46 protein-coding genes (2 of these 46 running past the window's edge) are annotated in these 57671 nt (G+C 39.2%); 9 read left to right on the top strand and 37 right to left on the bottom strand.

Translation table 11 applies throughout. From position 1 onward, the window contains the following. From F4V51_RS03990 to F4V51_RS03980, 3 genes are all read left to right on the top strand, one after another. A protein-coding gene (locus F4V51_RS03990) for a GNAT family N-acetyltransferase (RefSeq protein WP_153976943.1) crosses the window boundary here: on the top strand, window positions 1–881 show its 3' portion. Its footprint begins 1 nt before the window's first position; only the last 881 of its 882 coding nucleotides appear in the window; its start codon straddles the left edge of the window (only 2 of its three bases are visible, at window positions 1–2); it ends in the stop codon at window positions 879–881. Between the two features lie 185 nt (window positions 882–1066). Further along, window positions 1067–2932: a leucine-rich repeat domain-containing protein gene (locus F4V51_RS03985; protein WP_153976942.1), complete on the top strand. Its 1866-nt coding sequence runs from the start codon at window positions 1067–1069 to the stop codon at window positions 2930–2932. Between the two features lie 885 nt (window positions 2933–3817). Continuing rightward, window positions 3818–4189: a hypothetical protein gene (locus F4V51_RS03980; RefSeq protein ID WP_153976941.1), complete on the top strand. Its 372-nt coding sequence runs from the start codon at window positions 3818–3820 to the stop codon at window positions 4187–4189. Between the two features lie 136 nt (window positions 4190–4325). On the opposite strand, the gene F4V51_RS03975 is transcribed toward F4V51_RS03980, so the two are convergent. The 5 genes from F4V51_RS03975 to F4V51_RS03955 form a co-directional block, all read right to left on the bottom strand. Further along, window positions 4326–5843, bottom strand: coding sequence for a TnsD family Tn7-like transposition protein (locus F4V51_RS03975; protein ID WP_153976940.1), 1518 nt, complete (start codon window positions 5841–5843; stop codon window positions 4326–4328). Further along, entirely contained in the window at window positions 5840–7327 is a 1488-nt protein-coding gene (locus F4V51_RS03970; RefSeq protein ID WP_162009892.1) for an ATP-binding protein, read from the bottom strand. Before F4V51_RS03970 ends, F4V51_RS03975 begins: the two co-directional genes overlap by 4 nt. Continuing rightward, a complete protein-coding gene (locus F4V51_RS03965; RefSeq protein ID WP_236146783.1) occupies window positions 7317–9440 on the bottom strand; it encodes a transposase family protein in 2124 nt (707 codons plus the stop codon). Before F4V51_RS03965 ends, F4V51_RS03970 begins: the two co-directional genes overlap by 11 nt. 22 nt (window positions 9441–9462) lie before the next feature. Then, window positions 9463–10257, bottom strand: a complete 795-nt coding sequence (locus F4V51_RS03960; protein WP_162009891.1) for a TnsA endonuclease N-terminal domain-containing protein — start codon at window positions 10255–10257, stop codon at window positions 9463–9465. Window positions 10258–10435: 178 nt separating this feature from the next. Continuing rightward, on the bottom strand, window positions 10436–11005 hold the full coding sequence (locus F4V51_RS03955; RefSeq protein ID WP_153976936.1) for a tyrosine-type recombinase/integrase: 570 nt from the start codon (window positions 11003–11005) through the stop codon (window positions 10436–10438). A gap of 423 nt (window positions 11006–11428) precedes the next feature. Here F4V51_RS03955 and F4V51_RS03950 point away from each other — a divergent pair, with 423 nt between their 5' ends. Together F4V51_RS03950 and F4V51_RS03945 are read left to right on the top strand one after the other, a co-directional pair. Further along, window positions 11429–13681, top strand: a complete 2253-nt coding sequence (locus F4V51_RS03950) for a dynamin family protein (RefSeq protein ID WP_153976935.1) — start codon at window positions 11429–11431, stop codon at window positions 13679–13681. Between the two features lie 64 nt (window positions 13682–13745). After that, complete coding sequence (locus F4V51_RS03945) at window positions 13746–14282, top strand: YkvA family protein (RefSeq protein WP_236146687.1); 537 nt, start codon at window positions 13746–13748, stop codon at window positions 14280–14282. 1086 nt (window positions 14283–15368) lie between these two features. Here the strand turns inward: F4V51_RS03945 and F4V51_RS03940 are convergent. From F4V51_RS03940 to F4V51_RS03925, 4 genes are all read right to left on the bottom strand, one after another. Then, window positions 15369–15770, bottom strand: a complete 402-nt coding sequence (locus F4V51_RS03940) for a four helix bundle protein (RefSeq protein WP_236146686.1) — start codon at window positions 15768–15770, stop codon at window positions 15369–15371. A gap of 45 nt (window positions 15771–15815) precedes the next feature. After that, complete coding sequence (locus F4V51_RS03935) at window positions 15816–16304, bottom strand: hypothetical protein (protein WP_153976934.1); 489 nt, start codon at window positions 16302–16304, stop codon at window positions 15816–15818. A gap of 535 nt (window positions 16305–16839) precedes the next feature. Then, the gene (locus tag F4V51_RS03930) at window positions 16840–18561 is read right to left on the bottom strand and encodes a hypothetical protein (protein WP_153976933.1); all 1722 of its coding nucleotides are present in this window, start codon (window positions 18559–18561) and stop codon (window positions 16840–16842) included. A gap of 114 nt (window positions 18562–18675) precedes the next feature. Further along, window positions 18676–19470 (bottom strand): hypothetical protein, encoded by a 795-nt coding sequence (locus F4V51_RS03925; protein ID WP_153976932.1) that lies wholly within the window; start codon window positions 19468–19470, stop codon window positions 18676–18678. 341 nt (window positions 19471–19811) lie between these two features. On the opposite strand from F4V51_RS03925, the gene F4V51_RS03920 reads away from it, so the two are divergent. Continuing rightward, complete coding sequence (locus F4V51_RS03920; RefSeq protein ID WP_153976931.1) at window positions 19812–20297, top strand: hypothetical protein; 486 nt, start codon at window positions 19812–19814, stop codon at window positions 20295–20297. 878 nt (window positions 20298–21175) lie between these two features. On the opposite strand, the gene brxL is transcribed toward F4V51_RS03920, so the two are convergent. From brxL to F4V51_RS29225, 14 genes are all read right to left on the bottom strand, one after another. Continuing rightward, entirely contained in the window at window positions 21176–23230 is a 2055-nt protein-coding gene (brxL, locus tag F4V51_RS03915) for a protease Lon-related BREX system protein BrxL (protein WP_153976930.1), read from the bottom strand. Window positions 23231–23248: 18 nt separating this feature from the next. After that, window positions 23249–25807, bottom strand: coding sequence for a BREX-1 system phosphatase PglZ type A (gene pglZ, locus F4V51_RS03910; RefSeq protein WP_153976929.1), 2559 nt, complete (start codon window positions 25805–25807; stop codon window positions 23249–23251). A 78-nt stretch (window positions 25808–25885) separates the two neighbouring features. Next, window positions 25886–29431, bottom strand: coding sequence for a BREX-1 system adenine-specific DNA-methyltransferase PglX (gene pglX, locus F4V51_RS03905; RefSeq protein WP_153976928.1), 3546 nt, complete (start codon window positions 29429–29431; stop codon window positions 25886–25888). Between the two features lie 77 nt (window positions 29432–29508). Continuing rightward, window positions 29509–33075: a BREX system P-loop protein BrxC gene (gene brxC, locus F4V51_RS03900; protein WP_153976927.1), complete on the bottom strand. Its 3567-nt coding sequence runs from the start codon at window positions 33073–33075 to the stop codon at window positions 29509–29511. Window positions 33076–33093: 18 nt separating this feature from the next. Further along, window positions 33094–33660 carry a DUF1788 domain-containing protein gene (locus F4V51_RS03895; protein ID WP_153976926.1) on the bottom strand — a complete coding sequence of 189 codons (567 nt, stop codon included), beginning with the start codon at window positions 33658–33660 and terminating at the stop codon, window positions 33094–33096. Between the two features lie 3 nt (window positions 33661–33663). Further along, the gene (locus F4V51_RS03890) at window positions 33664–34263 is read right to left on the bottom strand and encodes a DUF1819 family protein (RefSeq protein ID WP_153976925.1); all 600 of its coding nucleotides are present in this window, start codon (window positions 34261–34263) and stop codon (window positions 33664–33666) included. A gap of 3 nt (window positions 34264–34266) precedes the next feature. Further along, window positions 34267–34554 carry a TIGR04540 family protein gene (locus F4V51_RS03885; protein WP_236146782.1) on the bottom strand — a complete coding sequence of 96 codons (288 nt, stop codon included), beginning with the start codon at window positions 34552–34554 and terminating at the stop codon, window positions 34267–34269. 101 nt (window positions 34555–34655) lie between these two features. After that, entirely contained in the window at window positions 34656–35606 is a 951-nt protein-coding gene (locus F4V51_RS03880) for a hypothetical protein (RefSeq protein WP_153976923.1), read from the bottom strand. Between the two features lie 57 nt (window positions 35607–35663). After that, window positions 35664–36170, bottom strand: coding sequence for a helix-turn-helix domain-containing protein (locus F4V51_RS03875; RefSeq protein WP_153976922.1), 507 nt, complete (start codon window positions 36168–36170; stop codon window positions 35664–35666). 605 nt (window positions 36171–36775) lie between these two features. After that, the gene (locus F4V51_RS03870; protein ID WP_162009890.1) at window positions 36776–37609 is read right to left on the bottom strand and encodes a PD-(D/E)XK nuclease family protein; all 834 of its coding nucleotides are present in this window, start codon (window positions 37607–37609) and stop codon (window positions 36776–36778) included. Window positions 37610–38188: 579 nt separating this feature from the next. Further along, window positions 38189–38638: a hypothetical protein gene (locus F4V51_RS03865; RefSeq protein ID WP_153976920.1), complete on the bottom strand. Its 450-nt coding sequence runs from the start codon at window positions 38636–38638 to the stop codon at window positions 38189–38191. Between the two features lie 336 nt (window positions 38639–38974). After that, a complete protein-coding gene (locus tag F4V51_RS03860) occupies window positions 38975–39310 on the bottom strand; it encodes a hypothetical protein (RefSeq protein ID WP_153976919.1) in 336 nt (111 codons plus the stop codon). Window positions 39311–39330: 20 nt separating this feature from the next. Next, window positions 39331–39504: a hypothetical protein gene (locus F4V51_RS03855; RefSeq protein WP_153976918.1), complete on the bottom strand. Its 174-nt coding sequence runs from the start codon at window positions 39502–39504 to the stop codon at window positions 39331–39333. Window positions 39505–39551: 47 nt separating this feature from the next. Next, window positions 39552–39683, bottom strand: a complete 132-nt coding sequence (locus tag F4V51_RS29225) for a hypothetical protein (protein WP_268893527.1) — start codon at window positions 39681–39683, stop codon at window positions 39552–39554. Window positions 39684–40535: 852 nt separating this feature from the next. Here F4V51_RS29225 and F4V51_RS03850 point away from each other — a divergent pair. After that, a complete protein-coding gene (locus tag F4V51_RS03850; protein ID WP_153976917.1) occupies window positions 40536–40814 on the top strand; it encodes a hypothetical protein in 279 nt (92 codons plus the stop codon). A 43-nt stretch (window positions 40815–40857) separates the two neighbouring features. Continuing rightward, entirely contained in the window at window positions 40858–41205 is a 348-nt protein-coding gene (locus F4V51_RS03845; RefSeq protein WP_153976916.1) for a hypothetical protein, read from the top strand. A gap of 171 nt (window positions 41206–41376) precedes the next feature. Here the strand turns inward: F4V51_RS03845 and F4V51_RS03840 are convergent, their stop codons facing one another. From F4V51_RS03840 to F4V51_RS03805, 8 genes are all read right to left on the bottom strand, one after another. After that, the gene (locus F4V51_RS03840) at window positions 41377–41658 is read right to left on the bottom strand and encodes a CPCC family cysteine-rich protein (RefSeq protein WP_416226511.1); all 282 of its coding nucleotides are present in this window, start codon (window positions 41656–41658) and stop codon (window positions 41377–41379) included. A 187-nt stretch (window positions 41659–41845) separates the two neighbouring features. Beyond that, window positions 41846–42418 carry a hypothetical protein gene (locus F4V51_RS03835; RefSeq protein WP_153976915.1) on the bottom strand — a complete coding sequence of 191 codons (573 nt, stop codon included), beginning with the start codon at window positions 42416–42418 and terminating at the stop codon, window positions 41846–41848. A gap of 331 nt (window positions 42419–42749) precedes the next feature. After that, entirely contained in the window at window positions 42750–43376 is a 627-nt protein-coding gene (locus tag F4V51_RS03830) for a DUF1643 domain-containing protein (RefSeq protein WP_153976914.1), read from the bottom strand. 433 nt (window positions 43377–43809) lie between these two features. Further along, on the bottom strand, window positions 43810–44436 hold the full coding sequence (locus F4V51_RS03825; RefSeq protein ID WP_153976913.1) for a MarR family transcriptional regulator: 627 nt from the start codon (window positions 44434–44436) through the stop codon (window positions 43810–43812). A 596-nt stretch (window positions 44437–45032) separates the two neighbouring features. Continuing rightward, window positions 45033–45785 carry a hypothetical protein gene (locus F4V51_RS03820; RefSeq protein WP_153976912.1) on the bottom strand — a complete coding sequence of 251 codons (753 nt, stop codon included), beginning with the start codon at window positions 45783–45785 and terminating at the stop codon, window positions 45033–45035. Window positions 45786–45996: 211 nt separating this feature from the next. Continuing rightward, window positions 45997–46923 carry a hypothetical protein gene (locus F4V51_RS03815; RefSeq protein ID WP_153976911.1) on the bottom strand — a complete coding sequence of 309 codons (927 nt, stop codon included), beginning with the start codon at window positions 46921–46923 and terminating at the stop codon, window positions 45997–45999. Between the two features lie 426 nt (window positions 46924–47349). After that, window positions 47350–47709 carry a hypothetical protein gene (locus F4V51_RS03810; protein ID WP_153976910.1) on the bottom strand — a complete coding sequence of 120 codons (360 nt, stop codon included), beginning with the start codon at window positions 47707–47709 and terminating at the stop codon, window positions 47350–47352. A gap of 281 nt (window positions 47710–47990) precedes the next feature. After that, window positions 47991–48698, bottom strand: coding sequence for a Fic family protein (locus F4V51_RS03805; RefSeq protein ID WP_153976909.1), 708 nt, complete (start codon window positions 48696–48698; stop codon window positions 47991–47993). A gap of 257 nt (window positions 48699–48955) precedes the next feature. On the opposite strand from F4V51_RS03805, the gene F4V51_RS03800 reads away from it, so the two are divergent. Further along, window positions 48956–49255 (top strand): toxin-antitoxin system TumE family protein, encoded by a 300-nt coding sequence (locus tag F4V51_RS03800; protein ID WP_153980547.1) that lies wholly within the window; start codon window positions 48956–48958, stop codon window positions 49253–49255. A gap of 337 nt (window positions 49256–49592) precedes the next feature. Here the strand turns inward: F4V51_RS03800 and F4V51_RS03795 are convergent, their stop codons facing one another. The 6 genes from F4V51_RS03795 to F4V51_RS03770 all read right to left on the bottom strand — a co-directional run. Further along, window positions 49593–50123, bottom strand: a complete 531-nt coding sequence (locus tag F4V51_RS03795; RefSeq protein WP_153976908.1) for a hypothetical protein — start codon at window positions 50121–50123, stop codon at window positions 49593–49595. Window positions 50124–50367: 244 nt separating this feature from the next. Next, on the bottom strand, window positions 50368–51924 hold the full coding sequence (locus tag F4V51_RS03790) for a hypothetical protein (protein ID WP_153976907.1): 1557 nt from the start codon (window positions 51922–51924) through the stop codon (window positions 50368–50370). A 1144-nt stretch (window positions 51925–53068) separates the two neighbouring features. Next, window positions 53069–54820, bottom strand: a complete 1752-nt coding sequence (gene rlmD, locus F4V51_RS03785; protein ID WP_153976906.1) for a 23S rRNA (uracil(1939)-C(5))-methyltransferase RlmD — start codon at window positions 54818–54820, stop codon at window positions 53069–53071. A gap of 151 nt (window positions 54821–54971) precedes the next feature. After that, on the bottom strand, window positions 54972–55853 hold the full coding sequence (locus tag F4V51_RS03780; RefSeq protein ID WP_095288492.1) for a diacylglycerol kinase: 882 nt from the start codon (window positions 55851–55853) through the stop codon (window positions 54972–54974). Window positions 55854–56282: 429 nt separating this feature from the next. Further along, window positions 56283–56699: a DUF4395 domain-containing protein gene (locus F4V51_RS03775; protein ID WP_153976905.1), complete on the bottom strand. Its 417-nt coding sequence runs from the start codon at window positions 56697–56699 to the stop codon at window positions 56283–56285. A 99-nt stretch (window positions 56700–56798) separates the two neighbouring features. After that, window positions 56799–57671, bottom strand: the 3' portion of a protein-coding gene (locus F4V51_RS03770) for a ketopantoate reductase family protein (RefSeq protein WP_153976904.1). It continues 51 nt past the right edge of the window; only the last 873 of its 924 coding nucleotides appear in the window; its start codon lies beyond the right edge, outside the window; the stop codon is at window positions 56799–56801.

Raw genomic sequence — 57671 nt, 5'->3', positions numbered from 1 at the left:
TGCAGGAATTTATATTTAAGAAGGATTATAAAAACAATGAAGTCTTTCGAAAGAGTTTCTTCGAACTTGCTGCTAACACTTTTGATTTAAAGTTTGAAAACTGGTACCAACAAGGGTTTTGGGGAGAAGGATACATACCTTTTTCATTTGTAGATGGAGACCAGGTTATTGCCAACGCTTCTGTTAACATCCTTGAACTCATCATTCACGGGGAGAAGAAAAAAGCAATTCAAATCGGCACGGTGATGACACATCCCGATTATCGAGGGAAAGGACTATCCACTCGTTTAATGAACAAGATTTTAGAGGAATACGACAACAAGTACGATCTCATGTACCTTTTTGCCAATGAATCGGTGCTTGATTTTTACCCCAAGTTTGGGTTTAAACCGGTGGAAGAACATCTTTTTTCAATGGATTATAAGGCAAAAAAATCACCCGAGCCTGCGAACCTTCGAAAACTCGATGTTACTAATGCGGAGGATTTACGCCTTATTCTTAAATTTGCATCCGAAAGGCTACCTGTTTCGCAACATTTCGGAACCGCCCAGACTCAAGGCATACTCATGTATTACTGCCTGAATGTGTTCAGTAACGATATTTATTACTTAGAAAATAAAAAGGTCATCGTGATTTATCAGAAGGAAGACAATAATATTGACCTCTTCGATGTTATTGGTTTAAACGAAGTCCATATGATCGATATTTTACATCAGATTGCAGATGAGGATACAGGGACAATAACCTTCCATTTCACACCAGATGCAACAGAACATCTCGTTCTAAAAAGTACCCTCACCAATGATGGCTTATTTGTAAAAAAACCTGGTGATCTTCTCTACCCTGTGCAAGTTAAACATCCGATTACTTCGATCGCTTAATGACTTATGTAATCATGCCCACAACAAGCCGCCCTTTTAAAAAGATCAAAGAGGAGCAGGGTTTCCCTGCTCCTTCGCTATGCGAAACTTCTTTCTCTCATCAAACGTAAATTCACAAGGTATAATGCAATTAGCTGACCGTTCAGCATGATCTCATGACCATCATAATGAAGGAGGGGACATTCGTGGCTTTTATCCCGTTAAACTGTCCCAATTGCAACGGAAGAATTGAATACAAAGAGGGTGAGATATTAAAGTGTCCCTATTGTGAAACAGAGCTTTTATTGAAGCAAAATCATGTCTATTACGTGGACCAGACCATTAATCACTACCATGGAACGCCCCCAAAAACAGCACCGAAGCTGAACGTCTCTGTAAGGCTGCTGCTGATATTGATGCTGCTCCTAACCGGGGCCATCGGTACTTATTTTTATTACAGCGTCAGCTCCACTCATCCCCAAGCAGAAGCCAATCTGCCTGTGCGAAAGATGCCTGAAAGCGAGGTTCTGCTCTCCTTTTTGCGGGATATCTTCGATAAAGGGTCTGCCCTGCCGACAGAGGAGGAATTGGCTCGCCTTCGCTATTTAACCGTAGAGCATTCGGAGAATGATCAGTGGAAGTTTACATATAGCCTCTCCGATCCCTTCAGCGATGAACAGGCCGAGAAGATTACGTATGTTACTCAGGACAAAAAACTGAATAGCCAGCAGATTGATCAGCGAGATTTTGAAGCTTTTAAGGGACTGACGGCGTTGGACCTGACGAATACCTATGAAATCTCCCAGTCGAACCAAACCACGTTTGCTCATATGTCCGGATTAAAAAGCTACGGAGGCGCTTTTAACGAATCTTTCAGCACGTTTTCTGACTTCTTTGGTGACAAGTCTAAAGTTACGCACCTCTCTACCCAGTTACGAAGCAATCAGGAATTGGCCCTGCTGTTGGAATTCCCTAATCTGAACTCGTTATCCATTACCTATGTGGATGAATCGGTAACGGATTTTTCTTTATTGAACAAACTGCCGCTCAAGTCCCTGTCGCTCACCTATACCAATGAACTGGGATGGTTGTCGTCTATGACCGGGCTGACTTCCCTGTCCATCAATTACAGTGAAGCCACAGACCTGCAGCCGCTATACGCCTTAACTCAGCTTCAGGAGCTTCAGTTGTCCTTTTTAACGAATGTAAAGTCCATCGACTTTGTGCAAAATATGCCTGCTTTACAATCACTGGATATTGAAAATGTAAATTTCTCCAGTCTGGAGCCCCTGGCTGGCAAGGCCTCCATCACGAAACTACGCCTGGCTTCTCTAAGTCAACTTAGTTCAGTAAAGCCCATCAATAGCCTATCCTCTTTGCGGGAATTAACGTTGTCCGGCTACTACGAGAATGCAGAAGCGCTGACACTGCCTAAAGTAGAGCGAGTAGAAATTCCGAGCTCCTTTCTCCCCGGGCTGAAAGCGCCCTCCGCAACCAGCCTGACGCTCCGTGGCGGAAGTGGAGAGTTGAATTTGGCGGCGCTGGGGAAATTTCCGAAACTGAAGCAGCTCTCCCTCTCGGAGGTCAGTGAAGTAACCCGTCTAGGCGCCCTGGACGGCTTGTCCAGCCTGGAGGCCCTAAGCATTTATGACTCGTCACTATATCAGGAGAGCGATGCTTTATTTCGTTTGAAGCAGGTCAAATCTCTGATGTGCTCCGAGTGCCGGTTGAACTTTGAACAACAGGCGGCTGCGGAGAACAGCGTGCTTGAACATTTGACCTTAGAGCAACCGTATTTCAGCATAAATAACACCTCTGTTAATGAAGTTGACCAAATGATGCCTTACTTTGCCAAACTGTCCGCTCTGCGTTCCTTCACTCTGCAAGACAGCAATTTGGCTTCTCTCGAATTTATGAGTAACTGGCAGGCCATAGAAGAGCTTCATCTCGAGAACAATGCCATTTCCAATATCGAGACCCTAAGCCAGCTGCCTAAACTGCAAAAGGTATATCTATCCGGTAATTCTGTACAAAACAAATCGGTGCTTGGTACGGGTGTGCGAGTATATTAATTACCGCCTCACTCCAGAATTACTCACAAATTAATGGATGGTATTAAAACAAAGACAAGAAGGGGTTCGAGAATCATATATGAATTCTCGAACCCCTTCTGTTTATGTTTAGCTGTTCAGTATGAATAAACTCCTGCTAAAAAACAGCCCTCAAACCCGCATTCCACCGTTGCCCTCATAAATAAAGTCATGCTAAAAAACCGTATTTTTCTCCACTTTTGACTCAACTTTTTGTATCACAACTTTATTATAATCTGAATAATGTCGTGACAACAGTGCAAGGGAAAGGCAAGGGAAAAAGATAGGGATTAGGGACAGTTCAAGGACTACTGCAAGCAGGAAACAAAGCCAGGTAATGAGCTGATTATAGATGCGGAGAGAGATCTGGGAAGCATTTAAAGCGGGAGAAAAAGAGCGAGGAGAAGCCTGAGAAATGCAGGTCTGATGCGGCATTGCAGTTATTTTATATGCAGGAAGAAGAGCCTGAAGAAAGGATTAGATGGCATCTGAGGCTTCGTAGAAAGCGAGCCTGGGGAAAAGAAAAGCCAAGCGATGATCAGGGGAAGATCCTGATTTCCGCTCGGCTTCGTCGTTACAATTATAGGACGGTTGGAGACATAAATGGATGCCCACACCTCTATCCCCCAACGATTTATCACGTCTTTATTCGATTTTTAGCACGAGTTTATTACGAATAGCACGGGTATATTATGGAGTTACATAGTAGGGGATTGGTTTTATGTTTTGGCTCTGTTATCTCTATAGTAATTGGAAAGGGTACAGGAGGGATAGATAAACGGAATTCATAAAAATACTTTAAATTTTTCTCAATATTGGTTAAGATTATTAAGAGAAAAATTCCGAGTTTTGAGTGGAGGACTTTACATGTATGAAGATGACGGTATTTATGAAGTTCTTTTAAATGATTTAAAAATTGAAAATTTAAAAAAGTTATTAAAAAACAGATCTAATGTAGTAAAGATCGGTACATTAAATGAACCAACGCAAATTGAGCAAGATCGCATGTTTGAATTTAAATTTGGACTAAAGTGCACAGATGATGAAACATACAATTTTAGAATGAAGTTAATAAAAAGCGACGATGAAGGTTATTACATAGAAAGTATTTATTCACTTCACCCTGATATACCTGCAGAAGTGGAAAATAAAATAAACGACAAAGAACAGCGAAAAATGCTAATTGAGTTTTTCGAAGATCAATGTTATTGGACCAGATTAAAACTACTCGTGCACTAATGAGAAACAATTTTAATCAATGTTGTTAACGATACTGATTATAATAAACTCACCAGTGATGGTGGGTTTATTATAATCAAAAGTCGATAATGAAGTAACGGTGCTAAGTATTTAAGTTAAGCAATCGCTGACTGCATTATATATCTCTATTACTCTCAAGAACTTCATTAATGATCTTTCTTACTTCGTCATTCTTCCCTCCGAATCCAGCATACAACTGAACTTGGTATGCAGTTGCCTTTCCATGCTTCCTCATTAATTCAGATATAGCCCAATTAATTTTTCTGATACGATAGCTGTTTATATCCTCACTTACTTCCTCTATATACTGCCATGTCTTATTAAGTTTTTTATGGAGAAACCACTTCTTAACTCCCGCCGCTCTCCTGATGTTAGCTGGAATAATCCTAATTGGTTTTCCATCAAAGCTCAAAATTCCTTTGACAGCCTTCTTTGCAAGCTTTAAACACTCTTCGTCTCTTTGATTCCAATCAATTGCCGCTCTCTTATTTTTTCTTGCTTTAATCCTGGGTGTTACATCTTCATACCACACTCTATCGTGAGCAAAAATCCAAGTATGAAGCCCTTTTCCCTTCTCTTTCAGCTCAGCCCTCGTAGCACCCTGATTTTCATTAATCAGCTTTAACCATTCGCTTTTTCGTTCGCTCAACTCATACTTCGGCTTCCGATTAGACTTAATCGTGATCTTTCCAATTGTTGAATTCCAATCAAATAGCTCCGAGACATCTAAACCTAAAAACTGTAACAATAAGAGATGTCTCAACGGACTTCTGTTCTTATTGTTATTTCTGACAAAAAGCCTCAACCAATTCGTCTCGCTTTTAATATCTATCGTGCTTTGCATAAGCTCTAAGTATTCAGTAGGATAAAAACTACCAAAAACTTCAACCAATTCAGTAATGTATAAGTTGCCGCTTTTTGAAGCAAAACCTTTCTCCCTCAAACGATCGATATAATAATCAATAATGAAAGAGAGGTTCTTTCTCTTCTGATTAACATTCAGTAAATATGAAACGTTTCGAAGGTAGCTTAAATTAAGCTTCTTAATCTCTGCTGAGTAAATAACGGGTAAACTATTTTCAGTGTCGTAGACATCCTCATCCGCACAAATAAAATCAACAATGTTATCAGAGCTTCCAACTTTACTATTTACTAAAGGAACTTCATGTTTTAAGCAAAACAATGCTCCGACAATTTGATGGGATCTCTTCCAAAAACCTTCACCTAAGCTTTCCACATCCTCTACAAGACAGGCGGGACACACTTTCAGATGATCGTTTAATTTCACTCTACTACCTGCGATACCAACTAAAGCTTCGATGCCTGTTCCTTTACCATTTATCATTCCATCTGATATTGTTTCCGTAAGCTGACTGGATAAAAAGGCAGTGTAGAAATTAAACGGAGTATGATTATTGATAAGCTCGTTCACCCCAATTTTTGAATTATAGGGAAAATTAGCTATCAGCTTATTCAAATGTTGTGGAAATAACGTTGATTTAAATACAGTTTTTTCGTCATACAAGTCTCTGACTAATGCAATTTTGCTTACCATTCCACACATTCTTTTGTATCGGGCTATTACGCTATAGAGCAGTTCATCTTGATGTAAGCGGGGTAGAAAATTCATCATAAGAAATCATCCCCTTGCCCAAAGCTCATCTCATCGATATATCCTTTCTCTAAGAGAAGTTGATACGGCGAAACACCTAATTTATTTGCTTTAATGTAAACTTGCCTAATATCATCATCCGTATAATCCCGCTGTATTTTTTGCTTTGGATTATTTGAGACGGTCAATAGATTTACCATCTGATTTCCCTTAATTATCTCCTTTTTTATTATTTTTACTGGCTGTTCTACCCTCTCGGTTTTCTTATTATGTGTCTCTTCTAATCTTCTCAAATCCTCATATTTAGCGATCTTGTAGGGATTCCCTGATCTTAATGCATCCAACATAGGCTTCATCATTTTAAAGCTTTCTTTGACCGTCCTTTTCACAATTTCTATCGTAATTTCTTCTTTCCCACTATAAATTGCCATTTGCTGAACATTTACAAACAACTTGATGATGAGGTCTGATATCCCCTGCGTCTCTTCATAAAAGATCTGGATCAGCTCTTCGCTCAAAGGCGTAAATTTTCGATTCCATTGATATTTCCAAACTGACTCCAAAAACAGACGAAATTCATTGTCATTCCCCATGTTGTTCCAGATGATTTCACCACTTCCCGTTACTCTTCTTGCTATCCTCAGCTCGTTTTGAAAAATGGGATATGAAGCTGGCGTACCAATGAAGATTACAGGGACTCCGAACGAATTCATCATCGTAACAAAATAATTCATCATTTGTAGAACACCACGGTTTTGTAAATGTTGCACCTCGTCAATTACCATTAAACCCAGCCCTATATTTTGCGATACAATCCCCATTAGCGGGAGCATAGCATCTACACTTAAATTTCGTGAGACATATTTCTTAAAATTGTTTGTTCCGAGTATCTCATCTACTTTCATAAAAAACTGAAGTGATAATGCTTTTAAACTCGAATTATGCGGGGTCTGTAAAGTAATGTGCACCAATTGCGTTTGGTTATAATGCTGACCCCGATACGTATCATGAACAATAACCGAAGGAATATTATTGAGGATTTTATTCATAGTTGTTGTTTTCCCCATGCCTGAATAACCAATCAAAAGCCCACAATTGGCTGTTGTTCTAAAATCCGTTTTATTGCTTAAATCATACGTTCTATTGATTATTTGCTTACCTGTTGCATTCACATATCTAATGTACTCCTTATCAAATGGATTCCTCGCCAAGTATCCCTGGAATACAAGCGAAAATACCATATTCCAAATTCGGACATGTTGCGGCAAGGGCTGAAAAAGCTTATACAATCGTTTAACAATATGCATTCTATAAGAGCTATCCAACTCACGTTCCACTTCTTTAAATGTTGGAATCGTCATTAACTTCTTAATAATGGTCTTCTTATCAGCTATAGGTGGTAACGCCTGAATAAAAGGGTTTGTATTGTATTCTTCAATTGGAAATTCACTGTAACAAGCTTCCTGAGCTTCCGTCCCATTCGGTAGGTAAATTTTATTCTTCATCGTAATCACCATCTTCATTATTGAAAAACAAGTGTAAGTCATCGATGTCATCATTTGATTCATGAACAGTGATTGTTTCAACAATTGATGTTTCTTTAGATTCACTTGCCCGATGCAACAAACGCTCATTTCGTTGGTTTTCCTTAATACCAGATAATCGCTGTGTCTTACTCTTACCATAATCTTTTTCGGAATCAGTTTTTCTTTTGGCATTCTCAACGATGTGCTCAATTTCTGTGAAAAGCTGGACCTTTTCCTGCAATTCTCTCTCCTTGCTCTTCTCGTCGATTTTTTGTTCATGTGTTGCAATCTTCTCTATCTCTTCAATTCCCTTATTTGCATATTTCGTTAGGTGATCCAATAGTGTCAGTTTAAGTAAGCCCTCCTCTCCCTCATCCCTCACGTAGATATTTGTTAAATCCCGTGGATCGTAGCAAATGTTTACTCGCCAGCTACCATTTATTCGTGCCTTCTGAAACCAATCATTTTTTAATGTGTAACCTGAAGCATACAACATCTTCTTATAAGAAACTCCTCTGGCAGTAACAGTAGCCTTATCCATCGGGAAAAGATGTGTCTTAATCATTTCTTCTGGTAAAAGCCTCAATTGCCCCTTTCTATTCTTTACTCCATGATTCCAAATTTGAAGGGGTATCTTTTCAATTTTCTCTTCCAACATGGACTCATCTAACACGTAATCAGTTAGCACGTGGTTTTTATTGTGAAATAACACACATTTTATTACAATTTTACAAAAATCCTCAATCGTTAAATTCGCCTTTAAACGATAATCGGATTCACCTCTCTCTTTATTTCCTTTCCCATTGATTACAACCCCATCAGCAAAAGGCTTGACTCTCGAATTCAATACTGAAAATGCTGACTCAATGATTCCTTTATAATCTGCATGGTAAGGTGGGCTGTTTTGTATTGTAATCCCCAAGCCTTGAATTGCATTCTCAATCTGTTTGCCAACCAGTTCTCCACGATCTGCCATTACACGGAGTGGAACACAGTATGGCCACTCCTCATCTTCTATGCTTATACCATACCTTGAAGCAAACTCTTTCTTAGATGACATACTATTCGCAAGTGCAACCATAGCACCACTATATGAATTTAATGATTCATAACTAATATTGACCCCCATTATGAGGCGGGAGTACACATCTATCACCAAGAAAACGATCGGACGACCAACTGTGATGTCCCTGGAGACGCTGGACACGAGGTATATATCGAATAATGTGCTATCAATTTGCCATAAAGAGCCGCAAGCTCCGCCAGCATCTTGCGTTGAGTCCCCAATAATTGTTCTATAATTTTGCTGATATGCCCTGGTTCCACTTCTTTTCGAGATCTCCATTTTGGCATTATTCATTTTCTTGAACCAGTACAAAAACTGTTGATATGTTGGCATTTTGGATTTGTCTAATAGTACAGGCAAGTTAATACCATTGTGTTCAACTTTCTCTTTAACAAAAGAATCCCTGAGCATCAACTCATACGTTATTTTTAATGAATTATTCCGTTCGGAGTAGTAATAACGATTGAGCGCCACCTTAAATAACTTTTTCATATTATCGTCAACATTTACACCGATGCTCTTTTCATCATTGCGTGGTTTCCCACGTTTTTTATTACTACTCTTTCTATCCCTTTGCTTAGCTCCGCATCTATGGTAGCTTGGCAATAGGCTATTTTTAGTCTGTGCTCCATGCCAATAGCGAATAAGTAAGTTTTTTACACCGTTATAACTTAACTGAAATATCTGCATCGCTTCCTTTAATGCTTTTTCTCTATATTTACTGATGTACAAATTCTCCTCAGCTTCAAGACAATTCAGTAAATATTGTACGATCTCCCAGTCGTGTTCCCTTTTCATTTTTTCCGCTTCGCTTAAATCCTCTTCAAAGAAAACTCTGCAATAAATGTCTTCTTCCAGCATTATAATTTCTGATTGCTCTTGAAGAATCCTCAAATCATCTAACCTAAGAGGATATGCCCATCTATTACTCGCCATATCGATCACATATATAATAGAAGAAACACGGTTAATATAGAGCACTCTTATTACTTTGCCGTCTCCATACCTAAACAACATATTCGTCATGAATTTCACAGGTATCCCCCAGTCACAGCATTAGGTCAGTAATTCTTGATGCTGTATCGATTTTATTTCTCATATCAATATTGATCTCTTTCTTGGCTATTAGATATCGGAACAAGTAAAGAGCAACACCATTAGAAACTCCCGCCTTGTTATCGAAGTCCCTTAAACTATCTCGTATTGCTGAATCAGGATTGATTAGAAGATGATTCAGTAAATCATCCGAAAGCTGATCTTTATTAATATCCTGTTGTTCGTTCGATAATAATGTCTCTCTAACCCACTCGATATTCTTGGCTAATTGCCTCGATAGCTGTTTATCTGTAGTTATCTTCCAGTCAATCCCTTTGGCTTTCCAATACCGATTTTCTATCTCAAGCTTTTCTAAAGTAATTTTCCTTATTAATTCAGATGAATCTTTTATTGATCTTGCGAGATATCGCTCTTTTCCATCCGAGTCCCTACTTGTTAAAAGGAAACTGGTTGTCAGCACCAACTGCTCCCCAGACTCTTTATCACGAAATTTATCAAATCGTAGATTATCTTTATCATCAATAACCTCCATAACGTCCAATAAGGGGAAACATTCCCTTATATCAACCACGTTATCATTTACCCATTCATACATATGGAATGCCCTTAACTGATTGTCAGAGTGAAAATGGTGTATACGTTGAGTCTTGATTCCAAATATCCTTGATGCTCTGCCTTTTGAAGAGAACTCATGGGTTTTAGTCAACGGGATATAGCAGGATTTTTCGCCCTGTCCCCTTCCTTCGTTTATATATCTCCCAAGCTTTTCCTTGTTCCAGTTGCTCACAATCTTACCTCCAAGTAGCAGGTCATTGCCTAACATGCAATGCAAAAAAGCATTGGTATTATAGGCAATTAGTCCGCTTTTTTTTGCGGCACAACCTATATCCAATGCTTTATCACTGATTGCATATGAATTTATTGAAGCACACGAACATGAAGTGATTTTAATAACTTGTACACTATTATAAATTGATCTGAAAATAAATATCATCCAGATCTTCTTGAAGTAAACCAAGGTATCGTTTGGTTTCAGCAATTGATCTATGGTTTAGAGCTATAGAAATATAGTCCAACGAAATGCCCTGTTTGAATGCGAAGTATCCCCAGGTCTTCCGAAGACCGTGGCTCCCGAACTTATCGGGAATTCCGCACATATCACAAGCATGATCTAATATATCCCGAGCTTGTTGCCTGGTGATCGGCTTATTTTCTCCTTTTCTGCTTCGAAACAGATATAACTCTGAATCGCTCATGTCATACACAGCGGCATATTCTTTAATTGCTTTCGCAAGATTGGGTGCTACAGGAAACCTTTTGTACTTCCCTGTCTTTTTCTCATTTACTTCAATAAATTCGGAAGGCCGCTTGTTGTTCCATACATGCTTCACTTTAAGACTCAAAATATCTGATATGCGAAGGGCTGACGATATGCCGACTTGAAACATAAGATAATTTCTCAGACTCTTTGACTTTAGATAACTCTTTACAAGCTCGATTTGTTTTTTATCTCGGATCGGGTAAACCATCTTCATTCGTCCTCATCCTCACTGCCCCGCTTTATTAAAAGTCAGGAAGGTCAAGAGTCAATCTTGATAAGATCGACTCGCACCCTCAAAAAATTCCAATCATATAAAACTATTGTATCAGGACCCTTGAAGAAGATTCAATGGCCAAGTTGTTTTTGGCTAATTTTATAAATCCCTATTTTATAGGATTATAAGGTTTTCTTAATCAGATTAAGTAAGGTTCGATCATTTTGCCAAGTAATCACTTCGATTCGGCATTTCGCATCAACAGGGATACCTGACCATTCAATCAAATATGTCTTGATGCATCCCTTTTTTCGTTATTCGTACATTATAATATGGATTTTTGCATATCCAATATTTACATCTAAAAAGCAATATGGTATAAATATCTTGTACATAAATTTCCCAGTAGAAAGGCGTGCTTAAATGAAAGATTTTGATCTAAAAGGTCTTAGAGAAAAGTTAGGATACACCCAAGCTGAACTTGCTTCTGCTCTTCAATGCGGACAAGACTATATCTCCAGAATGGAAAGTAATCCTGGAAACATGTCACTCGAATTCTTTATGAATCTGTGCAGTGTAGCTCGCATGCTACCAAACGATGTTTTGAGTAATTTTAAATTAGAACAACCTAAAGCCCTTGATATTCCTAATGTTTATGGAGAAGAGAGCTTAAAGAAAAACGCCTTAAAATATTACATAGCTCCAACAGTGGAACTTTTCAAGGAAAAACCTGAATATCAGACGGCTATTAAGAAAATATCTGAATTAGATGATTTAATTAACATTTACGGAGCAAAACCCCTCGTTGCTTTGCTCGGTCCATCTGATGCTGGGAAAAGCACAATGATCAATAGCCTCACAGGAATTGATGCGCTTTTGTCTCAATGGACACCGACAACGTCATCAACCGTCTACGTGAAACATATTAATGACAAACCAGCTTGGATGGGTGAAAACCATGTTAGTATTTTCAAAGCAGAAGCTCATGACAAAGGCTGGAATTTCAGAAGAATTCATGATATAGAGTATTGCAGGAATCATGCACTGCACGTAGGAAACTACGATATATTAGAAAAATACTGTAATAGAAACTCAAACAAACTTCATAAAGAGGTGGATTCCGCTGTCGTTTATTTAGATTCAAACATCTTACTGTCTTGCGACATTGTTGATCTTCCAGGCTTCGGAACTGAAGAAATGGATGATACGGTTAGAGCGCAAAGGGCTAAAGACGAGGCAGATATTGTTTTGTTCTTATGCCAGAGCAACAGTTTCTTAAATAAGCAATCTGATATTTTGTTCCTAAAAGATGTAATCCGCACATTGCCAGTTTTGAACACAAAAGAAGTTCCGTTGCTTTCAAATTTATTTGTAATAGCTTCTCAGTCACATGTTGTAGGTCCTGAAAAAATTCCACAAGTATTAGAAACAAGATCCATTGCTTTTTCAGAGCAACTCTCTGACGAATTGATTAAACAAATCTTTAATGTTAGTAAAAGAGAATTTGTTGAAATATTTAAAACAAGATTTTTCTCGTACTCACTTGATACCCCAGTTCTCCGTGAAGAATTTGAAAATGCATTCAGAGAATTGCTTGTGAATTCATTACCTACTATTCGAAAGGCAAGATTAAACCAAGCTATTGAGGATTTTAAAGATGAATCTCGCACCTTATTTGCAAATGAAGTCCAAAAATATGAGACCATTTTGCGAGACCGTGAAAACTCCAAAAAGGAGTATGAGAAAGCCATTCGAGAAAAGCCTCAAAAGTTCGAGGAGATAAACGCCCTTCGAAACCAGCTTATCTCGTTCATTGATAAGTCCCAAAAAAGCAACACACTCGAAATAAAACTTTGGGAAAAGGAGACCATCACCGAAAAATACATTATAAATTTAATAAATGAGAAAAACTACGATAAAAAACAGGCTAAAGAGTATCTTCTCTCCAACATCTCTGATCTTTATTATGCAAAGATGCAGGAGATACTTAAAGGCAGTGCCTCAGAGTTCAACACCATGTTGACTCAATTTTTTAAAGATGTTGAGAAGAAAGCAAATTCATTGAGTAAAATATCTGTCGGTAACGTTCAAATACCCTTTGATTTTAAAGGTGCACTCGCAGGAGGAATCGCTGGAGCAAGTGTACTTGGTGGATTAGGATTATGGGCGGCAACTGTTGGAAACCTTGGTGGATATATTCTTGTTGCAAAAGGTGTCAGCTTACTGAGCGCTTTAGGAATTTCAGTAGGTGGAACTGCGGCGGCGGCTTCTTTCGTAGCAATGATTGGAGGGCCAATTACTATTGGTATAGCATTAGCTATTGGAGCATTTGCAATTGTTACATCTCTCTTTGGTGATGGTTGGAAAAAAAGGTTGGCAAAAGAAGTGATTAAAACTCTGGAAAAGGAAAAGGTTATTAACTCTTATTCGGATGCAATCACTAAGTTTTGGGATGATAGTAAGATTGGGTTAAATGAAGTTGTCGCAGGAATTCTGCAAAAAATTGAAGAACACTTGGATAACTTGAAAACGATTATTGAAACCAGTGATCCACGAACAATTGAAGATATGATTACAATAAATAAAGGCTTAGAAGATTTTTTCGGACAACTCCCCTGGGAAGGCAGTGAAAATTTAAAGGCATTACCTACTCAAAACATGTCAATGTCAATATAACAGACTTCATATTCTCTCTTATTAATTTTAGATTCCATCATCATTTTAAAGGGGATAATATACGTTGATTAGACAAATGGAGTGTCAAAATTGTGGTCAAATCAATAACATCGATACTGAAAGTTTTGTACAAGCAATCTGCGGTACATGCAAATCCAAATTTAGTGAGGATGTAGAACTAAGTGTATATAAGTCAGAACAAGAATTAGCTACTGCATTAGCAACAGACCACGCCTATTCTAAAGATAAAAAAATTGACACGAAAACTTGGATAGCAGAAATTGGCGATTCAAATGAGCAAGAAAAGTATGTTAAAGATAATTTTCTGAAAAAATTAAAAAAACATGCATCAAAAATCCCCTTTGCCAAAGATGCATTAGCTATGTATTACTGTGCGATCGATATTAAAACACCTATGAAAGCAAAAGCAATTGCTATTGGTGCGTTAGCATATGTTGTACTTCCAATTGATTTAATTCCTGATTTCATCTTGATTCTTGGGTACACTGACGATGCCGCCGCTTTCTGGGTAGCGTTCAATAGCATAAACACCCATATCACGGATGAACATCGGAAACAAGCTGAGGACTTTTTCAACTAAAGTGTTCGGAGAGGATCACGCATTCTCTCCGTTCTCTTGCATGAATTTAATTAAAGTATAATGAGGGCAGACTATGATCGTACAGTCAAACTATTACAACAAATTTTCAGAACAAATTAACGAATAAAAGCGATCCATGACTTTAGGGTCACTTTTAACATAATTATCAATTCTGTAGAGAGTCTCTCATTTCAAAATCTATGAAGCCGCATTCCTTCGTTTCGAAAAATCAATTAAGCCAAACAAAACTCGGTACATAACTTATTTAGACCACTTTTCAATCAGCTCGACTTCTCAGACTGCCTTCACACTGGGCATCTCACCATCCTAATCTGTTAAATTTCCTATTAGACAACAAAAAGAGATACTTCACTCTTCAGGCAATGCGTCTGGTTTTTTTTACCAGTCCAATACCTTAGATGATGTACCTATACTTTTACAAATGAATTTTGACATCAGTATAGCACAATCAACATAACGTGTGAATTTGAATAATACCCACCTTATGAAAACAGTCTGTTGCCAATCTAAAAAATGTCGATTATACTATCTCCAAGCGAATGGGAACGCATATTCTCATCGGAGTTTGAAAGGTAACAGTATTGGGAAAAGTCAGAAGAGGAGAATTTACAGATGATGAATGTATGCGAAATTCCATGCAATGGTGAGGGCAAGAAAATAAAGGTACTAATTTCCGAGGTAACAGGGGTTCGGATTTATGTTAATACTCATTGCGTGTGCCTTTTTTGCATAGATGACGACAATAACGTTCAGTTAAGCGAGAATTATAGAGAAGGTGCGGATCATGAAGATGAGTATTTCGAGGAACGATTATCCGATTGCTTCGAGTGATGGATAGATAAAATAATCGGACATTTATTTATCAGAATCTGTCGCAATTATTGTCCAATTGCTGGCGGAGTTGCCTGTCCAATATTGAAATGTTGATCGCTCTTAATAAAAGATGGTCAGTAACTTCTATGACAATCTTTTAATCTACCACCACCGTTCACATCAAACTCTGGACAAAATGAATAGATCTATGTATGCCATGGAAGTAATCCCCTCCATGGTTCTTGCATTGTTTTAAACCGATTCACCATTTAAACCATCTAAGCGTTTGAACATCCCGACCATTATTCTTCTCAGCTCTTGTGCCATTTCATCCAGCCGCTCATACGTTATTTTATCAATGTACTTCTTCCGAAACGCCCGTTCAACCCAGTATCTAACCTCGTTTGCAGATTGGAAGGCAACGCCTAAATGGTATTTCTCCCTGCCAGCATACTGACCGCCATTTGACTCCGCAACGTTTGCACCGATACTTGTAACACATCGAATCAACTGATCAGTTAAGCGATACTTCTCATCAATTGGAAAGGACTCAGCTAATTTATCAATCATATCCTCCAGCTCTACAGCCTTTTTGTACAAGATCAATGTCTTGAAATCCCTTAAAAAAAAAGCTTTCTCCTTTGATTCTCCCAATTGCTCATTCCTTGCTTTATTATCGACTTGATAATTTTGTGTAGATTACTCCGTTTGAACAGTTACATCATGCTTACGATACCAATCGTTTAATCCAATATATAGCTTAGAATGTAACTGATGATATTCGTTCCACCTGCCTGGATCACGCAATACCTCCGTCCTAATGCGTCCCCGATAATCAAATCCCTTTAATTCACACCACTCACGTAAAGATAATCGTTCCTTAAACTTTTCGTATTCGGATTCTTCATCATAATCGTCCCATTCGAAAAGGTAGTCTGCCTCGCTTATTTTCAGCAATATCAGATAGGAATGCTTCGGATCGATGAGATGTTCGTGACCGCTCACTACTTTCCCATTTTTAAGGTCGAACCACGCATAGCCGTGATCCCATTCCTTCGAGTACGCTTCCCAGGCAAGTTCAAAGAGCTTCTCCATTTTATAGTGCTTTATCGTTTCTCTTGCTTCTTGCAAACTAATTGCTGGTTTCATGTTTTCACTTCCGTCAATAATTGTTCCAACCGATAGCATTGATTATATTCCCCCTGTAGTAAGTTCTTTTGTTGATATCAATACTCTATCTTTCTTTGCAATGCGTAAAAAGGCTTTTTGTGTCGTACCCCGTTCGAGTATAAATTATGCTACAGTAAAAGTTGTATCTGGACGTTCGTTCTATTAATCCTCAGAGTTTTCCGCTTCATCAATTGGGTTTTACTTAGAAAGTTGTATTTAATTCTTCCTATATAAGAGGAATGGCTAATTTTGATACAACTTTTATTAATTGGCATCACGAACTGATTATGCAATCATAGCAGTACGATTTTCCTTCAAGAGTTAGGCATTAACCACTGATATATACGGTTGCCTTATGGCAACCAAAACCATAAGAATTGAAGCATCAAATCGAAGAGGATAAAACCATCGTTTCAATTAAAATCTGCTTTTGGGTGGAGATATCAGCTTCGTATCTTTGTTCAGAATGCCGCAATTAACAGGATAAATGTTCTCGAACGTTCAGAACAAGAATGTAGCGTACATAACACAGGCAAGGTACTCGCTCCATACTTTAAGCAGACTCATTGAGATCATCCTTATTATCACGATCCCTCAAATTATCATGAAACCAAATTTGCTGACCAGTGTGACTTATCCCGTGTTCTTTTATGAAAGCCTCCAACTTATCCAGTATCTTGGTGAGATTCCCTCCACTTTTTATCTCCAATAAGTTCCTTAACTCCAACTTTTGCATCATTTCTATACCACTCTGTTTAGCTTCGAGAAGTATAGTTTTAGCCTTTTCACTTTTAGAGGATTTCTCTCTCTTCGTTTTGTCATAATTTCTCCCACTATTCTGCTTTTCTCCAAGATCTTCTTTGTTGTACTGAATATTCGGCATTTGCTCTATCACTAAATCTACCGCTTCTTGATAGTCGGTAAAAACATACACGTCCATGCGTCTGCTATTGTCCCGATTAACCCGTTTTATTGCCTGATACATTTCACCTGCCACCGTGCTTCTCCGTATTGCCTCGACCTCTTTATGCTTGAACAATTTAACATCATCGACAGGTTGGTGATTCATCCACTTATAAAAGTGGTATGTCGAAGTATAAGTGAGATAATCGTAATGAGGGGTTTTGAGCAGAACAACGCAATCATATTCACGGTAATGATTAACTCCTATAATATTCCCGAAATAGTCGATGCCGATTTTACAATTCAGTCGTCTTTCAATTTCTTCAATACTACTTCCATATTCGGAGAAGAATTGCACGATCTCATCTCTTAGCTTTTCAACATTAGCCTTTTCTGTAATAAATAGAATTCCATTTTTCCCCTCAATCTGAAGTTTTCCCAACACTTCCTGAGCAAACTCACTGAATTTTTGTATACCCTTCTTAGTCGTTTTAACTTGTATGTGATGTAATGTATCCTTTGCATAATCGTAGATCTTCTCTTGCTCACGGACATTAAACTTATCACATAGCTTATATCGATAATCGAACGCCGCATTCGCATCGAGAATGATATTATTCTTTAAATGACTATATTGATGACTACCATCAAAAGTGTGGAACCCATCCTCAAACAAATATCCACCATTCTCTAACAGGTGAATACTTTTTTGCAAAATGCCCTTGTATTCATCAGTACGCTTGTCATTCATCCTACCAATTGCTGATCTAATCAATTTGGCTAACCTAAACCTATTCTCAGAAAAATCCATGAATTTCATTTCTTGAGTACATGCAGACTTTTCATCTTTCAAATTACGTAGTATTAATGCCCATTCACCAATTTCAGGAACATTCCATTTGTTACACTCGAACCAGAGCTGACCTATTTCACTACTCGATATTTTGATCTTCTCAAGTAAGTCAGGATATTCATCGATAATTAAAATATCCCGACCATTTACCAAGTATTGATGCTCTCCCTTACAGATCTGAATGTACATTTGATGACTGATACAAATAACCTGACGGTTTATAAGTAACTCCTTCACTTTCACTTTTCTGGTATCCTCACTCGTGTAGCTTACCGCCACTTTCTTGCCAGCGTGCTGATTAATAAAATCAACAGTTACTTTAATATCCTTAATAAAGCGTTGCACGTATAGAACTCGACGGTCCAGATCTTTGGTCTTCTCGCCGATTATCTGATGGGCATTTCTGCTTTTGCCTGTTCCAGCCTCATGATTAAAGACCACAAACCTTTCCCGACTCCATTTTTCTTTATTAGTGATCTGTTCAGAAAGTTCACTGAAGTAGTTCTCTTTTACTTTCATTTATATCTCCCCTTCTTTATGCATTATGTTCTGTTGCATAAAGAGGATATAGTAGATTGCAATGCCTGGATATGGCTTTATGGTTCTATAGCGTCTAAGCCCCTTGCTTAGCATTTATAATGGCGAGCTATTTTTATTTTTGATAATGGTCTTTGGTGATATTTCTAATGGATTGCTGTACTCCAGTTTGAACTGCTCAATCAATCGTTTCATCTTATCCTCGCTGTTCGAGAACGGGATAATCTCGTATTCGCTTAATATCATCTGGGCATATAATATCTCCCCACTGACCAGCAAATGCTTCCCCATGCCGTCTTCCCATATAATGTCGCCGTACATATTCAAAAAACTTACCATTTCAACGTTCGATTTGAAGTGAATCGCCACATTGAAGTTTAATAATCCTACAACCTCTGTAATCGAAAACGGCAAGGCAGGCTGTGATATCGATACACCGCCATTCTTGTTCACTGTGGACACAGGTTTAACAGTTGTCTTTTTCAAGCTCGAATTTATAAAGACCTTTACACTGTTTTTGCTCCATTCATCTAAAGCAACTGTAAGAGTCTTGATAAACTTAGCTATCTTTTGATATCTTTCACGGCATCGTCTATACTGTTTCAGCTTGATGAAAAACACGTCCCTGGTTTGTTCAAACCATCTGTCCAAGGCTTCATTCGTTAATTTTTTTTCTTTAACCACCTCTGCTTTAAGCACATACTTAATAAACCGAGTGACATCTTCTGTAGACCGAAGATCTACCTGGACGCCATACCTCTTTACAATTTGATTCAGCTCTTCACGTAACCCTTCACCTTCTTGGATAATACCGCTAATCATATCTCGCAGATAAATTAAATCTACCGTGTATTCGGCTCTATTTATTTCACAACCGATCGTTTGAATCATACTTATTCCCCCTATCACTCTCTCCCTATAATACGAAAAAAGTAATTATCCGAGAGGCAATAAGCTTCGAACCAGGTCGGAGCAAAATGGGGTTGACAAAGAAGGTAATTCTGGAGTGTGAGTACATCGAGTGATTAATTGGAGGGATGTAAAATAGTGAATAAGCTATGTAATCAGGTCAACATTAGGATATTTGCAGATGTACCTGCGGCAACCAAAGCAACGACTACTTTGCACTTCATTGTCATATTCATACAGCGGTATTAAATCTTATTCTCGGAATAATATGATTCTTCGAATCTATAATACTATCATCATATAAAAAGAAAGGAGCTGTACTAATGAACAAAGAAACATTCTTTACTATGCAACACGATAAAAGAGCTGAGGAGGTAAATAAATTACTTCAGTCATTTACGTTAGATGAGGTCGCTGAAAAAATCGGGGTCAGCTATAGTACCTTTACCAAAGACATGCAAGCTGGAGATTATGTTTTTATTAAACGTGATAACCGCTATTACAAATTCTTACGAGATCCATTCAGCATGCCTCCAAAAAAGCAAACTATCGTGGATTCGGAGGAACTAATTTTTCTAAAGGAGAATTTAGAGAAGTTGAGGAGCTTGGTCAAAAACAAAAATGATAATTCGATATTAGTTTTGGATCAGAAGATATATTCAAAAAACTCACAGTTCTTAGTAAAGAGTATTAAAATGAACGAAGAAATCTATGGAAGGTTCACCCAAAATTGTGTTGAGAAGTTCCCTCACTTCAGACTCCAGGACCTTATCGCACAATCCTTGTTGGATTTCATCGAGAAATACTAAAGGTAGGGAAGAATACTTGATTTTTAGCAAAATCCCCTTTGTTTTTGTGAAATTCTCGCAATAAGTACGATATTGGGGGGGATGTTTCTCACTTTTCCCTTGTCGTTGTTTCACTGGATCGAACTCGGGGATGATTAAGATTTAGACTGTACCTTCATCTAATTTTCGATATAATGATAGAAAACCCACCTTCTTGCTCTAAGACAACTTAAAAATGCTCTGTCTATCCGAACTGTTATTGTTCAACGACGGCGGACAATTATCCGTTTCGAACGAAGTCAGGAAGATGGTCTTGCAAATCCTACGCGAGCAAAGTAATATGCCTCAGACTTTTATACAGCCACCTCCTCCTCCAGATAACCAAATTTCCAAAGAGGATGTCGAGCTTTTATCACAACTCTTCTGATTTCACTTGTATTCAAACGAAAACCCTGCCTTTTTGCTCAATTTGAGCATAATCAGCAGGGTTTTTAGCAACTTACATGTTTTTGACAACGATCAAGATCCCAGGGGAGTTACCTCAAAAAAAAACGAAAGTGGAATTTTCTCAGGCAGTAAATCCCCAAAAAGTCCGAAAACCACCCTTCCAACGACCTGACAACTTTCATTTTCAGTCGATTTCACATACATGGAACTGATCATTTACAGACATCTCAATCAATTTCCTTGTTGTTTCAGTCTTGCTGTACCCCGCGGTCTCCCCAATCTCTTCTGGTTTTCATTCAAGTGAATAAATGGTCTGAAGACGGTATATAGTGTCCTCTTTATCTAACCAAAAAATCATATCACTTTTACTTCCCCTCAGGGTCGATATAGGTAACGGTGTAAGCAGATCCATAGTCAAGTTCAGAAAAGATCGTATCTTACCCTCCATAAGCTTATACAACCCCCAGAGCCTTAAAGACAGCATCAGTTGGATCCGAGTAAAATACAGGCTGAACCTTTATCAACAGGTCAGCAGGAACCGTTTGAAAATCTACTACAGAGGAAGCAGGAATCAGAACTTTCTTCGCTCCTGCATCCACACAAACCTGAAGCGTATTAGCAAACTCATCGACCTTTGCAATAGTTCCACCAACAGTCATGTTACCGAGCACAACCATATTCTCCTGAACGGGACGTTCCAATGCACCAGAACATAATCCGATCAATTCAGCTATAGCGAGTTCATCCGTCAAACCAATACCTTGCAAATCACTAATATGCATCAAATAATCCTTGGTCTTCGTGCTAATCGAGCCGCTGATACTCTTACTGTTTGAAGTGAAGTAGCGGAAGGCGGTATCCAGGCTCTCTTTAGCTCCTCGATGGGATCCGACACCCGACTTCTCAAACTTCCCTGTCCCCGAAACGACTTGGTTCTCCAATTTGTAAACCCCGATCATGCCAGAATCTCCATGACCAACCGTATATACATGTCCTGGTTTGCCCATTCCTTCAGGGATCAACTTTCCACCGCCTTGTTCTGGCACTGACACATATTCTTCGCTCATTGTTTCCTTATCGATATAAGAGAAATGGACATCGTAAAACTCCATCCCGCCTATTTTTTTGAGCTGTTCCTTGACCCTTCTTCTACCTTCGAGAGCATACTTCAAGATCTCCTCGATGTCGTCTCTCGTATACTCCCCGTCTGGATACAGAAGCTTCACTAACCCTGATAGCGTTTTACGCACTGCAATTACATCACGTTGGTTCAGGTTGTTACCAAGCCTAAAATACCGATCCAGAGCATCTGAAAACGAACGCTTCCGCATCTCTCTAAAATATTCAGCCATGTAATCGACGATGAAACCATACTTATTTGTGAAGAAGTCAGGTCGCATCTTCGGGACTTCCCAGCCTGGGAGGTAGTAATGCATCCGATCAAAGAATGCAGAGTCATTCGCCATTGCTTCAGGGAACGGTGCAAATAGATGGGATGTCTTGATTAGTGAATCAAGACTTTGGTTGATGTTCCCTACAAATACCATGGAAGCAGAAGCAGCCTTCTCTTCTCTTCCCCGTGCAAATGATCCCGATGCCATGTAATCCTTCATGATTTGTATACCATCTTTGTCCTTAAAGGTTATACCCGCTACTTCATCGAATGCCACCGCATCGTACATTCCAACAAGTCCTACTTTTTTCGAAGACATGTTGTAAAAAAGGTTAGCAACCGTCGATTGTCCACCAGAGACGAGAATCGAGTTAGGCGATATTTCTTTATACACATGTGATTTACCAGTCCCCCTTGGACCGAGTTCACACATGTTATAGTTATTTTCAACAAGTGGTACAAGTCGAAGTAGTAGATGCCACTTCACTCTGTCCTCAAGTTGGGTCGGCTCCATACCTGTAGAGCGAATAAGTACATCGATCCATTCCTCTTTCGAGAAGCTCTTCCTACCCTCAAACACCTCGTTCAAATCCATGTTCGGCATTTGAATCGGCTTCAAGCTACTGATGCTGAACGGATTGTTGTTCTTGGCCTCTTCATCAAAGAAGTATTCCATCTTCAGCATACACCAGATCCCGCCTGCCAAGAGCTTGTCGTACTCTTTGACATAGTTCGGCGAGATCGGAACCCCTTTTAGTCCCAAGTTAGAGAACTCTGCCACATAGGAATCGATCTTCTCATTGAGCGTTACCGTTATCTTATCGATAACGGAATATTGCCCAAGTTCCCGAATTCTCGATTTTACCTTCTCCGCTTCATCTGGTCTAACAAAATTCTCTGAGAGGATCTTCTTTACCCGTTGAATCCCTTCTTGAATGTTATCTTCATCATCTGTAGCGGCATACATACCAAGAAGATATTCAAGAACATAAACAGGGACATTTGCCCCCTCTTTCATTAGCTTTGTCAGGTCTTTTCGAACAACCCTGCCTGAAAAGACATCATTCAGTTTCCTATCTAAATCGATCGTTTGTCCTTCGCTTATTGACTCCATTCGTTCCTCTCCTTTCCTCTAAAAATCGAAGTCACTAACAATGCCCAAATTGATTGTGAACTGCGTTTTTTCATTGACGATATTTGTCTCAATATCTTTTGTAATGAGGTAATAGTTACTATTCTTATCATATGGTATCGACTTTAACGCAAAGCGAAGCTTAAATATACGCTCGTCTGGCTTATCTGATGTGCGATCACAGATGAGCATTTCCTCGTTACTAATCACGTTATCAGCATCATCCACCATATAGATCTTAACCGTTCGAGGAAGCCGCTTGTCCTCCACTTTCTCCGTCTGGAAGAAGGTAAGGTTGAACAGGCTATTCGTGATCTTTCTGGTGGTATTTGTGAGCTTTACATCCACTTTCTCGATTTCACGACTGTTCTTCTGCCCAGCTCGAATGTTCTTAAATTGTATGAGCGGCACAACGATCTCTTGAAGACTGGCTCCCCCATGAACAAAATTAGCACCAGCACCTTGAATTTTAAAACGAATAGTCGCCTTCGGAACATAAGTGGTGATCTTATGCTCATTCTTAATTAAACTATCCATGTTGATATCAAGGAGACCGCTTCGTTCTCCATTTTCTTGTGAGAAAAGATGTCTCCGTTTGACCTCAAACGCTTGAATACCCTCCTTTTCAATCTTGTCACTCTCTTCCAATGCATCACGTTGACAAACGAACCCATGATCCGCAGTGATGAAAATGTTTGTACCGCTCAAATCATCCTTGATGATTTTAACTATATCGTACAATTCATCAATAGCTTTCTCAGCCGCTGTGAACGTATAGACCTCGGTCGATGCCTTATCTCCCGTTGCATCAATGCTGTCGTGATAAATATATACCAGTTTCTTACCCTTTAATGTCTCCCTGCGACCAGCCTTGTTCATATTCTTCAGCTCTTGAAAATGTATTGCCGTGCTATCAGGTACTGCTGATTGGAGAATTCCAATTCGATTTTCGGTGCCACTTGAAGACTTGCCATTCACTAATACATTACCACTCAAGTCGATCTCTAAGTTCTTGTGCGGCAGAAGTGATGCCATACCCAATTTCGTGACGGACGGAAGTACGCCTAACAATGGCTGAATGTCGCAAGCTCCCGTTGTCTCCGAATTCAACTTATCCGCCAACTCCGCCGCTATCTCATAACGCAGGGCATCTGATATGATAACAAATACTCGATCACCATTGGAGATTTTCGGATCAACAAAGCTTCGATAGAAATCCTTCTGGTTTTGAATCCCTGGCAGAACCCAACTTGATTTCATCTCATCGTGCACAGCGGCGGACCAGTGTGAGCTTAATTCGCTCATATACCAGTTCGTATATAGGTTCTCGACCATCACTTTGAGTTTTTTTAGGATTTCGCTATTCGATTCATTGTCGTAAGCAACATAGAACTTTCGATAGAACATATCCATTTGGTGATAATCATTAACATATGCTTTATACATATCCACCGCTTGTTTTCTCGGAATGCCCATGCTGTACTTCTTATGGAATTCAAACATCTTAACGGTATAGTAAAGTGCTTCATAGATGAACTGATATTGCTTGTAGTAGTGCTTCGCTCTCCGTAGGTTAATCAGCTTCGTATAGGTATCATAATCCTCCAGCCTATCTTCCAAGCTGTTTGCGATGTAGATAATAATGGCCTTATCAAAATACGGGAACGTATCCGACGCTTTGAATTCCTCAACAGGAAGCTGATTTACGATATCCGTAAGCTTGATTTCTTTCTCAACCATTTCAGCATACTGGTCATACAATTGATAATCCGATTTATGATGCATCCAGTGGTCGATGAACACCAGAGCATTTGATTTGTTTCGAGTAGCAATATAGTTTTTGATAAGCGAAAGGTGCTCCTCATTTACCGTATGGCTTAGTGCAGTAATGGTTAAGTGAATGAACAGCGTTTTTAGTGACTTTTGGGTTGGCTCATAACCATACCGCTCGGCTATTGCATTCCAAAATACCTCTAACCCAATATACTTCGCAATCGAATCCAGGTACTTATTTTCACTGTCATCAAGAGAATCCATCAGTATAATCTTCAAGACAGCCTCGAAATCAGGCGTTCTGAGATTGCACAACGCACTCATCATTACCAGTTCAATAGTGCTCTCAGTAAACTCCCTAACCTCAAACCCTTTAAACTTCTTGACCCTATCCTTACTCCCAAAAAACTTCTCGTATTTCTTAACCGTACTTCGTAGAGAAGGATCAATGTTTAGCTCATTCATGATAAGGGATAGCTTGTCCGCATAGAAGGTCTTCGAGTATAGAATCGTATCCAACAACCAGTTATCCTCCAACCTCATGTCCATGTTGGAATAGATCAAGTAATTTGAGGTCGGATCCTCTTCTTCGAGCAATACCTTCGTATAAAAGCTGTTCCCTTCAGTCAATGTATGTACCTTGACACTCTCTATAGAGATTTCATGTATATATTCAACAAATTCTTGGTCTTTATCAAACCAGAAAATAATCTTGCGTTGCTCCCCCTCTTTAAGAGGCTGTAGAAAAGCTTCTTGCAGTGCCTTTGTAACTTCATCCATATTCATTATTCATCAACACCTTTTTCATCAGGCTAAAAACAGGGATATACCAAGAATAACTGGTATATCCCCATTGTACCCAATTTATTTGATTGGAGCGAGTAAGCCTTCAAATTTAGCATAGTTTATAGCAACGCCGTCGTCGAGATCTATCTCAATTTGCATGTCTGCCATGTGATGAAGCTTCTCATCGTAAGCACGAAGTTCCTCAATCTTCAATTCAAGTGACTTCAGCTCTTTTTTCGCATTGGTGATTTCTTTTGTCGCACCTTCTCCATTAATAATATCAAGAAGAGTTTTCTTCTCTGCTTCCATCCGAATTTGAAGTTCATGCAGATAATCCGTTCTGATTCTCGAAAGAGTAGACTTATCGTAACGGTGCATATAGATTAGACAGTTAAATGCCTTTTGCTTGCCTGATGTAAATAACCAATAAATTGGTTTCTTCTTATATGTTTGGAGGTGATCCTTAAAGAAATCATTAATAAAGTATTTTCTCAGCATTTCCTTGGCTGTTTCACCTTCTTTCTTACCAATTGCATCAGCGATATACTCCAGATTCTCAGTTATTGTTTCTTCACCAAATGTTATTAAAACAAAATCGATGAATTTGGATACTATATCGTCCTCAAAGTATACACCTGATAAAATAGGGATTACACCATCACTATCTGGTTTGAATGTTTGGTACACTTCGGGTTCAAACTTCCCCCCTGCATAGACAATACCTAATTCATCAAGTGAATATCTTCCAAACATACATCCAACAGCATAAGAGATAAAACTCTTAATTTCTCTCTCTATATTTGCTTTTCTAAATGATAAATCTTTATCATCGATTAAAGGACGCAACTCATTCTGCAAGTTATAAATATTAATGAAAAGTTTGTTCAACTCTACCTCGTTATTTTTTAGCTTGTCATACTGAGTATCGTTGTATTTATTCCACATTAAGAATGCCGACTTTATGTTTGTTATATTGTTGTTTTCTTTTAATAACGGATGACGTAAAAATCCCCAAGATATCTCAAAGGAATCCCACTCTCTTTTCGCAATTTCAATATTTTCTTTTACAATAGTGGTGATACTGTTAATTTCATTTTCGTTTAATGACATTTTCATAGGAATAGTACCAATTGTTCCTGGTTGATAATTAAGTGTTGGATTAATCAAAGGAAACAATCGGTCGATAATCTTGGTTGAAAGAAACCCCAGAATAATATATAAAGAATTTATGTCATTGCAAAATAAAGAAGATCCTGCATTATCAAATAAGTATCCTTGAGGAGAATACCTTGAACTAAATGAACCTGAACTAAGTGCAGACCATGTAATAGAAGGATTAAATATATACTCCAAGTTAAAATTATGTGACCTAACTTTTCCTTTTTCATCAACAAAATTTCTAATCCTTTTGCCATCAGCCTCCCAATCTACAACATATTCATTATTACCATACCACTTTCTGAACTCCCCACCCTTATTGTAAGGAAACCATCTACAGTTACTATACTTCGCTTCCTCTCTACTAACAGCAGAAAATTTTATTGTATTTATATCAACCTCGTACCAATACCTCAAAAATCTATTATTGTCTGCAGTTGCCATCCCAAGTCTCGGTTCGGCAATTTCAGATAAAGATGAATTTTCAAAAAACATGTTTTGAATAGATTTAGAGGCCCAATAAGCAATTGGACACCCTGGGATCTTTTCAAAGTCCTTTTGATCGAATAAATATCGATAGGATACTGCCGAATTTTGAGAAATCTCTAATGTTTTTTCTCTTTTTTCTTTTGCTGTCTTTTCATCAGTCAAGCGAACATAAATCCCCTTATTTTGTTCTACAGCAACATTTCGGAGTACAAAGGCTGTGGATTGAACTACTTCTCCACCTATTTCCTCAAATGCTCTTGGACCTAAGTGCAACATAGTATCGATTGACTTATTTAAAATCACCTTTCTTCTTAATTTTTCAAAACTTGACAAGAACATCCATGAATGCTGATTAATACTTGCATAAAAACTATAATCTTTCAAATAATGGTCAATTTCCATAAAGGATGCAAACAAATCCGCTTTTGATTCGGGGTAATGCTTACCTAAAAAAGTTGATAAGACAGCATTCATATTTTTTGAACTCATATAGGGTGGATTGGTGATGAGAACATCGTAATGATTGAACATGATATTAGCTTGTTTTATTAATTGTGATAGAAGTTCTATGGATTTCTCTCTTGTTGCCATCATAAACAAATCATCAACTGGTTGTTCCTTGATAATTTTCAATCTACTTTCTAATAGTTCACGTGGGTAAACACTTACTTTAATTAGAGAACCAATTGTCTTTGCTTCTTTAAACAGTTCAATGAACTCTTTTGTTTGATCAAACTTGTTTCCGATATTCTCCCCAGCTATAAACGTAATTTCTTCTTTTGTAAGACTATTTGATTCTTGGATAGAAGCCAAATTCAGCCGCAATCCTTCTTTTTCAATACTTCTAAAGAAACGTTTGTTATATTCCATAGCTTTCATAACAACTGAAAAACAAGCAAGTTGATAAGCACGATCGTCAATATCAAGTCCAAATAAGTTGTTTTCAATTATAAGTTTTGGTATTTCACGTTCTACATACCCGCATTTACAATAAATTTCATAAAGCACATCAAACATATAAACAAGAATATGACCGCTTCCCATTGCAGGATCGAAACATTTTATGTCCTCAACGTTCAATTCTTTGTTAATAAATGGAGATAACTTTTTCTCCAAATCAGATTCTTGATTTTTTTCTTCAAGATAGAACTCCCAATTTTCTTTTAAATCCTTGTGTTCAGAATGTGCTTCAATCCAGTAACGCCCAAGAGAATTTTGCACCATATATCGGACAATCCAATCAGGTGTAAAGAGTTGTGTTGCATATGGAATTTCTTCAGCTTTAAACTTCGCCTTTTCTTTAAAAACCCTATCTTTTTCATCAGAAATATAAAATTGATAAAGCCAGCCAATAACCTCAACTTGTTCCCAATCTGATTCTGGAATAGATGACACATTAGTCATTTCACGAAGAAATGAATCCTTCGCCAGCACCCCATCAGGAAATAGAATTTCCTTATAATCATCGATTGTCTCAAACATGAAAGGAAGAGTGGTATTCAAACTATTACATTGCTTGATAACCAAATACTTAAATAATTCCTCTGTCTTATTATTTAGCTTCAGTTCATAAACCAGCTCTTTATCAATATCTAAGTCAACCGTTAACGCTTCTTTGATAATATCAGGTTCAGAACTCTCAGGATTGCTGGAGGATAACACTTTTACCTTGGAAGGAAGGTAATTGTTAACCTCCATAAAACGTAATGCTGTAAAACGGTTAAACCAGGTATATGCTACTTCTTCGACTACTTGCTTATACCCGATCTCCTTTATACGTGAAATAAGTTTCTCCCGTTGTTTTTTCTCTGTTGCTAAAAGTTGTTTTCCATCAATATATATAACATCCGAACTCTCGAATTGAGCTTTCTTTATGATTTCTTCAGTAATCCCTATTCTAAAAGCCTTAGCTTTTACTTTCTCAATCAATTCTTTTCGTGCATTAGTCGCAAAGTTTTTTAGTGCTGTCTTATTCATATCTGCTGTCCACCAACCCATATTGGAATGTGTTTAGATAGCGAGAATGCCGTGACCTTAGACCACGGCACACTCTACTAATTAATAAACTCGATTTGTTTATTGCTCTTTATAATCTGTTTCAGCTTTACCGACAATGTGTCCAGCAACATATCCACATCCGCTTCCGTACGTAAAGTCTTTGTAGCAAGCAGGTCATTCACTTTCACTCGTTCCCTCTGAGAAACATGCTTTACTATGACTGGAGGTTTATCTTCTCTACCACTTCCTATAACTGGAGGCTCCATTTGTTGCTTCTCTTCAAACTCAAGAATTTCTTGATTAATAATAAGTTCTTGTTTGTCTTTGAAAGCTGAGCTTTGTGTTATTGTTGCATCCACCTTAAAGATATCGGTAAGATCAATCATACTACTCAACAGGTTCTCGTAATAGGCTTTAACTCGTTGTTTTGTATCCTCGGATACCCCATCCTCATTCGCTCGTAACGTTAGATAATTAATATCCACTTGAATAACATTTTTCGCCGCTACTTTCTTTTCTTCAAGCACTCCCTGAATCTGCTCTTCAATTTTATTTACTAACTCAGGAATATCCTTGATCTTGCGATAAGGTTGTACTTCCGTTAAGATCCCTTGCAACTTGTCAGCATAACCTTTGATCTCGTTGCCCGATAAGTAAACATCATTTTCTTTATACTTATCAATCGCTCGAAGCCCTTTGTCGAAAATATCCTTTTGAGAAGCAAAGAAACTCTTCACATAGGTAACGTCTTCTTCCCAATCCAGGAGGTTATCCTCCAGGTCACGAAGCTTGGTGAAAAACGATACATTGTCTAATCCTTTGGTAAAATCACCGAAGTATTCAAGTCCTTTGTCGAGGAGACTGGCACCAGGATATTTTCTTCCTTCATAACGGCTCTTGAGTGCTTTGATCTCAATCACTTGCTGATCAATAAGATGACGAATATCCTTAATCAGACCATCCTCGTCATCAGCAACATCCGTTTTGTTAAACACTTGCTTACAAATGTTTTTCGCAACTCTCAATAACGACTCATCAACGAAATGCCGCTTTACGATAATTACTTTATCGATCTCACTCGCCTTGGTCAAAGCATTTAGAATATTACCATCTTCAGGTTCCATGTATTCTGAATTTAATCGCAAGCGAATCCGCTGTTGTTTCATTAACTCCGCAATCAAACCCGCTATATCGAGATCCTTCCAGCCATAAGGCTTTTCCTTGTAGCGATCCAACAGTGTTTTTACACGTATTTGCTTTTGAATACTATCCTGCAAGCTGATGAAGTCCATAACTTCTTTTATAGCAAGTTCATTGGCATTTAAAGATCCATCAATAGTCAATTGTTCAGTATTTCTCCGCAGAATCGTGAGAAGATCCCTTTCCGACTCCATAAAATTCTTTACATATCCCAACTTCGTATACACATTTTCCACTAAGAAAAGGAATCCAGCGTTAATCCGCTCTTTAATTGTCGAACCCTTAAACTCCGCTTTACTGCCATTGATGTAAAACGTACCGCCCCTGATAGCCTCTTCCAGCATATCCCGTACACGACGCTTACGATCTCTTGCTTCAGCTTGTTTATTGTTCAGGATGTTCTGAATACTCTCTGGAAGCTGAGTCGGATTTTTCTTCTTCCGATACTCCTCAATTTTTAGGACCTCTTCCATCTCCTCAACATAAGCCTCATTCGCACCCAATTTCAGAATCATCTCGCCTGTACCAGACGACATAAGCATTAGTTCTTGTTCAGATTTTGCGTAATGATCAGACAGCGGCGAGAGAATATTGATTCCGATACTCGATGTTTGATTACCGATGTTCTTCTCGTCCATCTTCTGATTGTACGGGAATTGATACTGAGCCGAATAGCGGTATCTCTTGTCATCATACAAGTCTTGATAGATGTAATTCGCAAGTTCACGTTTGAGGACATCTTCTTCAATCTTCATTGCTTTGATCTCACGGTTAATATCCTGCTCGTCATCCGTCAAGAACAAATAGAATTCACCGTTCTTTTGAATGAGTGTCTGCGAAATCAGCTTGCGAAGAGCAACCTTAATTTTTTCCTTCAAAGCCAACTTATCTTCATCAATCTGTGTGACCATAAGTGTAGCAATATTGTCGATATTCGCTGGAAGTTCTTTGATGTATTTAATCATGAACAGCACTTTCAGCAGATCCATGTTAAACTCATCGTCACGTAGGGCAGGGTTCTCATATGCACCTTCAATAACCCTTGCGATTGTAGGGTTTAGGAACTCCTTAATGGTATCGTAGAATGCATAAAACGGGATGAGTGCGCCTTCTTCCTGATCCTTATAACGAAGTCCAGCTTCTTTAAATGCCGAAAGCATTGAACGTTCACCCTCGGACAAGTGCTTGCCTGAACTGCCATGCTTACGCACTTGTTCAAAAACGTTTTGAAGCAATTTGAATTGATAAGGAAGGAACGGATAGACATCCACAAACTCCAGATCATTTTCAAAGCCTCGTAAATCCGCTGTGCTTTCCTTAAAGCTAATCAGGTTTTTAAGAGAAGCACTCTTTTCATGAGAAAGAAGCTTCAACTTATCGGCAACATGCTCCTTCTTTTCAAGAATCCGCTTTTTGATAACCTCATCAACCGATATCGATGAAAGCGATAGTCTGGTATCGAAGCGTCCTTGAATACGAGAGAAGTCATCACCTTTCACCTTCACAATACTATCAATACTTTCCTGTGAAGTGACCATAATCCATACTTTGCCTGAGCAATGTGTTCCGAGATCCTCCGCCAGCGTTTGCAAGTTAAGCATCAGTTGTCTACTGTCACCTATGTATTGACCAATCTCATCGACCAGGAAAATGAGGTGGAAGTTGCTCCCTTTCTGAGCAATGTACTCTTTTACGTCCTTCGAGAACTTCTCAATGCTGATCTCAAAGTTGTTTACACCATTCTCGAACCAGTTACGAGCAGTATCTTCGGACATAGTAGTAACCTTAGTCAATGCTCCAATCACATAATCAGCATCAAAATAGAAGGTATTACGACGATCTACCCATTCCTCGCCTGCCGCCGCTTTAAACTCCCTCTTAAAGTCTTCATATACGCCTTCTTTGGTCAGATACTTTTCCATCTCTGCAACACCAGGAATATCACCGTAGAACCCTTGGTGTTCGTAGAACACTTTAGTGAATACCCGAAGGATCGCATCCTCTTTCGACTTGTTATCCAAAGAGCTTTTAGAATCGATGTTAAAAAGGATGACCTCAGTTTCTACATTAGCCGTTCTTTTCATATTAGCGAGAACAATTGGATCTTGAATTTTATCAATAAAGAAATCGACTGCACGTTTATCTTTCGCCTTCTTGTTCTCAAGTAAGTAAGCAAGAATTTTCAAAAAATGAGATTTACCCGAACCGAAGAAGCCCGAAATCCAAACGCCCATTTTATCAGTATTTCCATCGATGCCTTGCTGATAATTTTCATAAAATTTGGATAAGTGCTTATTGAGTTCTCGTGTCACGACATACTCATCGAGTTCTTGGTAAATGTTATTCTCATCCGTCTGAGCGACCTTGATTACGCCTTTAATGCTACGTTCGATGTCTTTTACAAACATGTCTTTAATTTGCACAAGTCTTCCCCCTCGAAATTAATCCACTAAACGAAATGCTCTATAATAGTTATCATCTTTGAAGCGATCAAATAAGCGTAATGATAATCCATCGTATTTCCCTGGGAAAAACATAATGACAGGAGTTTTATCCAGCACCTCTTGAAGATTGTTAAGAATATTGTGGGAACGTACGAATGGATACACCTTTCCAACACCAGTAATGAGCACAACATTATTATCGGCCAATTGTTCCTTTATCTTTTGAAGAAACACTTCAGGTTTTGCAAAGTTAGCCATCGCTTTAAACAAAGCACCCTTCCCCTGCTTCTCTTCCATTTGAGGAATCCGATCAAAGATTCTTTTTTCCTTGGCGATCTCAATGAGCATCTTATATAAATCAAACTCAATGAGTCTGCGTCCAGAACCCTCATGACCGAACTCCCTCAATATATGTTGGATATAATCCCGAACCAACAGTTCGTTCTCAGCCTCATAATCAAAGACATAGAAGCTAATTTCGTTCCCCAAGCCTCTGCCCTCAATGAACTTCTCTTCTCTGATCTTCGGTATTATTTTATCAAGCCTACTTTTTATATTCGCCATACGCTATACCTCACCCATTGCTCGAATATAAGCAATGTCTCCGATTTGGATCAAATGTTGTTTCAACTGTTCGTCCATCATAATCCTGTTTAACTCGCCTGTCTTCTTGTCCTTCAACACACCTGACTCAAGTAAGATTCGTTGTATGACATTCTTTAGCTTCGTAACGGTTTGTTCCGTCCATCCAGCAATACCTTCGTCTTGCTCCGCTTTAGAGTTAAAATAAAGATTAAGATCCTTCTTCTCCAAGAAATAAATATTCGATTCAAGCTTCTCACGAATGACCTCATTCATGAATTCATAAAAGAGCCTGTCTGTTTTCATTATGGCATAAAGGTTGATAATCTTTCCCGACTCCAGCGAATGCTCCAGCACCAACTGACATAATGTATTATCGAGAATGCTTGTCCTCCGTATTACCGACGGTATGCTTCTTTTAAGGCTTGCACTGACCTGATACTGAAATAAGTTCTCTGATAGTACCTTCTCCCTTATCTCTTGCTCATTTAAGCCCTGTACTTTAAGGCTCACGACCTGCTTGAACTCGAAAAATAGGAATGAAGCCCCTGTTAATGTAGCACTATATTCTAATTCTGTAGACATAACTCAACTCCCTGCTTTTACAATAGTATTTTGATCCTTCATCATTCCAGTCATTGATAGTACCCGTTCGACAACCTCCAGTCGTCGCTTCCCGCATTGTTGTTTAAGTATCGTTGTAAACTGTTCTTGCTTTAAAATCTTGTTCGGGTTGTTTATGTACATATTCGACACACTCTGCATTAGCGAATCTTCGCTTACGGTATTATCCCAATAAGCATCAACGATCTCGTTTAATGCCGTAGCGAGTTCCCTTTGGGTTTTATAAAAAAGTTTCAGTTCCAAATTAACCACCTCGCACAAAAAATGCTTATACTTCATTATTACTCTACTCTTACTTTTTTAGTATACAGGATCACTCCAAAAAGAAAAACCGCTTGTTCAGCGGTTCGAGGTCAACACTTTTTTCCTAAATACAATTCGGGTCCCATTACCTTTAACATCTTCTCAAGGATATTGGCTAACTTTCTAATTGTTTCGTCCAGTTCAGCTTGTGGATGAAAACTTAATCCTATTTTTCGATCCTTCGCCATGAGTACAGGGTGTATATTTTTCTGAAGCTCCTGTATCTTACTCTCAAATAAATAATACAACTCCGCTTGAGATTGCTCAAAATGCAGATAAATCGATGCCAGTCTAAATTTGTTTCGGGCACTCACTTTGAAATTAACACCATTGCGACCACCACCAAACGAGAGCTGACAATCTTGACTATTGTGCTTCTTTGCTTTCCACACATTGGTTAAGTAAGGCACGTATTCTCTAAACTTTTCGAGCATGTATTGCTTTATGTCTTCAACCCGCTCAAAATTATAATCTTTGGTTACAGCTACTCGTCCAGTATGGGTTGGTGGAACTTGTGAATAAGAGTCATATAGTTTCAGTGGAAGATATTCCGAACCCCTAATATTATCTAAATTGTCCCATACGTCAAGCTTGTACAGCTTGTTAAGATCACTTGCCCGCGCAATTGCTTCTTCATGTAAACACACGGCACAAAAATTTATATACTTGTGTTTACGGCTCTTCAGGTATGATTTAACCCGTCGAAGATGCCCCTCATCGAATCCTAAAGCAATCCAAATTATTGTTCCCTCCGAAGTTGCATCTAATATTTCAAGTATTTTCTCTAAATGGCGTTGATCCGATTGGTTGACCTGAGATTCAATGAATATTGGCAATCTCCGAGACACATTTACCGCATACATATCCACTTTACGTCTGCCTATTGGAACCTCTGCTTCCGCAAACCCTAACTTCCATCCAATTAGATCCTCCAGGTATTCGGGATACTTTAAGAGAAACAGAGTCAGAATAAATTCTTTCTCGGATCCGTTTTTACTCATTCATCATCACACTCCATAAAGTAGAAAAGGAACGAAAACACATCCCTGCTTTTCCATTTATACAACCGCTTTAAACTCGTCCAACATCTCAGACAGCATGTACAATTCCTTCACTTTAGTCCCAGCATCCCACTTACAATCCACGATGAACTCGTTAATCGTTATTAGAATGGAACGTGCTTCTTTACTAAGCTCTTGATCGTTCAAGGCGAAGTTACTTTGGATCAGCACATCTGATATTGAAGGCGGTGCTTGCCCTTTGTCGTCTGCCTTTTGGAAAATAGTCGCCATTAAGACGGAATAGGGGATATCGAGGCTCTCCGCAAGCGAAAACACGACTGGTAGTGTGGGCGACGTTTTTTCCCCTCGTTCGAGTCGATTAATATAAGAGCTTGAGACTTGGCTCATTTCCTCCAGTTGCTTTAGCGAGAGATTTTTCACTCGCATTCTGTAGTGTCGAATCAAGATTCCGAAGCTCTCCGAAACTGTATATCCTCCTACATGGTTGCCATCCTCAATTGCTAAACCTGAAGCTGTGTTGTCTTTCTTTTTGTCATCTACCATTCTTAAATGGCTCCTTTCTGCTTTTCCTCGTAGTGAGAATCCTTTGTTCTGTAGAACCTTTTATCATAAGCATTGACCTGCGTTTCAATAACACTTGAAGCATCAGTTATCTAAATTTTGATGAGTGCAGACGATGTTGTCTTTGGACGTTTAACAAATGAATTACCAGTTGAAGAATGGCAATCTCCTTTGGTGTTTAAATCAACAATTCATTTATTGAGACATTGTTTTTATCAATTACTCAAGGGACAATACAGTAACACTTAGCTGTTGTCTTAAGACAACGGAATTCAATCATCTTGAAGTATTAGGCAACATTTGAATTCCTGATTTCAATGAAAATCTCTTGGGAAATCTACTCCAGAATTCTGATCAAAACTAAAAGTTGTACTGAATTTCATCCTGCTTCCTTATAGAAGGTAAATTAGATACAACTTTTTCATTCAGGGATTGATGCAATAACATTCAGGTTTACAAAAGCGAACGTCCAGATACAACTTTTAGAATGCTCACGCTTTCCCAAACAGCTCCCTAAACTGACAGCTCCTACACGTTGGCTCGTACTTTGTCTGCTCAAACGCCTCCATTTCGAGCGGCACATTATTCTAAATATCCTGTAAGTAAGACTGCATCCAATCGATGCTGGTATGAATGAGATAATCAATATTTTGAAAATCGTAGCGAGTTGGGGCGAATGAAACAAATGAACCATCGTTTAGATACTCGTTCCGAAGCTCAATCTGATCCTCAGTGACGATCTGGAATGATTCTTTTACGAACTTGGCATAAAGGGCGAGCTGTGTTCGATCATTTTCACTTCTCTTGCCAGTCTTGAAATCAGTTATACCATACTTTCCATTCCCCAAGTGCCTGTACAAAAGATCCATTACGATCCAAACCTTAACGCCCCTAACTTCAATAAATCCGAACCGTTCTGACGCTATCAATTTCGTATCTTTCCGCCGCCGAAACAAGTCATTAACCGTATTGCAGGAAATTAGATTGTGAACTGTATCTGGAAATCTTTGTTGATATTCCGAAATTGCTTCAAGCGATAATTCACCATCAAAGTAGATTTCAGACAAAATCAAATAATCACTCGGCATCTCTAACCATAGATTCTGGCGATACTTTGAATCACAATAAGATTTGTTCAAGTCTGAGCTTATATTCGCCATAATCTCAAGCTGTAGAGGCAGTTCCTTCAGTTCATCTAATGAATTTACAATTCGATGTATTTGTTCGTGCACTGAAGAGCCGAAGACCATTGCCAGTGATTGCAGATTCTTCAGTCTCCAAGCATGCTTTTGGAGGTTGGACGCATTCCTTCGTCTTCCAATGGGAGAGGCATAGTAACTGAAGTAGTAGCGACGGGCACACTCGGATAACGTTTTATGGCGGCTCAAACTCCATGAGAACTCAGGATATTTTATATTCACTTCCCTCACTCCCCCCTCGCATACTGTTTACATTCAAAATAAGGCACGCCCTGTCATGATTTGGTTCCATATAACCTAAAATCATTTCAAATACTCATTCCTATACCGTTCTCATCACAACGATATAAAAAAAGCACGCTCTCCATTCCTGATACTGGAGGCATGCTTCTGAATACTACTGAATATATTATTGTCTCGTGTGACTCGGTACTGCATATAGATCTCCACCCCTTTATAAGAACATACGTTCGGTTCAATTATAACAAGCGTTCGAGACGTAAACAATGCTTGTCTAAATGAAATCACACACACCGTATCAACTGAGGGGGAATATTAATCAGTAAAATAGTGGAGTCAGGATTAGTTACTAAGGTTTCATCCACAGGCTAATACAGTCGCTTCTTCATTTGATTAGAATTGTTCACAATTGATCGTACATCTTCATACCTGTTTCGTACATCCTCATAACTCTATCTTAACTTATACATAAGGACTGAAGCGTCCCACATAAATACATCTCCACTTGTTAATAACTGTTATGAATGTCTTATGCATATGGTCATAATATCTGCATAACTACTACTCCAGTTCCCCCAAATTCCTCTCGTCCTGGATTTTTTGTCTAAGGTTGGCTAAGTCGCCTTTCCTTTTCCTCCAGTACATTCCGTATGCCAAGAGATCTTTCTGAAACTCTTTAAGCTCATATTTTCCCACCTTACTTTCAATCATGCTTTCTTCGATTCCAAGTACCTTAACAATCTCGTGCTTTACAGGGCTCCTCTCCATCTCATGAAATAGAGCTGAAATGACCTGATCAAATATCGATTGAATCCCATGCTCCTCACGTCTCTTATAGAAATCGTGAAATACTACTCTGTTACGTAAGATATGCAGATTGAGTAGCCGCATCGCTCTATGGTGATCTCTTTTAGCCAAGTCAATAATCTCTGCTAAGCTCATTCCCCCAAACAAATGCATTTGAAGATCATCCATATATTGATTGAAGAAATCCTCATCCCACTTCAACATTCCAGCCCCCAATCAGTATAAAAAAGCCACCAATCACATCGAATATCCTGGCGGTTTCAACTCTACGCATATTATAACATTGTTTATTTTATCCCTGTCTGTGTTCTCAGCTTCTATAAGATCCTTCAATATGCTCCTTGAACCCGCATACAATATCTCAAGAAAGTGTCGTATCCCCATATTATAAACCAAGCAGACAGTAAGACGATCCCTATCGATTCCATCAGGATTAAAGGGCTACTCCGTCCCACAATTCCCATTTATGCTCACCGCTCGTATGGATGTCCCAAGGTTCTCCGTCTAATTCCTGTTACTCAAGCTCTGGCACAAGATCACTCACTTTCTCCCCATACCATTATCCCCTCTCGTCATTTTGCTGGCATCCTCAGATGGTGTTTGACTATCTTCTCGTTTCCTCTTCATCTGCTCCATATGCTGTTGATGAATCAAATTTAGCATTAACATGCAATCATCTCGTGTCGGTTTTGTTGTATATATGACATCGTTGATTTGATCAACCAAATCCAGGTCATTTATCTCCCGCAACATCTTGAAATACTCTGCCTTTAGCTGGTCAAAGTAATGATCCATAAATCTTTGGATAGCCTTCGTCATGCCGTATGCCTGTCCCAACTCCCAACTGATTTCATCCTTAATTAATCGTTTACCCATGCATTCTTCCCCCCTACCCTTCAAAAATAATTCATAACCTCTCTGATAACGACCCTGCCAGTTTTCTTATCTCCATAGATTGCCTGATTATATTGAAGCAGAATGATAAACTCATCATCATCCAAATCCATAACAGCATCACCGACAGCCTTCTTTTTTTCATCTGTCATTTCAACCATATATACGATTAGCAACTGACTACCAACCTTATAGCCATGCGGTTCTACACCCTCCCCTGTTCTTAAACCATCATCGTCTTAAAATAGTAGCCGATTATAATCCCTGTTGAAAGCATGGTTAGATCAGCCACGATCTCAATCACAATGCTCTGTACAAATTGCCGCTCCTTCAATCTTCCTAACACGATTTTCACCGTTTTCACCTCCAATATTGTTGCGATCAAAACTCCATTAAAAACAAAACCACTTAGCCGCCATTCGACTAAGTGGTTCATTCGATTCTTATTGAGTTATTTTTAAATACACTACTACGCATCGGAGTCATTCCCGATCACCTCCCCTACACTATTCCATTGCTAATACTAATTTGGAAATGGGGGACAGTCAATAAAAATGTAATATTGTTACTGTTATAACTTTATTGCTTTTTGAATCCATCACTGCATTCAAATCAGCCTCTATTTTGCAACAAAATACATACAGCACTATGGCTTTCAAGTATATGTTTGATTGAATTAGACTGGCACAGCCATACCTAATTACGACTACGATGCCCCTTTCTTCGTACTCACCTTATCTTCGAGCATTTCTTATCAAACTTCGAAATTCTTGACGGATTTCTCACAAAACCTTTGCCAACTGACATTTAGATCTCGATTGCCTTCCTCTCTTCATTATACTGGCATTGAACAACAAAGCATTCGAACAAAACATGACCTAAAATGAGCTTCTATACGCTTACGCTTAATCTACTATAAGTAAAAAGACGGCTATTGGTATTTTTTTCCAATCAATCAGTTCCCAAAAAATTTCAAGGGGGTGCAACCTGAACCTCATTTCATCGTTTAATATGGTACTACTATTACAGAAAGGTAAAAACACCCATGGTGGAAATTTTTGAATCAATCAAGGCAGAGAAGTGGTCAAACCTAATTCGACCAACGCTCTCTACTTATCGTTTGATGATTAATTATCATAGTTAAGTAAGTGCATAAGATACTATAGAGGCAATTACGACCCTTTAGTACACTTAGAGGGGGGACACCATGAAGATAATTACTATAAAAACTGACGACAGTAAGCATTATTATTTTGCTTCTCAAGCCTTAGCAGACAAGGGGTATAAGGAGATCGGTAAGGTTAAATACAACCGAAAATTCAGGACCGATTCCACAGACCTTTACGAAAAAGACGGCAAACTATATGCCTTTAGAGAAATGTACCACTGCAACACGACAGTTTACTCTATTAAGTTGGGACTTGTACACACATTGAAAGGAGAATATGAGATCGTAAAGGATACTACCTCTTCTGAAATAAGATGAGAACCATCCAAAAAAAAAAAAAAAAAATCAAAGGAAATTCAAAATGAATAACAAAATTGAACTTAATGCCTGGAGAACATTTAATTTACAAAATCAAGCAAAAGTAGATGATAATAGTATTAAATATATGTACTGCGATAACAGTGAAGGACTTGTAGGAGTGCTTACAATTATCAATCATCTCGAATTAACAAGTATCGAAGCTCTGCGGGAGGAAATTAAGGAGCAGAAGAAGGCATTAGAAACAGGCTTCGACAGCGATGGGAAACCGTCCTGTGATGATGAGCTTTATCCATGGGAAGATCACTTAGTTTGTAGGGAAGGAGTCTTTATATGGGATTGGAACTCCGATGACTACGTACTGATCAGGGAAATGCTGAGGAGAGGATAAGCATAACGATTGCCGCTCTAAATCATTCAAATGAGTCTCGTCCATTTCGAAATATCGCTCGACTCTCTCCTGGTGCTTGGAAACAGAAATCCATAGTAGCTCCCTACTGCTTTTTTTTGAATTCCTATGTTATAGCGAGAGGGCGGGGAGAAATAAATAGCGTGCATATCATTACCTATTGACCTCAAATGGTTTCCATTTGAGGTCCCAAACATCATCAATACTTGGAGCACGTACAAGGTCAAGCATGCATTCATCACAAGCTCCAAACTCAATATAGTTTTTTTTAGCTTGTCTTAGCGATGTGCTTCCGTTAGCTCCTCCGTTTGCGTCAAGGTCATTCCAGCAAGCAGGGTCATCCTGCCACCAGCAAATGGAGCAAATATCATGAATCTCACTTTCTAAAGTAATGTATCCACAGCAACGACAAGTATATTTAGATATCTTACTCACCTCAAATTATAAAAGTTGAAGGAATGACCCACCTGTATCGGAAACCTCCATACTTTCTGAAGGTAATAAGCCTTTGATCGGTCCAATTCATCGACGTCAATTCGGAGAATATCTTTGTCGTTGACTTATTCGATAGATGTGTGATTCTCTTTTTCCCCATAGGTGCGATCTTAGCTCGCATCGTATCTCACTCCCCTATTCTTGATTGAATTTCCCGCAACTCCTCAATTAAGACTTTCCAAGCCTTAATTTCCATACCTTCGTCCATTAAATCTAACTCTTCATCAGTTAAATGTCCATATAACTCCCAAAATCCTCCTAAAAATATTTCCTCATACTCAGCAATTCGTTCTTGGATCTCAAGAAGGTATTCTTCTTGGGTTTGTGTTTTCAACTTTTTATCCTGATACTCTTTCTGCATCAGAATTCCATAAACAGAATCCTTCGCAAGTTCAATCGCATATCGAGGAATCATTCGATTATAAACAGTTAGTCCACATTGTCGGATGTATTTTTTTAAACTCATCTCTGATAACCCAAGCTCATGCATTACTTGCTCCATCGTCAGGTATGTCTTTAATCCTTCAATTTCTTCTATACGGCAAAGAGTAATTTGTTTGATATACTTATGATCACGCTCACCCAACTGCAACATACGAGAAGCAATAAGCCGACGCCTACGTTCATCTCTCCTTCTGAGGCATTCATTAGCAGAAGCTCGATCATGAATGTCTATTAATTGGTGGATCTCGTCAGTCAATTCCCTTCCCTCCTCGTTTCCTTCTCAAATAACAATCAAGAACCAGATATTTATGATTTCTCAACAGACATAATGCTTCTTGCGTCATTTCTAATTCTCTTTGTCCTATCTTTCTTGTCTGCATTTCGTATTTCAAATCCTTTTTAGGTTTCCGATTTACCTTAGCCATCATCTTTGTCCTCGTTTAAAATGAAGTTTTATAAAAAAGTGCCCAGTCATCCATGACCGAGCACCTATCACTTTCCATATGAGAATATTATATCGCATTTAGCCAGTCAACAAGAATTTGGATGTTGTTACAATGTAAACCACATCAACACAAATGATTATTTCAATCCTCCATTACATCCTTGTGAAAATCATAATCGGATCCTGTAACTGGATCATATCCATCTGGACTCTTCAATTTACTGTTCATAATAGTGGGCACTAACGAAATGACTTTCTGAGGTGCATGCAATTTTCTCAAATAATCGTCTGTTGAATATAAAGTCAGAGATTCGATGCTATGACTCATGCGGGAGGGATGTCTTGGATGACCTGATTTAGCTATACCCAAGCAGTGTAGTTGGTGTCCCTTGGAGGTGAGAAGTCTCGCAACTTTATTATGCCGTTGATTGATAAAATGCTTTTCTCCCCAAGAAACAATAATTGTCGTTGCTCTACTTGCGGCTTCAAGAATGAATTTATCGTTCTCATCACCAATTGGATCGTGCACGAATTTGAGCTGATTTGGATCTGTTGAAATGATAGCATATAGATTAACGATTTCTAACGATCCAAAGCCAAACTTTTTGGCAAAATAAAGACACTGTTTAGAGGTTTGGTCCTCCTCTTCATGACTTGCCGTGCTGGGATTTAACATGACGTATAACAACCTCGGCAAAGAAGCATCCCACTCACGAGATAGCAAATATCTGTACTTCTTTGTTGGATCAAATACCGCATCCATCTTCATTCGTATCACTCCCTTATAAAAGCTTTTATTTAGAAGAATAATATTCCAGTAGTTTACCGCATTAAAGTGTTGTGCGGTACCTGACTTGGATGGTTAACATCAATTAATATGACGAATATGCATCTCAGTGAAGATGATCCTCGTATATCGATGCTTTGTTGTATTTAGTACGTTGGATGCAATCTATCTTATGTATGAGGCTTCCGCATGATGACTGCCAATCAATCATTAGAATAGTGCAAAGCGAAGGCGTTAATTGTAATCTTGAACGTAAAACGACTGTAAAGAAACATACGCAATCTGCAAAATACCAAGCATAGAAGGGAATCGGTGTCATACCTCTGGGATTGTCTGACATGGTGAATTACAAATCAACTTGATATTTTGAACAATCTTTTTAGATATTTATTTATGCAGAACTGAAGAAGGAGCATTAATTTTCACTTTCATCGATATTACCCTGCTCATCAATAAATATTGCTGTAATTCCAGTTCGCTTCTTTGCTAACAGTGGAAGCCTACCCCAAAGATTACGGAACTGCCTCACATCGGGTAATGCAATACTATATTTTGCATTCGGATCATCCATTCGTTGAAGCGTTTCAGCCAGTACACCAAGAAAGTAATTCACGTTCATCGCACTCAAGGATCCTAACCCTTTGACCTCAATAATCCATCTTTCTGTTCCTTTATTGGCATAGATATCGATTCCAGGCGTCTTCCCCCAAGCTATTTGGGTTTCCCAACCGTTTGCTTGTAAGTAGTCCTTCAAAATCTGCTTGAGATTATCTTCTTTAAATACCGAGAATTCCACCGTCATCTGCTTTGCCTTAACGACTGGAGTTGGCACAGAATGCATGCCCTCAGTCACTAAGTAGTTGCCGATTAATCCATCTCTACGATTTTCCCTTTTGATCAACCCTTTGCCTTCCAAAGCCCTGCATACCTGGTTTACTGCCTGCTGAGGCTCATTTAAACCCAATATCCCATTCGCAATTTCACGATCGGTCAAGCCATCCTTGTCTTTCAGATAACTGATGATCTTATCCTTTAAAGTCATGTCCCCACTCTCCCTACTCCAGTTATTCCCTATCGTTCTATTATAGGCTACCTCCATAATCTCCGTAAATAATTGGGGGTTGTGACTTAGTTTGTGATTGGTATTAATCAACGCTTACCTATCATATCACTCAATTTCCCGATCCACTGTTATTCCTGCCATCTCATACCATCATTTATGGAAAACCACGACGAATTTCTGCATAATAACCATCAAATACAATATTATTTTTCTCTCCCAAGCCGATGAACTTTGACTCCACTCTGTATTTAATCCCTTCATGCAACTACATCAGGCATGGACTTTCACTACACACCGCACATGACCCCTGAAATTTCAAGTAACAATTAAGACAGAGCGACCCTATATCATGCGTCATGTGATTGAACAACTTCTCAGCCTCTTTCGAGCAAAAAGTACAGCATTTCATAATCTCTATCCTCCAATTTGTCTCGGAAACGCAAAAAGACCGCAACATCCCCTTATGAAAGGAGAACTGCGGTGCTTCTGACAAACCCGAACATTATATGATTTTAGAAATAGTATAGTTTAGATCTGATTAAGGTACAAGTATTTCTTTTATCTACAAATGCAGTCTAAAAAGAAAGTATCATGAATACAATGTCCATTTCATTTTCATAGGCTTGACCACCATAGAGTGTTACAAACGAAATGTCAGTAGGATTGAACTTTTCCGCCTCAGCATGAAGTTTAATTGTTAAATCTTCGATTATTCTACTAAAGTCATTTTTATAACCAATCATTAGCTTGTTTAATGACGTATAATTGGGGGTATCAGAAGCAATAAATCGATACTTTTCTGAACGATGCTTTCGAGGACAGTTGACTGCAAGAATTGCATGAAAGTCAACGATGCCTGCGTGCCCCCTTCTGGCATCACACATTTTCTTAATGTCAGAAGCTAATCCCCCACCATTTTTGTACTTCCATATACTATCACTTGCTTCGTATCCTAAAATAAACGGAGAATATGCATTTTTGATTTCTATTAATGTGTGAGGAATGTATTGATGGTTGTGATACCCTTGCTCAACCGATTTCTCTTTTAATATTGCCACATCAAATGATGGATTTCCATCACATTGCCCCCACTTCTTTGCCTTCCATTCTGGGGTCACTATATAGTTATAGTGCTGAATATCTTGTTGAATTAGGTAGGATAACTTATCCCTAAATAAAAATTCATTCTTTTTTCTAAATAATAGTATTGCTAATTCATCTCTTTGGAAATTAGCCTCAAATTTCATTATCTTATTAACAATAAAGCCGTGGTCAAATCTTAAATTAATCTCTGATTGGGAATAACCTATTCCATCAGTTATCTCCATAAGAAAATTCCCTCCATGTAAAGTGAAGTCTCCATATTATCTTTATTTGCATCTTTAATCATGGTCCCAACTTCTTTTAATATCCTGCTGTCACCCCTCATGATAAGGATTCATGCATATTATCCGCTGAAGCAAAATTGACGTAATGGAGTGCAGACTTGTAACAGTCCAGCAACTACATTTCTCACTTTCTATATTTTTCGTCCGACATTCAGAAATGATTAATTACGTATTGATTTGCATAATCATCTAATTCCTGAAAAGTTCTTATATCTCTATTTTCTAATAGCTTAGTGTATTTTGAATTGACATATCTAAAAAAACTCTGTTTAGATGCTGTATAAATCGCTTTTAGGGAACCATTCTGAACATCGTCAAGGATACAATCATCAACATTTTTTAAGAATTTTAATGCCTCGTAGCGTTCAACCTTTCTTCCGTTTAAAAAGGTGAGAATGTATAGGATATCCCCACTCGTGATACGCTCTGTACGGTTTAATTTGGGTTTCTCCAACTTTTCATCTGTTTCCTTTGCAATGACCCCATCATCAGATATAATATCCTCCAATCGCTCCATGTGTTTCCAAGAATTAATAAGTAGCAAGGATTGTATTAAATCAGCATTTTTATCAAAAGATTCTTTAAGTTTCATATCCACGTTTTCTGGATGCATCAATTGAAGATATACCTTCAACTTAATCATTTCATGTACTACATCCATTGGGTCGTCGTTTCCTTGCGGTGAGTAAATCATAAACTCGTCCTTATACGAAACAACTCCTAAGCCGACTTCCGCCGCTAAATCATAATCGATACCACCCTTAATCCTATAAAACTTAACATTGCCTCTGACTACATTTTGAGTTGGAGCTACCCACATCAAATCCTTTTCTTTACCCTGTTCTTTAATAACATTCTTGGCTTGATCCAAAAAACCAGTGCTACTTTTGAATATTTTATTGCTTGTGCTCCCAAGAAAGCCACCCAATGAAAATGTATCAAATTCGTTGTCCATCACTATCATTGATACAATCTCGAAATCGATATCTTTCACCAAACCAGATGCATCAATAATGGAATCCATATATTGTGCCAATAGACCCGTTTCATTCTTCCTATAGTAACTTAATTCTCTCATACAAAGCTCTCCATTCTATGTAATACCTGACGTTATGAACGAATTATATATCCACATTTATGGTTTGTACAGGCATGTATCAGTGGTTTCTTTTCACACGCTTTTTTTATGTTTTTTTAACGAATTGGTGAACAAAACCCACTTCCAACGTGATATCAAAAAGACAAAGGACCCGCCTCAGCGAGTCCTCAGCCATGTGAAATTCGGGCATCTCAACCTCCCATCGTCACTCCCTTGGCTTCTGCTTTTCTCACATCTTTAAAACCGTATCTTTTTTATTCCCATTTCCACCGCCTCTTTTACTTGTTTTGCAAAGCGAATATTGTCGGGACCGTTTGAAAATCGCTCACCGCAGATACATTTTGATAGTGCTTCTCTCAGCATTTAATCGGGCACATCCCTAACAATCAAAGATTTACGTAATACTCATTTGATATACATCGAATAGATGTCCAAGACGCATTCCAGTCCAAAATGCGCCTCTTCTGCTTCTGGGCTTCTTTCGCTTTTTAGCGAAGAAATTGTCGTCGACGACTTTACACCTTTTCTCGTTGTTAGTAAGTAGTCCTCAGCAAAATTAAATGTCTGATTGATCTGCACAATATAAGCATTGTATTCCGATTTATCTATATTTTCCCCGCCCTGAAGCATTAGTTGATTAATAGCTCTCCTGGGTATATTCGTTAATTCTGAAAAGGTTAACCTTGAGTAACCCTTTTGCCGCATAAATGCTAATAGGCACTCTTTAACGGTTTGCTGATGATCATAATAATTAACCATAGACATCGCTCCTCTCCTTATAATCAGTATCCCGTTTCTTCCTACTTTCATGTTTCTTCAACCTTTAAGCCAGATATGGATAAGTAAGAAGCTATAATTGTCGTCGTCTTGACTTGTCTGCGAATAAATCCTCTCGGCTCAATCATGAATTGTTCCAACTCATCTTCACTTAACGGACATCCTATCTTATATTTCTCCATCTACTGTGCAATTCTGCGTATGCTGTATTGCGGCAGCGCTTCGGTCTTGGGACCGCATATATACCATCATCGAAATCATCGTCAAAATTATCTTCCTTTTTTTCCATTAGTCTCTCCACCTTTCTCTTTGGAAAGAGAATTTAGGAATGCATTATATCGCTGTTGTTCTTTATCTATAGTTGCTTTAGCGTACACAGCAAATCCTTCTGCATCTTGATTATCGAGAAAATGAAAATACTCTTGCTTGTGCTCTTTTATAATAACAAGGGGCAAAATTTGATTTTGCAAAAACTGATGCATCATAATTAATCTACCCGTTCGTCCATTCCCATATGGATGAATTCGTTCAAATTCAATATGACTGGAACAGATTGAGAAAATAATATCATCAGGTAATTTCACTTGTTTAATTTGGTTGTTTAGCTCTTGAACCCATTGATACATAAGGGACGTTATTTCTTTTGGAGAGGCAGTAGAGAATTTCTCTCCTACAAATGCATTATGCTCTGATTTGAATTGCCCTTGTTCATGGTGAAGTCTATCCATTAGAATCGAATGAATGTCTTGGATTAATGATATCGTAAGTTCTTGATCGATATTATCAAAAATGAACTTAAAAGCTAACCGATGATTTTCTATTTCGTAAAATTCACGAACTGAAATTTTGCCAGGAATCACTCGATAAAGTAGGATGGAAATAGCTTCACTTAGTGTGATATTGTTACTTTCTAATGTACATGAATGATGAGTCATACGTACTAAAAGATCATCCAAATATTCTTTTGGAAGATGCATCGTTTATGCCCCCGCTCCTAAAAGACTTGAGGATTGCCAGAGCCATCACATTCTTTTCCTCATTTCACATTAAGATACGATCTTTACAGACTCGCTTTGTATGACAATACTCAAGGAATTTGATTACGTCAAATAAAATCTCGATGTCGTTACATTTGTAACTATATGAATATAATCTGAGCTCCATCTTGCTTTTTCTTCAAAATGGTAATATACATGATCTAACGATCACACAGAGGAGTGAAGTTAGTTTGGAGATGTTGACCGACCTTGAAGTCTTAACAAAGAAGTTTGGCCCTGCCATTAAATTAGTGGAGGACACAGACGGAAGTAGAGAGCGGAGTTCGGAGGGGATTCAGCGGGCAACTATTACTTTTATCGACGATACCAAGCTTTGTATCACCGAGAAGCTCAACGTGGGCTACAGCTATGATTGGATTTCGAAAGATGGGAAGTTATTGTTTCATCATGACAATGAGGATAAAACGCCAAACTTTAATCATAGGGATTTACACTCAATAGTAAGGGGGATAGTCACATTTCATCTCTTGTTATGAGTGTAGTTAGTATTATAAGGGGATTTGTGGATAGAATAAGCCGAACGAATTCAGGCGCAAATGCTTGAAACCCGTTCAGCTGTAAATTAGTCCGTTTATTAAAGTAATGGACAACTAATCAACAACAAAAAATCAGCCTATATCAGGTCGCTTTCATAAATTCGAAAAATCCCAAGACTGTTCGGAAGTTTGATCAGTTCTCCAGTGTAATTTTGTTTTATTGTGAGCACTTCAATTTTCACTTCTGCTTGGGGAATAACCCGTGCATTTTCCAGTCCTTGGAGGTTTGAGGCTCGTTATTTTAGTTAGGGATAGTTATTCGGGAAATGGACGTGAATTATCTGTTTGAAAATGTAGCATATTTCCCCGCAAATCGGGACTCACTTAAAAAGTTATCCAAATTGTAGATTTCTGTATAAAAGACTTCGTCTTTTATAACATCGTAATAGTAGACGTAATTTTCGTAAAGCTTTCCATTAATTAGTTCTGGAAAATCTTTTATTTGATCGTTATTATAACTGATGCAATGTTTTGACATAATAGTATCCATTACAGCTTTTGTTTCTTCATACTGTTTCTCTGAATTATCTGAGACTTTCATCTTTCTTCTGATTAGCTTTTTCATCTTTTCCAATGCCATGTCCTCATCAGTTGCATAATAGTGTATCCATGGGATCAACAAATTAGATTCATGATTGATAGCCATAGCATAAAAGTTATTACTGTAAATGTATGGGTTCTCAGGTTCTGAAGTTACACTTGCAATACTTATATTCCAATTTTGATCTTCATTGAAGAACTGCTTTCTAAATGAGTAGTGGTAAAAATAGCTATTGACTGGTCTTGTTAAACTTCTTTCTATTGTCATTATACAACTCACCTTTCTTATACTATTATCAATTTATCATTTAACATTGCACAAAATCCAATTAAAGTTTCATTGATATCCCTATTAGATTTACTTAATTCACTAAATACGTTTAAATAGATAGGTTTATCCGAAAAATTCTTCACAATGAATTACTTCATTGAATCACACATTCACACCTAATTCCCTGAAAATTTCCGAAAAGACATGTTTTCAGTATAAATTAGCATTTAATCGTACAACGTCATTTATTAACACCAAAAAGATCTTCCGTCAAAAAATCCATCTCTTCTTCCCAAAATTCAATTGCCCTTATTTTTATCATTTCATCAGAATCCCTTAAAAGTGTCCATGACATATCTGAGTTTGCTGAGTCTTCTTTTTCCTTGAGGAACGCAAACAGATCCCGTTCATCGGTCTCAATTATTTGCTCCAATGTTACTGAACCGAGTGTATGATACCTTTTTCCTTCTGGTAGAGGAAAACCCTCACTCTCACAATATTGGGTAATTGCTAATCTCATATTATCTGTAGAAATAAAATAGAACTCTTCCAATGTGACAACAAGATAAAATATACGATTAATTTCATTTGGTATTTTCGAATGTGTAATCAAGCCTTCTCTTATATGCCTTTCCTTTTTAATACATTGCACAATTGCGACACCATAAGCCTTATGTAATTCGTCCATATATGTAGCAACATCTGTATCTTTCAACTGTATTTTTGGGGAAGTCGCTTTTATCTCGACAAGAATCAAATCATGATCTTTGACGAGTATAAAATCTGGTGAATCATGTCTATTTCCACTAATAAAATATTCAAATTCACGAATTATATCGTACCCAGATTTCCAAGAGAGGACATGGTTTATATATTCTTCAAAAGCATATTTACCAAAATTCGATCTAAAGCTCCTTCCAAATTTATAACACATCATATGATAAAAACCTGACGTAATTGCTTGAAATAACAATTGTGGTACAGGAAGAAAGACATTGTCATTATCATCATCAATTAGCACGGGTTTCATAGTATATGGATTATAGTTATACACTCTCATTCGTTCATCTTTCGATTTTAATTCAGTGTACTTATTTATAGCAGTCTCACGATCCATTACTAATTTACTCATTAACTGTAATACCTTTTCTTGTGTAAAGACTCTCCCTTTTCCAATTTCTCTTACTATTTGCTCTCTCGTTAATGGAGCTCCATACGTATTTTTTGATAACATAAATAATGCTGTAATAAAACTAACAAACTCATTAAATGTGCCACCAAACTCTTGTAAAAATAAGTCCCTGACACTAAATGTATCACAATGATAGTTAAATAAATAATTGTAACGATACAAATGAATTAGCGGATGCCATTGATATGAAAATTGCTGAAATGCAGTTCTTATGATAAATAAGTCTAATAAATAGTTATCTTCGTTATCACGTTTATGTATTATTGGGGGACAGTACCTTTTAAGTGTATTAATAATATCTCTAAATTCCTTTGAACTTATTTCTTTTTTCAATGAACCATCCCATTCCCCCTTTACTGTAGATACACTTGAGATATAATCCAACTCAAATAGATGAATGTGCGACCTTAATTCGTTGAAATATGATTCATGGACTGGATTCGAAAAAGTTGAGTAAATAAAGTTTTTTTCCTCTAATCTGGCATCGATCATATGTGAGAGTTTACGACATAACTCAAGTTTTGCTTTTAAAGAAAATCTTCTTAACTTGGTATCAAGCTGTCGAAGCACATCTAAATTTACATTTAGTACATCATGTTCCGTCATCAGCACATCTCCTTAACAGGGAAGTTTTATCCAGCATTATTATCTCCCATTCATGCGGCTTACTACCAATACGAAGATTATTTCTTGCTTTGCATGATACTTGAAAACAGTATTAAAACTAATGCTTATTTCTTCCTTGATATGAAAGTTCCACAAAAGTTGAATAAGTTGATAATTAGGTATAACATCCTCGTTGTCCTTCACCATTTAGATCTTCTTGGACAAACTTCTGAAAAGGTATGTTTTTAGAAGTTCTATTTCCTTTTCCCCATCCCCAAAGCAAGCAGACTCGTTACAGTCAAAAAGCACCTTTGGTTATTCTTTGATTACTATAAAATGTACGTACAAATGGCATAAACCACAACAAAAAAACCTTAGCTTTGATATAAATCGAATCTCCCCTCCCCCTATCGACTGAATATATCAGAATCCGAGAAAAAACAAGTGTGCAGCGACTGTAACGTCTTCTTTCCCAGCCCCTCTCTATTCCCTTCTTTTGTCCAAAGAAAAATGAGAAAATAAACTTTTCTCCTTTTTTCGTCCCTACTATGTTCAGTATGAATAAACTCCTGCTAAAAAACAGCCCTCAAACCCGCATTCCACCGTTGCCCTCATAAATAAAGTCATGCTAAAAAACCGTATTTTTCTCCACTTTTGACTCAACTTTTTGTATCACAACTTTATTATAATCTGAATAATGTCGTGACAACAGTGCAAGGGAAAGGCAAGGGAAAAAGATAGGGATTAGGGACAGTTCAAGGACTACTGCAAGCAGGAAACAAAGCCAGGTAATGAGCTGATTATAGATGCGGAGAGAGATCTGGGAAGCATTTAAAGCGGGAGAAAAAGAGCGAGGAGAAGCCTGAGAAATGCAGGTCTGATGCGGCATTGCAGTTATTTTATATGCAGGAAGAAGAGCCTGAAGAAAGGATTAGATGGCATCTGAGGCTTCGTAGAAAGCGAGCCTGGGGAAAAGAAAAGCCAAGCGATGATCAGGGGAAGATCCTGATTTCCGCTCGGCTTCGTCGTTACAATTATAGGACGGTTGGAGACATAAATGGATGCCCACACCTCTATCCCCCAACGATTTATCACGTCTTTATTCGATTTTTAGCACGAGTTTATTACGAATAGCACGGGTATATTATGGAGTTACACCACTCTTCACCAACATCGCCACCGACTCCACATGCACCGTATGCGGGAACATGTCCACCGGCGTTACCTCAACCGTCCGGTAACCGCCATCCTCCAGCACACGCAGATCACGTGCCAAGGTGCTTGGATTACAGCTCACGTACACCACACGCTCCGGCTTCATCTCCAGGATTGTATCCAGCAAACGTGGATCGCAGCCTTTACGCGGCGGATCGACAACGATAACGTCTGCTTCGATGCCTTGCTCTTTCCAGCGCGGGATGACATCTTCCGATGCACCAACCTCGAACTTCACGTTCTTCATCTCGTTCAGCAGCGCATTGCTGCGAGCGTCATCGATGGCTTCAGGCACGATCTCTACCCCATACACCTGATCCGCATGCTGCGCGAGGAAAAGAGAGATTGTACCGATGCCGCAGTAGGCATCAATAACCGTCTCTTTGCCGCTCAGCCCAGCGTATTCTACTGTCTTCCCGTACAGCACTTCTGTCTGTACTGGGTTGACCTGATAGAACGAACGTGGAGAGATGGCAAACTGCACATCCCCGATATAATCGTAGATCACGTCACGGCCCCACAGGACGCGGGTTTCATCGCCGAAGATGACATTGGTTTGTTTCTTGTTCACGTTCTGGCAGATGCTCGCCACATGCGGGATCGCTTCACGAATACTGCCGATCCATTCATCCTTATGCGGGATATCCCGGCCATTGGTAACCAGAACAAGCATCATCTCACCTGTGCGGAATGCCTTCTTCACGACCACATGACGCAGCAGGCCGCGGCCTGTCTCTTCGTTGTATGCGCTGATTCCCAGATGGCTGCCGATCTCCTTCACCTTCGCTACCACTTCGTCGTTATGCTCATGCTGAATAAGGCAGGTCTCCATGTCGATGATCCGATGGCTTCCTTTGGCATAAAATCCACCCACCAAGCCACCTTCGGTCACGCCAATAGGCACCTGTGCCTTGTTGCGGTAACGCCACGGCTCGTTCATACCCATGGTAGGCAGCACACGAATACCTTGCTCAGCAGCTTCTTCGTTCATGACACCTTCCAGCCGAAGACGAATACGATTACTGCCATTCCCTTGTTCTTCTGTAATAGCTGGTTCAGCTGCCTGATCCACATTCTCTTCAGACAGTCTATTCCGGTTCGCTTCATCACCCTGAGCGCCTGCATCCTCCACCATCACGTTCAGCTTCCCGATCCGCTGCAAATTATCCACTACGAGCTGGCGCTTCCACGCAAGCTGTCCGGCGTAGCTCATATGCTGGATCTGGCAGCCGCCGCACTGATCATAGATCGGGCACGGAGCAGATACGCGATCCGGACTCGCCTTCACGATCTCCAGCAGCTTGGCGTAGCCGTACTGCTTCTTGGTCTTCATCACGCGTACGCGGACGGTTTCACCCGGGAGCGCACCTTGTACGAAGAGCGTGTAACCATTCGCACGGCCTACACCCTCACCATCATGGTTCATGCCAATGATGTCGATGACGGTCTCTTCGTTTTTGCTGACCGGAAGTCCTTCGATCGGCGCGGATTCACGTGCACGTCCCTTCGGACGAACGGCAGAAAGAGATGCGCCTTGTGGCCGCACCTCTTTCCCTTGCTGACGTGATGATGGACGAGATGATTTACCTGGCTGACGGGATGCCATCGCATTCCCTTGCCCCTGAGAGGCAGCCGAATTCCGGCGGTTTTTTCCACGACCGCTGCGGTTCGTATTAGACAACGTACATTCACTTCTTTCTTCTTATATATCACCCCACGCATGGGGAGTTCATTCCACTTCATCTTTTCAATTTCACCCTGAGATTATACGTGATCCCCACGCAGACGGCAACTGGAAAAACGCACTGCCACCCGTACCATCACCTATTCTCTTAACGATACAACAGCAGGTGATGCTGGAGGTTCTGGAACGTTGCAGGCAATGTGCCGCCAAGCTCCCCATCCAGGTTCAGCTGTACGTATCCCGGCGAAGTCACTTCCATATAATCCGTCTGGAAATGAAGTACTTTCTTATCGTTCAGATGTTCCCCACGCAGCGCGAGTGTAACGAGGCGGATCATGTCGGCCAGATTACATTTGCGTACACCGATCACATCGAACATTCCATCGTCTATCGTCGCCCCTGGTGCAAGCTTCTCGAAGCCCCCGACAGAATTCGTGTTGGCGATCAGGAACAGCATGAATTCGTCATGAATCTCTTCCTGGCCTGCCGCGCGGATAATCAGCTCCTGCGGAGACAGGCTGGCCATCTTCTCGATACCCTTCATATAATAGGCAAGCTGTCCGATCATCGTTTTCAGACGGCTTGGCACCTCATATGTCAATTCGGTCAACGAGCCGCCGCCTGCGATATTAATGAAGTATTTATCATTTGCCTTACCCAGATCGAGCGGACGGGTCTGCTGGTTAATGACCAGATCCACATAATCCTCCCACTGTCTCGGAATCCCGAGCGCACGCGCAAAATCATTCGTTGTTCCCAAAGGGAATACACCCAGTGGCGGACGATTCTCCCGCTCAGCCATGCCGTTGATGACTTCGTACAGTGTACCATCGCCGCCAGCGGCAATAATCATGTCATAACCACGCTCAATTGCGAGCTCCGCTTCACGGGTTGCATCTCCCTCGCCCGTTGTTGCGTGTACTGAAGCTTCGATGCCACCTTGATCCAAACGCTGCAGCACATCAGCCAGACGTTTCTTCATTTCTTCCCGGCCTGAGGTCGGATTATATATTAAGCGAGCCTTTTTCATCTCATACGCCACCTATTCCACATTATCCATGAGTCTGAACGACCTCATTCTCTTTCACTTGCGAGCGTCCACAACCGGGGAACCTTTTACATGATCACCCACGTCAGTTAATCCTGCCCGAATCTTCATCCATACCTATATCTATGCATAAGGAATTCCATCTCATTCCAGAGCCTTTATATTCTATCATATCATCAAATGTGAAGATGTCCTAGCCTGTAACGTATTTACGCCATCCGGCAAGCAGGTTCCCTCTCATTTTACACATTCAGCGATTTTCTCTTCAACTGTATTTAACCCATTTCATAGACACCCATTCTGCCCGTCTGACAAGAATTTAACCTTTATCTCCTTCAAAAAGCACAAAGAAACGGCTCCGAATCACGAAGCCGCATCCACGTTACCTTATATTTTACATTCATCATCCGTTTAGAAGCCGATTCGTCTGCCTGCACGAAGCTGTTTGTACCAGAAATATACGGTGCAGCCCACACAATAACCGAGCAGGGCAGCACCCGCTGCAAGCAGGAGCATTCCGGAGAACAGATAACCGGCTACCTGCCAGCTCAAGGAGAATGAGATGAGAGCCAGAGACAGGAACACAACCGCCAGAATATTATTGAAGCGCTGCAGCTCTACTGCCTGGGTTTCCGTACCTTTTCCCTTAAGTACAGCCTTCCCGATCTGGACAAATAGATTCAGCTTCCCGCCAGAGACGAGCCCGACCACCTGAATGATCCACAACGCACCCAAGATAAGCGGCTGATTGAACCCAAACGACAGGAGTACAAACAGCACGATCCCGACCTGATTCGCTTTGACATAACGCATAGGCACTTCCCGCATCCTCATATCTCCTTATCCCCATTTTATTAGTTGGTTTTATTGTAATCGGGATCGAAGTTTTGAGCAACAGAAAGATGATTTTACCATGTGCATATCTTATTATAGGATGGTAAAATCCCTTCGGAGTGCATCCCAATGGGGTGTAGGTACATTCGTGACGCTTTTCCAATCGGTAAATGCCCGGTCCATTGCCTCTATTTCGCCATAAGAACCTGCAACTAGTTTATGCACCGGAAGCATGCTGTAGATCTTCAGCAAAAGGTACAGCAGCCGCTTATGCTTGCGGATCAGCTTCGCCTGTGCTCGGGGAATCATGTCGATGCCCATCGCCTCCAGTACAGCAATTCCCTCATCCAAGGCGCCGATCATGTGCAGGAGCTGCTCTCGCTTTCCCTCCAGCTTCTGCAACTCTCGCTCTTCATTGAAGCTTACGGCATTCAGCATCAGAATCGGGATGAGGTGACTCTTCAGCCAAGCGTCGATATCCTCAATCACATCCAGCTTATACTTTGCTTTTGCAAAGGCCTGATTCAGCAGAGGTTGAAAAGGAATCTTACCGTCCAGTGCGCCAATCACCATCAATCCCTTTGCTCCGCCTATGGACATCATCCGATCCCGGTGACGCTTCCCTCCGCTAACGTGAAAACCAAACGCGACTTGCTTATCCACTAGGCTGTTGTCTTCGAGATAGGTCTGCATGCTTCGCGCATCTGCATTGTTCCCTACAATCACGATGTTGGTGCTCCGGTTATTCGCGAGAATAGGTAACACCGAAGGAAAATCATTATATTTCATGACCACGAAAATGAGATCGTAAACATCTTCCGCTTTTAATTCTCTTGTTACCCGAACTGGATCAACCGTTTTTCTAAACTGAAATACATGCCGAATGACTACGCCATCCCTATCCAACTCCTCCGCCCGTTTCCCTCTGGCGAGAACCGTAACGTCATTTCCTCCACGTACCAGAAC

It is taken from the genome of Paenibacillus xylanilyticus (assembly GCF_009664365.1).
Taxonomy (GTDB): domain Bacteria; phylum Bacillota; class Bacilli; order Paenibacillales; family Paenibacillaceae; genus Paenibacillus; species Paenibacillus xylanilyticus_A.
The sequence above is the reverse complement of the archived record's forward strand: the minus strand, read 5'-3'. Positions and strand labels throughout refer to the sequence as shown.

Bases quoted from the DNA above. Each gene is read 5' to 3' on its own strand.
- pglZ (WP_153976929.1), bottom strand. From the start codon at position 25,807: ATGAATATGGATGAAGTTACAAAGGCACTGCAAGAAGCTTTTCTACAG.
- F4V51_RS03935 (WP_153976934.1), bottom strand. From the start codon at position 16,304: ATGCTATCGGTTGGAACAATTATTGACGGAAGTGAAAACATGAAACCA.
- F4V51_RS03895 (WP_153976926.1), bottom strand. From the start codon at position 33,660: ATGGCGAATATAAAAAGTAGGCTTGATAAAATAATACCGAAGATCAGA.
- F4V51_RS03800 (WP_153980547.1), top strand. From the start codon at position 48,956: ATGTTGACCGACCTTGAAGTCTTAACAAAGAAGTTTGGCCCTGCCATT.
- F4V51_RS03950 (WP_153976935.1), top strand. From the start codon at position 11,429: ATGAAAGATTTTGATCTAAAAGGTCTTAGAGAAAAGTTAGGATACACC.
- F4V51_RS03890 (WP_153976925.1), bottom strand. From the start codon at position 34,263: ATGTCTACAGAATTAGAATATAGTGCTACATTAACAGGGGCTTCATTC.
- F4V51_RS03780 (WP_095288492.1), bottom strand. From the start codon at position 55,853: ATGAAAAAGGCTCGCTTAATATATAATCCGACCTCAGGCCGGGAAGAA.
- F4V51_RS03925 (WP_153976932.1), bottom strand. From the start codon at position 19,470: ATGATTCAAACGATCGGTTGTGAAATAAATAGAGCCGAATACACGGTA.
- F4V51_RS03930 (WP_153976933.1), bottom strand. From the start codon at position 18,561: ATGAAAGTAAAAGAGAACTACTTCAGTGAACTTTCTGAACAGATCACT.
- F4V51_RS03920 (WP_153976931.1), top strand. From the start codon at position 19,812: ATGAACAAAGAAACATTCTTTACTATGCAACACGATAAAAGAGCTGAG.
- F4V51_RS03980 (WP_153976941.1), top strand. From the start codon at position 3,818: ATGTATGAAGATGACGGTATTTATGAAGTTCTTTTAAATGATTTAAAA.
- F4V51_RS03810 (WP_153976910.1), bottom strand. From the start codon at position 47,709: ATGTCTATGGTTAATTATTATGATCATCAGCAAACCGTTAAAGAGTGC.
- F4V51_RS03825 (WP_153976913.1), bottom strand. From the start codon at position 44,436: ATGACTTTAAAGGATAAGATCATCAGTTATCTGAAAGACAAGGATGGC.
- F4V51_RS03850 (WP_153976917.1), top strand. From the start codon at position 40,536: ATGAAGATAATTACTATAAAAACTGACGACAGTAAGCATTATTATTTT.
- F4V51_RS03790 (WP_153976907.1), bottom strand. From the start codon at position 51,924: ATGACGGAACATGATGTACTAAATGTAAATTTAGATGTGCTTCGACAG.
- F4V51_RS03970 (WP_162009892.1), bottom strand. From the start codon at position 7,327: ATGAAGAATAAAATTTACCTACCGAATGGGACGGAAGCTCAGGAAGCT.
- F4V51_RS03805 (WP_153976909.1), bottom strand. From the start codon at position 48,698: ATGCATCTTCCAAAAGAATATTTGGATGATCTTTTAGTACGTATGACT.
- F4V51_RS03845 (WP_153976916.1), top strand. From the start codon at position 40,858: ATGAATAACAAAATTGAACTTAATGCCTGGAGAACATTTAATTTACAA.
- F4V51_RS03880 (WP_153976923.1), bottom strand. From the start codon at position 35,606: ATGAGTAAAAACGGATCCGAGAAAGAATTTATTCTGACTCTGTTTCTC.
- F4V51_RS03865 (WP_153976920.1), bottom strand. From the start codon at position 38,638: ATGTTGAAGTGGGATGAGGATTTCTTCAATCAATATATGGATGATCTT.
- F4V51_RS03955 (WP_153976936.1), bottom strand. From the start codon at position 11,005: ATGAAGATGGTTTACCCGATCCGAGATAAAAAACAAATCGAGCTTGTA.
- F4V51_RS03875 (WP_153976922.1), bottom strand. From the start codon at position 36,170: ATGGTAGATGACAAAAAGAAAGACAACACAGCTTCAGGTTTAGCAATT.
- pglX (WP_153976928.1), bottom strand. From the start codon at position 29,431: ATGAATAAGACAGCACTAAAAAACTTTGCGACTAATGCACGAAAAGAA.
- F4V51_RS03795 (WP_153976908.1), bottom strand. From the start codon at position 50,123: ATGACAATAGAAAGAAGTTTAACAAGACCAGTCAATAGCTATTTTTAC.
- F4V51_RS03820 (WP_153976912.1), bottom strand. From the start codon at position 45,785: ATGGAGATAACTGATGGAATAGGTTATTCCCAATCAGAGATTAATTTA.
- F4V51_RS03830 (WP_153976914.1), bottom strand. From the start codon at position 43,376: ATGAAGATGGATGCGGTATTTGATCCAACAAAGAAGTACAGATATTTG.
- F4V51_RS03965 (WP_236146783.1), bottom strand. From the start codon at position 9,440: ATGACGAATATGTTGTTTAGGTATGGAGACGGCAAAGTAATAAGAGTG.
- F4V51_RS03815 (WP_153976911.1), bottom strand. From the start codon at position 46,923: ATGAGAGAATTAAGTTACTATAGGAAGAATGAAACGGGTCTATTGGCA.
- F4V51_RS03775 (WP_153976905.1), bottom strand. From the start codon at position 56,699: ATGCGGGAAGTGCCTATGCGTTATGTCAAAGCGAATCAGGTCGGGATC.
- F4V51_RS03860 (WP_153976919.1), bottom strand. From the start codon at position 39,310: ATGGGTAAACGATTAATTAAGGATGAAATCAGTTGGGAGTTGGGACAG.
- brxL (WP_153976930.1), bottom strand. From the start codon at position 23,230: ATGGAGTCAATAAGCGAAGGACAAACGATCGATTTAGATAGGAAACTG.
- F4V51_RS03975 (WP_153976940.1), bottom strand. From the start codon at position 5,843: ATGATGAATTTTCTACCCCGCTTACATCAAGATGAACTGCTCTATAGC.